We start from the raw sequence: 56,832 nt of genomic DNA on the forward strand, positions 1-56,832 counted from the left end.
TCGGGCACGACCATCGTGCCGATGCCCTCGTCGGTGAAGATCTCCAGCAGGATCGAGTGCTGGACCCGGCCGTCGATGACGCGGGCGGTGTTCACGCCGCCCCGTACGGCGTGCAGACAGCCCTCCATCTTCGGCACCATGCCGGAGGACAACTCCGGCAGCAGCTTCTCCAGTTGGGAAGCGGTGAGGCGGCTGATCACCTCGTCGCTGTTGGGCCAGTCCTCGTAGAGGCCCTCGACGTCGGTGAGGACCATGAGGGTCTCGGCGCCCAGCGCAGCAGCGAGTGCCGCAGCCGCCGTATCAGCATTGACGTTGTAGACATGTCCGTCGTCCTGGGAGCGGGCGATCGAGGAGACGACCGGGATGCGGCCGTCGGCGAGCAGTGCCTCGATCGCGCCCGTGTCGATCTCGGTGATCTCGCCGACCCGCCCGATGTCGACCAACTCGCCGTCGATCTCGGGCTGGTGCTTGGTGGCGGTGATGGTGTGCGCATCCTCGCCGGTGAGGCCGACGGCGAGCGGGCCGTGCTGGTTGAGCAGCCCGACCAGCTCCCGCTGCACCTGTCCGGCCAGCACCATGCGTACGACGTCCATGGCGTCCTCGGTGGTGACGCGCAGGCCCGCCTTGAACTCGCTGACGATGCCGTGCTTGTCGAGGGCGGCGCTGATCTGCGGGCCGCCGCCGTGCACGACGACCGGCTTGAGGCCGGCGTGGTGGAGGAACACCACGTCCTGCGCGAACGCGGCCTTCAGGTCCTCGTCGATCATGGCGTTGCCGCCGAACTTGATGACGACGATCTTGCCGTTGTGCCGGACCAGCCAGGGCAGCGCCTCGATGAGGATCTGGGCCTTGGGCAGTGCGGTGTGCTTACGCGTAGTGCTCATGACGAGTAGGCGCTGTTCTCGTGGACGTAGTCGGCGGTCAGGTCGTTGGTCCAGATGGTGGCGGTCTCGGCGCCCGCCGCGAGGTCGGCGACGATGTGCACCTCGCGGTAGCGCATGTCGACCTTCTCGCGGTCCTCGCCGACGCCACCGTTCTTGCAGACCCAGACGCCGTTGATGGCGACGTTGAGCTGGTCGGGCTCGAAGGCGGCCTGCGTGGTGCCGATCGCCGAGAGCACCCGGCCCCAGTTGGGGTCCTCACCGTGGATGGCGCACTTCAGGAGGTTGTTGCGGGCGATGGAACGCCCCACCTCGACGGCGTCGTCCTCGGTCGCCGCGCCCACGACCTCGATCTTGATGTCCTTGCTGGCGCCCTCGGCATCCCGGATGAGCTGTTGCCCGAGGTCGTCGCAGACGGCCCGTACGGCCTCGGCGAACTCCTCGTAGGCCGGGGTGACCTCGGCCGCGCCGGAGGCGAGCAGCAGCACGGTGTCGTTGGTGGACATGCAGCCGTCGGAGTCGACGCGGTCGAAGGTGGTCCGGGTGGCTGCCCTGAGCGCCTTGTCCAGTACGTCGTTGTCCACCACGGCGTCCGTGGTGAGGACGACCAGCATGGTCGCCAGGCCCGGCGCGAGCATGCCGGCACCCTTCGCCATCCCGCCGACGGTCCAGCCGTCCTTGGTCACGACGGCCGTCTTGTGCACGGTGTCGGTGGTCTTGATGGCGATGGCGGCCTTCTCGCCGCCGTGCTCGGAGAGCTGCGCCGCGGCGGTCTCGACGCCCGGGAGCAGCTTGTCCATGGGCAGCAGCACACCGATGAGGCCGGTGGAGCAGACGGCGACCTCGATCGCGCCGCGGCCGAGCACCTCGGCGACCTTCTCGGCGGTGGCGTGCGTGTCCTGGAAGCCCTTCGGCCCCGTACAGGCATTGGCGCCACCGGAGTTGAGGACGACCGCGGAGACCTCGCCGCTCTTGAGGACCTGCTCGGACCAGAGGACCGGCGCTGCCTTCACACGGTTGGAGGTGAAGACGCCCGCGGCGGCGCGGCGCGGGCCGTTGTTGACCACGAGGGCCAGGTCAGGGTTGCCGTTCTCCTTGATCCCGGCGGCGATGCCCGCCGCGGTGAATCCCTTGGCTGCCGTCACGCTCACGGCGCAACTCCGATCGTGGTCAGCCCGGTGGTCTCGTCGAGCCCCAGGGCGATGTTCATGCTCTGTACGGCACCGCCGGCGGTGCCCTTGGTCAGGTTGTCGATGGCGCTGATCGCGATGATCCGTCCGGCGGCCTCGTCGTACGCGACCTGCACCTGAACGGCGTTGGAACCGTAGACGGACGCCGTGGCGGGCCACTGGCCCTCGGGGAGCAGATGGACGAACGGCTCGTCGGCGAAGGCCTTCTCGTAGGCGGCGCGCACGGATTCGGCGGTGACCCCGGGCTTCGCCTTCGCGGTGCAGGTGGCGAGGATGCCGCGGGGCATCGGCGCGAGGGTGGGGGTGAAGGAGACGGAGACCTGCTCCCCCGCGGCCGCGGAGAGGTTCTGGCTCATCTCGGGCGTGTGCCGGTGGCCGCCGCCGACGCCGTACGGCGTCATGGAGCCCATGACCTCGCTGCCCAGCAGATGGGGCTTGGGTGCCTTGCCCGCGCCGGAGGTGCCGGAGGCGGCGACGATCACGGCTTCGGGCTCGGCGAGGGAGGCGGCGTAGGCCGGGAAGAGGGCGAGGGAGACGGCGGTGGGGTAGCAACCGGGCACCGCGACACGCTTGGACCCCTCCAGCGCGGCGCGGGCACCCGGCAGTTCGGGCAGGCCGTACGGCCAGGTGCCGGCGTGCGGGGAGCCGTAGAACTTCTCCCAGTCGGCCGGATCCTTGAGCCGGAAGTCGGCTCCCATGTCGACGACGAGCGTGTCCGGGCCGAGCTGCTCGGCGACGGCGGCGGACTGGCCGTGCGGCAGGGCGAGGAAGACGACGTGGTGCCCGGCGAGCGCCTCGGCGGTGGTCGGCTCCAGGACGCGGTCGGCCAGCGGCAGTAGGTGCGGCTGGAGCGCGCCGAGCCGCTGACCCGCGTTGGAGTTGCCGGTCAGGGCGCCGATCTCGACCTGCGGATGTGCCAGGAGCAGACGCAGGAGCTCTCCGCCCGCGTATCCGCTCGCTCCGGCCACCGCCGCACGTACCGCCATGTCATCCTCCTCCTTGATGGCATGACTATACGTATCGCTGCACGTTTATGCAATCCACATCGGCGCTTGCCCCTGAGGGGGTCAGCGCTTCGGCGCCGCGATGAAGTAGGGGGCGGCTCCGGCCGGGCCGCCCGAGGTGCCGGGGAGTACGCAGTACCCGCGGATCCGGTTGCCGAAGATCCAGCTGGTGAGGAGCTCCGCCCGGCCGTCGCCGTTCAGATCGGCGAGCCGGGCGCCCGAAGCGAAGCGGTGGACGTCCGAGCCCTCGGCCGGCAGATCGCAGGCCGCGCGGTCGAACGCCTGGGCGTCCTTCCCGGTCAGCCCGCCGGACCGGTCCTGCTTGAGCACGACCACCCGGCCCTGGAGCGTCCGCTTGTCCATCTGGGCCCGGGGAGATCCGATCGCCGCGTCGAGGTCACCGTCACCGTCGGCGTCCCCGAGGGCGAGGGCGAAGCCGAAGTCCATGTCCTCGCCCCCTCTCGGCGCCCTGGGACGGATGACTGTCGCGTCGCCGCCGTCGGGGCCGGACGCGCTGCCGGGCACCACGCCCACATGGCCGCCGTCCACGTCGTACACGTCCCCGAACAGGACGTCGTCGATCCCGTCCCCGTCCAGGTCTCCGGTGGCGAGTTCCTGACCGGCCCGCAGGTCCTTGCCCGCGGTCTTCTTCACGGTCTTCGGCTCGGCAAGGCCGTCGGGCGTACCCCTGAGATACAGGAGGAACGGCGTGCCCACCATTTCGCCGTCGTAGTCGACCCAGGCTGTGGCCAGGAGATCGTCGATGCCGTCGCCGTTCACGTCACCGGCCGCGAGGTCGAACGTCTCCCACACCTCGAGTTCGTCCTCGTCCACAGGGTGCTCGCGGGTCTTCAGGGTGATCTCGGTCGTGCGCGCCGCCCCGCCCCGCCGGGTGATCGGTCCGTGGGCGACCGTCTCCTGGGACGCGAGATCCAGGTGGCCGTCCCCGTCGAAGTCGCCCGTGACCATGCGTCCGCCGCCCACGTCGATCGCGGTACCGCCGGACAGGCCGCGCGGTCCGCCCCACAGCACCGTCGGGCCGGGGCCCCCGCTCACGACGAGGTCGGTGTAACCGTCGCGGTCCAGGTCGCCCGGGGTCGTGTCCCAACCGAAGCTGCCGTCCGGCTCCGCCCGGCCCGGCACTCCGGGTGAGTTCCGCGAGATCACCTGGGTGCGCGGCTTCCGGGCGGTCGCCGAGCCGTACACCACGCCGACGTATCCGGCGGACCGCTCGCCGTCCACGGTGCCGAACTCCTGGGGGATCACGACGTCCTCGTAGCCGTCCGCGTCGAAGTCCACTGCGTGCACCCGGGGGGCGGTGGACGAGCCCGCGGGTGCGGAGGGCCCGATCAACGCCGCCGCGACCACCGTCACCGTGCCCACCACCGCTGTCCGCCGCGCACGCTTCACTCGCCGACCTCCGCTCACCGTTCCGGAGACGGCGGACGTCCATGCGAACGCCCGCCGTCTCCGGTACGACCCGCAGGTGAACCACGAGGTTGTACGTGGGCGAGAACTACCTCTGCTTGATCCGCAGGAAGGTGACCGAGTTCGCCGGGAAGGTGTACTCGAACTTCGAGGCGACCCCCGACACGGTCGACGTCACCGGCGTGACAGGGGTGTTCGTCTCGGTGTTCACTGCGTCCGGCTCGCCCGCCAGAGTGGTCACCCGGGCCCGGGACGCGACCTTCGCGCCGCCGAGGTCGATGGCCGTACGGGCATCCGCGGACTGGGCGTTGACGACCTTGACGATCAGGTCACCGGTCGCCGCGTCCTTGGTGACGACCTGGCGGAACGGCTCGGCCGGCTTGTCGTCGGTGAAGCTGCCCCACTTCTGGCCGTCGAGGTAGAGGGTGACCTGGCGGCCCCGCACCTTGACGTCGATGTCGTAGGCGCGGCCCGTCTCGATCGACCCGGCCTTGGAGATCAGCGTCGACTTGCCGCCGTCCGAGGCCTGTTCGACGGCGGACTGGGTGTTGTTCCAGCCGCCCAGGTTCCACCAGTAGTAGTTGCCGGTGTCCTTGACCCCGAAGGCGACCAGGAAGCCCTCCTTGCCGGACTTCTTGGTGGCCTTCACATGCAGGTCGTAGTCGTGCCAGCTCGGGTCGCCCGCCGTGACCATGGTGTTCTCGGCGGCCTCGTCGCTCTGGACGTAGGTGCCGTCCTGGATGGTCCAGCTGCCCGTGCCGTTGTGCGTCCACTTCGAGGCGTCGCCGGAGAAGTCGTCGCTCAGCAACGAGGTTCCGTCCGCCGCCGTCACCTTCACATCGTCGTACGCCGCACTGGTCGCCCAGGTCGACAGGCCGACGGCGCCGGTGATCGGGCCGCTGACGGTGGGGGTGCCGGTCGCGGTGGACGGGACGACGCGGTCACCGACGTTGTTCATGAACAGCTTCTGGACCTCGTAGTTGGCCGAGTTCCAGGAGGCGTGGTTGTTGAACCAGATCATGTCGGGGCGCCACTGCACGTAGTCCTCGTTGGCGAGCAGCGGGGCGTACGAGGCGAGCTTGACGATGTCGGCGTTGCGCTCCAGGCCGGTCATGTAGGCGGCCTCCGCGAGGGCGTTCTCCCAGGCGTTGCCCTGGGAGGCGTACTCGCCGAGGAAGACCTTGGGGCCGTTCCTGTCGTAGCTGTCGTAGCGGTCGTTGTTCTGCAGGAACCACTGCGGGCTGTTGTAGTAGTGCTCGTCGACCATGTCGACGTTCGCCTCGCGGTTGAGCTTCCAGGCGGTGTCGAAGGTCGCCCCCGTGTCGTCCGGGCCCGAGTTGGAGATGACGGTGATGTCCGGGTACTTCGCCTCGATCGCCGCGCGGAACTTCTGGAAGCGGGCGAAGAACTCGTTCGGCAGGTTCTCCTCGTTGCCGACCGCGAGATGGGTGAGGCGGAAGGGCCTGGGGTGGCCCATCTCGGCGCGCTTCTTGCCCCAGGTGCTGGTCACGGGACCGTTGGCGAACTCGATGAGGTCGAGAGTGTCCTGGATGTGCCGCTGGAGCAGCGCCTCGTCGTCGGTGGCGCGGTTCTGGCCGCATCCGGTGACCAGGGCCGGGACGACGGGCAGCGGCATGGCGCCGATGTCCTCGGAGAAGCGGAAGTACTCGTAGTAACCGAGGCCGTAACTCTGGTTGTAGCCCCAGAAGTTGGCGTTGGTGGCACGCTCCTCGACCGGGCCGATGGTGTCCTTCCACTGGTAGGACCGCTTGCGCTGCCAGCCGGAGGCCTCGCTGTAGTCCTGCATGGAGCCGGTGTTGACCAGACAGCCGCCCGGGAAGCGGACGAAGGCGGGGTCGAGGGCCTCGATCTTCTCGGCGAGGTCCTTGCGCAGGCCGTTCGGCTGGTTCTTGTAGGTGTCGCGTGGGAACAGCGACACCATGTCGAGGGCTGCGGCGTCGGTGGCGGCGACGGTGAGGCGGCCGCGGCTGCTGGTGCGGGTCGCGGTGAAGGCGGCGGTGTACTTCTTCCAGCCACCCTTGGCGGCCACCTGGCGGGCGCTCGCCAGTTCGCCGGCGGCGTCCTTCAGGGACACGGTGAGGGTGGTGCCGGCCGCAGCGCGCGCCCAGACGGAGAAGTCGTACCTCTTGCCCTTCTCCAGCCGGATCCCGGTGTTGTAGCCGGCGTTCGTCACGGACGAACCGGCCTCCAGGGAGAGGTAGTTGCGGTTGCGCTCGTTGAGCCGGCCGTCGTCGCTGCGGACCTGCGCCGTGCCGCCGACCGTCCAGGAGGTCAGGGGGGTGTAGGAGGAGTGGTCGGCGGTGGAGTACTCGAAGGACCGGTTCTGCACGAGTTCGGCGTACAGGCCGCCGTCCGCGGCCCGGTTGATGTCCTCGAAGAAGACGCCGTACATCGTGTCGTCGATCTCGGCGCCGGTCCCGGCCGGGTCGACGGTGATCTCGTAGTCGGTGACGGCCTCGGCGTGCGCGGGGGCGGGCACGAGGGCGAAGGCCGTCAGGAGGGCGGTCGCGGTGAGACCGAGTCTCCAGCGGGTGCACGTGGTGCGTGACATGGATACTCCGCGGCTCGACGATGGGAGCTGTTCGATATATCGGACATTGGTCAGCACTTCGAACGGCAAGATAGGGAGGGGGCGCAGTGGCGTCAATGGATCGCGCAGCGACGGGCGGGACGGAGAGCGGGACGGGATGGGCGAGTTCTGGCCAGTACCGGATGTGCTGGCGTATCTGGCCGGGCACTGGCGGGTGGAGCGCTCGGTGCGGGATCTCGCGAGCGGTGAGCGGGGCGAGTTCACCGGGACGACTCTTTTCAGCCCGCTGGAGAGCGGCGGGCTGCTGCACGAGGAGTCCGGCACTTTCGTCTGGCAGGGAGCGGCCCGGCCCGCCGAGCGGACACTGCGCTTCCTGCCCGGGAGTTCGCCCGGCACGGCGGACGTCCGCTTCGCCGACGGCCGGCCCTTCCACGACCTGGACCTGACCGCGGGCCGTCACCTCGCCGACCACCCGTGTGCGGCCGACCTGTACCGGGGCGAGTTCACCGTCCTCGACGAGAACCGCTGGCGGTCGGTGTGGCGGGTGCGCGGGCCCGCGAAGGACCTCGTGCTCACCACCGACTACGCGCGTGAACCCACTGTCAGTGCCCGCCTCTAAGGTGCTCGGCATGACCCAATGGACCCAGGACTCCTACGGCCACCACGAGGTGAACGTCGTCTTCGCACGGGGCACTTCACTCGACGCCCTCACCGGCGGCCTGCGCGAACTGGCGCGCGATCCCCTCGACCACGGTGAGGGGAACGGCTGGATATGGGCGGTGCACGACATGCTCAACGCGGACATCGAGGACTACGACCCCATCGACTACCGACGCGTGTGCCCGGACGGCGCCGAGCTGGTCGTGATCGTGACAGAGCCGTGCAGCCCCAAGGGCTTCCCGCCCGACTTCGACTATTACCGCGACGGCCGGCTGATCCTCCACTTCAGCTTCGAGGACCTGGGCCAGCGCGTGGGCGACGACCCGGACCACCTCTCCCCCGAGCTCCTGGCCGCGAACCTCATCGGCCCCGACGCGTACTGCCCGCACGCGGACGACGACGACCACGCCGGCTGGGAGCACGCCGGCGACGACCGGGAGCGGCTCATGAAGGTGATCGCCGACTTCTACAACCTGCCGTCGCCGCCGCTGGCCGCGGAGGTGACGGCGCGTTGACATGGCTCGCCCCGAACACGTTCGCCACCTTCTGCAAGGGCATGGACCTGCCCACCCTGACCGGCGTCTTCGGCGAGGCCGGGCTGCCCGCCTCCGCCACCGGCGAGTCGTCGGGCTGGGCCTGGGCCTCCCATGACACCCCCGCCGTGCCGCACGGCGGGAGCGTATGGACGCTGGCGCGCGACATCACCGGCTTCCGCTACGAGGGCAGCGCGGAGACCGTGTTCCTGGCCTCCACGCCCGCGTGCGCCTGCCCGCACGGGCAGAGCTGTCTGGTCCCGCACTGCCCCGAGCACCCGTTCCAGTTCACGTACAACCGGGGTGGGTTCGAGCAGCTGTATCTCAATGTCGGAGGGCGTCGCGAGTCGCGGCGCGGCGGCGGCATGGCCGATCTGCTGGTGCGCGAGCTGCTGGACGCGGGGATCGTCGGCCGGGACACCTCGCGCTACGACGCCGACCCCGAGTTCAACGCGGACGGCGCTCACACGATGCGGATCCTCGTCAAGCACTTCGGGCTCCCGTCACCTCTACGTCCGTGAGGGCTGGGTCGGCACCCCGTCGAACCGCAGGTTCCAGCGGCCCGCCCGGCCGGTGACGGTCGTGGTCGACAGCGGGCGGACGTCGAGGTTCCAGTACGTCGCGGGCGGCGCCTTCAGGGCGTACACCAGGGCGGCGCGGATCACCGAGGGCTCGGCCACGGCTACGACCCGGCCGCCGTCCTCCACGGGCCGGGTGTCGAGCCAGCCGCCGACCCGGGTGATGAACGCCAGCAGCGACTCGCCGCCGTGCGGTGTGCCGCGCGGATCCGCGAGCCAGGCGTCCACCGCCTCCGGCTCGCGGGCCATCGCCTCGCCGAGCGTCAGCCCGCGCCAGCGGCCCATGTCGCAGTCGCGCAGGGCGAGTTGCACCAGCGGCGCGTACCCGAGGGCGTCGCCGGTGGCACGGCTGCGCGGGGTGGGCGAGCAGTAGCGCAGCTCGGCCGCCGACAGCGGCACCAGACCGTGGGCGACGCGCTGCACCTCGTCCCAGCCGGCCTGGTCCAGCGGACGGTCGTCCTCGAAGCGCTCCGCGAGCAGCGGGGAACTGCGCGCCGCGGCGACGAACGTGACCCGAAGTGGCATGCCGCGATCGTGATTCGCGAAAGTGCGCAGGTCAAGAGCTGTCACCTTCGAGTTACCCAGGGTATGCGAAACCTTGCTTCCAGGTCAGGATCAGCCGGGCAACCCGCTACAAACAGAGCGCCATCCATTGATCCGGTCAGCCGACTTCGGCGCAGGCCGCCCGCAGCCGCCGTACCCCTTCGGCGATCTCCCCCGTCCCGGCCACCGCCGCGAAGCTCAGGCGCAGGTGTGCGGCCGGGGGTTCGGCGCTGAAGTACGGGCGGCCGGGGGTGATCGCGACGCCCGCGCGGAGGGCGGCGGCGGTGAACGCCGATTCGTCGGTGCCCTCGGGCAGGCGGAGCCAGAGGTGGTAGCCGCCCGACGGGATGTGCGGCAGGGCGAGTTCGGGCAGGTGCAGCCGCAGCGCGGACGTCATCGCGTCGCGCCGGCCCTTCAGCTCCATCGAGACCGTCCTCAGGTGGCGCGGCCAGGCGGGCGAGCCGACGAGTTCCAGCGCGGCCTCCTGCAGGGGCCGGGGCACGAAGAAGGTGTCGACGACCTGGATGGCACGCAGCCGCTCCAGCACCGGGCCGCGCGCGGCCAGGGCGCTCACCCGGAAGCTGGGTGAGGTCGCCTTGGTCAGCGAGCTGACGTGCACGACGACTCCGTCGGGATCGTCGGCGGCGAGCGGACGCGGCAGCGGCGGCGCGTCGGCGTGCACGAGCCGTCGTACGAAGTCGTCCTCGACGACGAAGGCCCCGGCCTCGCGGGCGATGCGCAGCACCTCGGCGCGGCGGTCGGGGGCGAGTACGGCGCCGGTCGGGTTCTGGAAGAGCGGCTGGCAGACGAACACCCGGGCGCCGGTGGCCCGGAACGCGTCGGCGAGAAGGGCGGGACGCACCCCGTCCGGGTCCACCGGGACCGGTACGGGACGCAGGCCCGCCGCCCGCGCGATGGCCAGCATGCCGGGGTAGGTGGGCGACTCCACGAGCACCGGCGCGCCGGGCGGCGCCAGTGCGCGCAGGGCGATGGTCAGCGCCGACTGTCCGCCGGAGGTGACCAGAACCTCGGCCGCCGTGACCGCGCCGCCGATGCTGCGCGCGAACCACTCGCGCAGCTCCGGCAGCCCCTCCATGGGCGGCCTGCCCCAGGCACCGGGCCGACGCCCGGCCCGGGACAGGGCCGCCGCCATCGCCCGCTCCGGCTGGAGGGAGGGATGCAGGTAGCCGCCGTTGAACTCGATCACGCCGGGCGGCGGGGCGGCGAGTGAGACCAGGACGCCGGAGGCGTCCACCGAGCGCGGTACGAGCTCGGCGGCGCCGTCCGCGCTGAGGGAGACCTCCTGCCAGGAAGTGTCGCCGGCGGGTGCGGCCTCGGCACGCGGCCGGGCGCGGAACGCTCCGGCGCCGGGCCGGGTCACGACCAGACCTTCGGCCGCCAGTTGCGCGAGGGCACGCGAGACGGTCACCGGGCTCACCCGGAACCGCTCGACCAGGGCCCGGCTGGACGGGAGCTTTCCACCGTACGAGTAGCGCTCGAGCTCCCGCCGCAGCTGATCCGCCAGTTCACCGACACTGCTACGCTCTTGCATGAGAACACAGAGTAGCGCTACTGCTCCGACCAGGATAGCGGTCAGCGGCCCCACCAAGGCCTCCGCGGGTACCCTCCAGGCCGCTCTCGGCGTCATCGCCTTCTCGCTCACCTTCCCCGCCACCGCCTGGGGCCTGGAAGGCTTCGGGCCCTGGTCGCTGGTCGCCGTGCGCAGTGTGCTCGCAGCGCTCATCGCGGGCGGCTGTCTGCTGGCACTGCGCGTGCCGTTGCCCGCCCGGTCGCACTGGCCGGGTCTCGCGGTCGTCGCCGCCGGGGTCGTCGTCGGCTTCCCGCTGCTCACCACGCTCGCCCTGCAGACCTCCACCACCGCGCACGCCGCGGTCGTGGTCGGCCTGCTGCCGCTGACGACCGCGCTGCTGTCCGCCCTGCGCGTCGGCACCCGTCCCTCGCGCACCTTCTGGACGGCGGCGCTGGCCGGCGCGACGGCGGTGGTCGCCTTCACCGTGCAGCAGAGCGGCGGCGCCCTCACCTCCGCCGACCTGTATCTGTTCGCGGCGCTGCTGGTGTGTGCGGCCGGTTACACCGAGGGCGGGCGGCTGGCCCGGGTCATGCCGGGCTGGCAGGTGGTCGGCTGGGCGCTGGTGCTGTGTCTGCCGCTCACCGTGCCCGCCACGGCGCTCGCCCTCGCCTACGAGCCCGTCCAGCTCACCGCGCACAGCGTGACCGGGGTGCTCTGGGTCGCGGCCGGCTCGCAGTTCCTCGGCCTGGTCGTCTGGTACCGGGGCATGGCCGCCATCGGCATCCCCAAGGCCAGCCAGTTGCAGTTGGCCCAGCCGCTGCTCACACTGGTGTGGTCGGTGCTGCTGCTGGGCGAGCACCTGCCCGTGGCCGCGCCGCTGACGGCTGCGGCCGTGCTCGTCTGCATCGCCGTCACGCAACGGGCGCGAGGCTGAGCGGCGCGCACGCACCGGTACGGACCGGCGTCGCCCGCCCTAGACTCGAAAGTACGGACCGCTGCTCCGCACATGGTGAGGAGGCCCCAGATGCGCGCAAGCGTGGGCGACCAGCTTGTCCAGCACGGCAGGGTGGTCGGCCAACACGACAAGGTCGGCGAGATCGTCGAAGTGATGGGTCAGGAGGGCAACCCCCCGTACCGCGTCAAGTTCCAGGACGGGCACGAAGGCGTGTGCTCACCGGGCCCCGACACCGAGATCCGGCACAAGGAAACCACCGGGCAGTGATTCAGCGCGGGGAAATCGCCGGCTGCTGATAGTGGTCGGCGACCACCCGCGTCATCGCTCCGAGGGCGTCGGCCGCCGCGTCACGGGCGGAGAAGAAGACATGCCCGCGCACCTCGGGGTGTTCGCGGGCGAAGGTCAGGTGCCGGGACAGCTCGGCCGGGTCCTGCCAGGCTTCGTGCTGCACCGGATCACCGGCCTTGTACAGCGCCTCCCCCACGTACAGCTGTGTGCCGGTACCCCGTGCCGTCTCCGCCCACCACGGCACGAGAGTGGCGTAGTCGGCGGCGGCGTTGCCGATGTGCCAGTACAGCTGGGGACAGATGTAGTCGATCCAGTTCTCACGCACCCACTTGCGGGTGTCCGCGTACAGGTCGTCGTACGTCTGCACGGCCCGGGTGTCCGAGCCGAGCGGGTCGGTGTCGGCGTTGCGCCACACTCCGAACGGGCTGATCCCGAACCGCGTGCCGGGGCGGACCTCCCTGATGCCGGCCGCGGTGTCGCGCACCAGCCGGTCGATGTTGTCCCGCCTCCAGTCGGCCCGGTTCGTGAAGGCCGCGCCGTGGGTGTCGTAGGCCTCGTCGTCGTCGAAGCTCTGGCCGGCGACCGGGTAGGGGTAGAAGTAGTCGTCGAAGTGGACGGCGTCGACCGGGTATCCGGCCACGGCGTCGAGCATCGCCTCCTGCACGAAGGCACGTACGTCGGGAATCCCGGGGTTGTAGTAGAGCCTGCCGCCGTAGGCCACCACCCAGTCCGGGTTCTTGCGGGCCGGGTGCGAGGCGACGAGCCTGGTCGGGTCGGTGTGGATCGCCACTCGCAGCGGGTTGAACCAGGCGTGCAGCTCAAGGCCCCGGGCGTGCGCCTCGTCGACCGCCGTGCCGAGCGGATCCCACCCGGGGTGCTGTCCCTGGGTGCCGGTGAGGTACTCCGACCAGGGCTCGTACGGCGAGGGCCACAGCGCGTCGGCCGTCGGCCGCACCTGGAAGATCACCGTGTTCAGCCCGCACCGGACCGCCCGGTCCAGGTGGGCGGTCAACTCGGCGCGCTGCTCCTTCACGGTCAGGCCCATGGCGGAGGGCCAGTCACGGTTGTTCACGGTCGCCAGCCACATGCCGCGCATCTCGGTGGTGGTGCGCGGCCGACGAGGGGCCGCACCCGCCTCTCGCGCCATCACGAGGGTCGACAGTGCGGCCAGTGCAAACGCCCGACGAGACAGCTGCCCCACGACACGCACCCCACATACGCTGCGGATCCGCGCCGTCACGGATCGTCTCCGAAGCCTCAGGATGCCCCCACCCCGGCGATCGATCATCGATACTTACGGGTAACGTGCACGGATGGAGCAGGCACCGGAACCCGGCGACCTGCCTCGGGACTGGATCAGCGAAGGGGACGATGTGACCGACATCGAGCGCGTCGGAGTGGTGGGCTGCGGCCAGATGGGGGCCGGCATCGCCGAGGTGTGCGCCCGCGCCGGCCTGGACGTGAAGGTCGCCGAGACCACCGGCGAGGCCCTGGAGATCGGCCGCACCCGGCTGTTCAACTCCCTGGCCAAGGCGGCCGAACGCGGCAAGATCACCGAGGAGGAGCGGGACGCCACGCAGGCACAGCTGAGCTTCACCACCGACCTCGGTGAATTCGCCGACCGGGATCTGGTCATCGAGGCCGTCGTCGAGAACGAGCAGGTCAAGACCGAGATCTTCCAGGTGCTCGACCAGGTCGTGACCCGCCCGGACGCGATCCTGGCCTCCAACACCTCCTCGATCCCGCTGGTGAGGCTGGCCGTCGCCACCTCGCGCCCCGACCAGGTCATCGGCATCCACTTCTTCAACCCGGCCCCGGTGCAGCAGCTCGTCGAGCTGATCCCCGCGCTGACCACCTCCGAGGGCACGCTCGGCCGGGCGCAGCTGTTCACCGAGAAGGTGCTCGGCAAGCACGCCATCCGCGCCCAGGACCGCTCCGGCTTCGTCGTCAACGCGCTGCTGATCCCCTACCTGCTCTCCGCGATCCGGATGTTCGAGTCCGGTATCGCCAGCCGCGAGGACATCGACAACGGCATGGAGATGGGCTGCGCCCACCCGATGGGCCCGCTGAAGCTGTCCGACCTGATCGGCCTGGACACGGTGGCGTCGGTGGCGCATTCGATGTACGAGGAGTACAAGGAGCCGCTCTACGCCGCTCCCCCGCTGCTGCAGCGTATGGTCGACGCGGGCCGGCTGGGCCGCAAGAGCGGCTCGGGCTTCTACACCTACGGCTGATTACCGAGCGCGACGCTCCGCTGGGCCCGGCACCTGGGAGGTGCCGGGCCCGCGTCATTCACACACCGTGTGCGCGTCGGGCCCGCATATGCCGTTCGCACACTCTCCCCAGGTGCCCACCAGGCGAGTTGACTCACCATGCGCATGCAAGGGACGTAAGACGACTACGGAAAGGAGCGGTTCGTGACCGCCGATCCCGAGCATTCCGTCGCCCAGGAGGAACTCGCAGAGTTACGTCGCCGTCTCGACGTGGCATACGCCCGCGTCGAGGGCGGGCTGGCGCTGCTCTCCCATCGCACCGAGGAAACCGCCAAGGAACTGGACGAGTTGAGCACGCGGCTCATCACCCTGGAACACGCCCGATGGCCGCTGCCGTCGGTCACCGCTGTCACGGCCGTGGCCGCCCTCGTCGTGGCCGTCTGGCAGGTACTCGCACGCTAGTGCCACGGCACTAGACGACGGCGTCCTGGCCGAGCCTGAGGTAGTGCAGTAAAAGCAGCGCGGCCGCCATGTTGGCGGCCGGGACCTCGCCGCGGGCGACCAGATCGGGGACGAGTTTGAGGGGGACCCATTCCCGCCGGTCCGACTCGAAGTCGTCCACCGGGTGCCCGATGTATTCGCCCTCGTCGGCCCAGTAGATGTGGTGCCGGGCGTCGGTGAGCCCGTTGGACGGCTCCACGCTCATCAGGTGGCGCAGGGGTCCCGGCCGCCAGCCCGTCTCCTCCTCGAGCTCCCGGGCAGCCGCGACCGCGATGTCCTCGCCGTCCTCGACCACGCCCGCCGCGAGTTCCCACCCCCAGCTGTCGGTGATGAAGCGGTGGCGCCACAGGAGGAGGACCTCGTTGGCCTCGTTCACCACCGTGGCCACGGCCACCGGCCGCAGCCGTATCAGGAAGTGGTCGAGGTGCCGGCCGTCCGGCAGCTCGACATCTGCGAGATTGACGCTGAACCAGCGGTTTTCATACACAGTTTGTTCGTTCTGTTTCGTCCACTGCACGGTTCTGCCACCTTCCGCCGAGTAAGTGGCAATATCGCAGCAGGAGCGTGCCCACAGCAGAGGAAAAGCGTGGCGTTGCCGTTCAGGCGGTGTCGCTACAGCGGTACGCGCAGTGCCCCGTCGATGAGTTCGGCGGCCTCGGCCGTGCCCGCGCCGCCGCTGCGCACCAGGTGCTCGCGCACCGCCCGGAGTCTGTCACGCAGCCGCTGGGACTCCATGCCGCGGGCCTGCTCGGCCATCTGTACCGCGGTCGCCACCGCCTTCTCGGCGTTGCCCTGGCGCAGTTCGATGGTGCTGAGCATGGCGAGCCGGTGCACCCGGCCCCGGTCGTGCGCGGGGTTGTCCACGGCGGCCGCGGCATGCTCACCGGCGGCGGCCAGTTCGCCGAGGCTGAGCAGTGCCTCCGCCACCTGGACGTTGACCAGGCCCGGCTGGACATAGCCGGTCTCGTCGGGTTCGTGTCCGCGCCGGATGCGTTCGGCGGCCTGCTCGGCCCGCCGTATGCAGGACAGGGCGCTCGTGCCGTCGCCGAGGTGGGCGTACGCCTTCGCCTGCATCGCGTACAGATCGGAGGCGAGGGCCGGGGTGATGTGCTTGCCTGCGGCCCGCAGCGCGGCCTCCGCGAAGGCGACGGCCTGACGGTACTCCCGCATGAACAGCGACTGGTTGACGAGCAACGCGATCACATACGCACCGAGTCCCCGGTCGCCGCTGGCCTTGGCGAGCCGCAGCGCCTGGTGGAAGTAGCGCTGGGCGAGGCCGTGTGCGTCGGAGTCGTAGGCGCAGATGCCGGCGATCGCGACCAACCCACCGGTGGCGCGGTGGAGTTGGCGGCCGGTGGCGTCGGTGTAGCTGCCGCGCAGCAGGGGCGCCGCCTCGGAGTTGAGGAACCCGACGATCCGGGTGCGGGTCGCGACACCGCCGGCCTTGCGGTACATCTGCTCGTAGTGGGTGCGGGCGGCGCGCAGCATCTCGATGTCGGCCGGGGTGACCCGGTGCCGGCCGCCACGGGAGACGTCCACGTCCTCGGGCGGATTCTCCCACTCCCACACGGGCATGACGGCCGGCGTGCCGGTGACGGCGGGGGCGCCGAGGACGTGCGGGCGCTGCTGTTCGTCGGAGCGCCACAGGGCGGTGGCGCGTTCGACGAAGCCGGACAGCGAGGTGCCGTGCGCGCCGGCCGGCTCCCCCGGTACGCCGAGTCCGATGTCGTCGAGTGTGACCGGCCGGTGCAGCCGGGCGGCGAGCACCTCGCAGATCAGGTCGGGCACCTGGCCACGCGGCCGCTGGCCCTTCAACCAGCGGGCCACGGCGGTGTGTTCGTAGCGGAGCGCGAGTCCGCGCGCCCGCCCGGCCTGGTTCACATGTGCCGCGAGACCGGCGTGCGAGATCCCCGCCTCGTCCAGGATCGCGTCGAGCAGAGTGTTGGGCTGCATCGGAAAGGCCCCCCAGATGGCTCGGTGTCGACAGCGTAGTGAATTCGCCTTCACACGGGGTGTGAACGGAGTGCGCGAATCCGGGCTGTACGCGCACTGTTGCGGAGAGTTTCCGGCCGGTTGACTGGAATGCCTCGCAAGAGGCCGGCCGGGCCGTCGGCTCCCCCTCGTACAGCGGCGGCCCGGCGGCGGCGCTGCGCTCGCTGTGCCGGGGACCGTGGGACTAGCGGTGGGTTGTCGGGTGCGGGTGCGTGGTGGTTGCTCGCGCCCGCGCGGCGGAGCCGCATGTGTCACTGTCCCGTGCCCCTGAAGGGCGTCTGGGTTGGCGCTCGTTGCGTAGTGCCAGTAGGGCTATGTCGTCGGTGGGGCTGCCGCTGGTGTGGCAGAGGAGGCTGGTGAAGACCGCGCCCAGGATGGACTGTGGGGTCAGCGAGTTGTCCCGTAGGGCCTCGGCCAGGGCGGCCTCCAGCGGAAAGAACCGGCCACGCGCGTCTCGGGCGTCCTCGGCGCCGTCCGTGAAGAGGAACAGTGCCTCGCCGGGCCGGAGTTGGCCGAAGGGTGCGGCGGGCAGGTCGGGCGGTAGCGGGAACGAGCCCATGGGCGGGAGGGGATCGGCTCGGGCGAGTGGTTCGACGTGGGTACCCAGGAGCCGGTACGGCCAGGGGTGGCCGCAGTTGAGGGCCCGCAGCTCGCCGTCCCGCCCGATCTCCAGCAGCAGGACGGTCACGAACTCCTCGGCCACGAGGCCGTCGGCCCGCCCCCTCAGGTACCGGGCCAGGGCGCGGTCCAGCCGGCGCAGAACACCGGCGAGTTCCGGCTCGTCGTGCACGGCCTCCCGGAAGCTGCCGAGGACGGCGGCGACGGTCCCTATCGCGGCCAGCCCGTGCCCGCGTACGTCCCCCATCACGACGCGGACACCGTGGTCGGTGGCGACGACCTCGTACAGATCGCCGCCGACGGAGGAGCCGCGGTCGGCGGAGAGCTGGGCGGCGGCGACGTTCAGCCCGTCGATGCGCGGGGGCATGGGCCGCAGCAGCGCGTCCTGCGCGGCGGCCGCGACCTTGCGGGCCTGCCGCAACTCGCGCAACAGCGTGCGCCGGACATGGAGTACGAGCCCGGTGCCGACGGCGAAGAAGACGACCGCCAGCACGCCCCACATGGTGGGAAGCCCCAGCGCAACCACCCTGCCGGACACCCGTAGGTTACGGATCATACGGAGGCCCCCATTGCAGGCCGTAACAGCGCAGACCGGCCTCGAAAGACCGGTCCGATTCTGTCGCCGTGTGCCCCGCAAGAGCCAGATCACCCGAACTTGCCACCCAAAAGAGTGAGGTGACCGATGGGGGGTGTGGGGGGGCACGCCCCCCCACCAGGGGCGCGGGGAACTGCGCGACCAGCCACAATCAACCCGCGGCCAAAAACCCGCAGTCCCCGGCACCCAGCGAAGCTAACTCCGCAGCACTGCGCCCGTACGCTCAGCAGCCAGCGCCACCGCCGCGTCCCGAGCCGCCGACGCCTCGTCGACGGTCAGCGTCCGGTCAGCCGCACGGAACCGCAGCGCGTACGCCAGCGACTTCCGCCCGTCGCCGAGCTGCTCCGCGTTCTCGTACACGTCGAACAGCCGGATGGACTCCAGCAGTTCACCGGCGCCCTCGCGCAGCGCGGCCTCGACCTCGGCGTGTGGGACCGGCTGGTCGACGACGAGCGCAACGTCCTGCGTGGCGACCGGGAACGTGGAGATGCGCGGCGCCTGCGGGGTGCCGTCGCCCGCCTGCTCCAGGGCGTCCAGGTCGAGCTCCGTCGCACAGGTGCGGGCGGGCAGGCCCAGCGCCTTCAGGACGCGCGGGTGCAGCTCACCGGCGTGCCCCACGACCCGCTCGGTGCCGTCGGCGACGACCACGAGCTCGGCGCAGCGACCCGGGTGCCACGGCCCGTACCGGCCCTTGCGCACGACGAGTTCGGCGCCCGCCTCACGGGCCACCGCGCGTGCCGCCTCGATCGCGTCGGCCCAGTCGGCCGGGCGGTCCTTGCCCCACCAGCCGGCCTGTTCACGCGCGCCCGCGAGGACGACGGCCACGTGCCGCGGCTGCTCGGGCAGCGCGGCGTTCAGCGTGGCGATCTCCTCGTCGGTGGGGCGACGGTCGACCGGCAGATGGGTGGCGACGCCCTGGCCCTCACGCGGGTGGAACACCAGCCCCGTCTCGAACAGCGCCAGGTCGTGCGAGCCCCGGCCGTCATTGCGCCGCAGGGCACCGAGCAGGCCCGGCAGCAGCGACGTACGGAGCACGGGCTCCTCGTCGTTGAGCGGGTTGGCCAGCCGGACGACGCGGCGGGCCGGGTCGTCGGCGTCGAGGCCGAGCTGGTCGAAGACCTGCTCGCTGACGAAGGGGTAGTTCGGCGCCTCGACGTAGCCCGCACCGGCCAGGGCTCGGCCGACCCGGCGGTGCAGCCGCTGCCGGTGGGTCAGGCCGCGGCCCGACGGGGGCTTGGGCAGCGTGGAAGGCAGGTTCTCGTAGCCCTCGAGCCGGATGACCTCTTCGGCGAGGTCGTTCTGCTCCAGCAGGTCGGGCCGCCAGGACGGCACGGTGACGATCAGCTCGTCCTGCCCGTACACGTCGCAGCCGATCTGCTGGAGCCGGCGTACGACGGTCTCGCGGCCGTACTCGACGCCCGCGACCTTGTCCGGGTGGTCGGCCGGGACGGTGATGGTGTGCGGCGCGGACGGCGTGATGACCTCGGTGACACCGGCCTCGGCGGTGCCGCCCGCCAGCAGCACCAGCAGGTCCACCGTGCGCTGGGCGGCGGCGGACGCGGCCTCGGGGTCGACGCCCCGCTCGAAGCGCCGGGACGCCTCGGAGGACAGCTTGTGCCGTCGGGCCGTCCGCGCGATCGACACCGCGTCGAAGTGCGCGGCCTCGATCACGATGTCGGTCGTGGCGCCCTCGGTGTTCTCGTGGTCGGCGATCTCGGTGTTGGCGCCGCCCATGACGCCCGCGAGCCCGATGGGGCCGCGCTCGTCGGTGATCACCAGGTCCTCGGCGTGCAGCTTGCGCTCGACGCCGTCGAGGGTGACGATCTTCTCGCCCTCCTCGGCCCGGCGCACACCGATCGTGCCCCGGACCAGGGAGCGGTCGTAGGCGTGCAGCGGCTGGCCGAGCTCCATCATCACGTAGTTGGTGACGTCGACGGCGAGCGAGATCGGGCGCATGCCGACCTTCTGGAGCCGGCGCTGGAGCCAGATCGGGGAGCGGGCCTCGGGCCGCAGACCGCTGATCGTGCGGGCGGTGAAGCGGTCGCAGCCGAGCGGCTCGGAGACCTTCACCGGGTAGCCGTAGGCGTTCGGCGCCGGTACGTCGAGCAGGGCCGGGTCGCGCAGCGGCAGGCCGTAGGCGATGGCGGCCTCGCGGGCGACGCCGCGGATGGACAGACAGTCACCGCGGTTGGCGGTGACGGCGATGTCCAGCACCTCGTCGACCAGCTCGAGCAGTTCGATGGCGTCCTTGCCGACCTCGGTCTCGGGCGGCAGCACGATGATGCCGTGCGTGCCGTCGTCGCCCATGCCCAGCTCGCTGCTGGAGCAGATCATGCCGTGCGAGTTCCTGCCGTACGTCTTGCGCGCGGAGATCGCGAAGCCGCCGGGCAGCACGGCGCCCGGGAGGACCACGACGACCTTGTCGCCCTCGGCGAAGTTGCGGGCGCCGCAGACGATCTCCTGGGGCTCACCGGTGCCGTTGGCGGTGCCGACGTCGACGGTGCAGAAGCGGATCGGCTTCTTGAACTCCGTCAGCTCCTCGATGGTCAGCACCTGGCCGACGACCAGGGGGCCCTTGAGGTCGGCGCCGAGCTGCTCGACGGTCTCGACCTCAAGACCGGCCGAAATGAGCTTGGCCTGCACGTCACGACCCGTCTCCGTCTCCGGTAGGTCGACGTACTCCCGCAGCCAAGAAAGCGGGACCCGCATCAGATCTCCATCCCGAACGGCCGGGTGAACCGGACGTCACCCTCGACCATGTCTCGCATGTCCTCGACGTTGTGGCGGAACATCAGCATCCGCTCGATGCCGAACCCGAAGGCGAAGCCGCTGTACTTCTCCGGGTCGACGCCGCAGGCGGTGAGCACCCGCGGGTTGACCATGCCGCAGCCGCCGAGCTCGATCCAGCCCTCGCTGGAGCAGGTGCGGCAGGGCCGGTCGGGGTTGCCGACGGACTCGCCGCGGCAGACGTAGCACACCATGTCCATCTCGGCGGACGGCTCGGTGAACGGGAAGAAGTTCGGCCTGAGCCGGGTCTTCATGCCCTCGCCGAACAGCGACTGGACCATGTGGTCCAGGGTGCCCTTGAGGTCCGCCATGGTCAGGCCCTCGTCGACGGCGAGCAGCTCGACTTGGTGGAACACGGGCGTGTGCGTGGCGTCCAGCTCGTCGGTGCGGTACACGCGGCCGGGGCAGATCACGTAGACCGGCAGCTCGCGGTCGAGCAGGGAGCGGATCTGCACGGGCGAGGTGTGGGTGCGCAGTACAACGCCCGACTCGGAGCCGCCGTCCGGGCCCTGTACGAAGAACGTGTCCGCCTCACCACGGGCCGGGTGGTCCGGGCCGATGTTCAGGGCGTCGAAGTTGAACCACTCGGCCTCGACCTGCGGCCCCTCGGCGACCTCGTAGCCCATGGCCACGAAGACGTCCTCGATGCGCTCCGAGAGCGTGGTCAGCGGGTGGCGGGCGCCGGCCGGTACGCGGTCGTACGGCAGCGTGACGTCCACGTCCTCCTCGACCAGCACGCGCGCGTCGCGCTCGGCCTCCAGCTCGGCCTGGCGGGCGGCGAGGGCCCTGTTCACGGCGCCGCGGGCCTGGCCGACGCGCTTGCCGGCCTCGGCCTTCGCGTGCGGGGGCAGGGCGCCGATCTCGCGGTTGGCGAGGGCCAGCGGGGAGGTGGCGCCGGTGTGGGCGACCTTGGCCTCCTGGAGCGCGTCGAGGGAGTCCGCGGCGGCGAAGGCGGCGAGCGCCTCGTCCCGCATGCGCTCGATCTCTTCCGGTTTCAACGTCTCGACCTCGACAGGGTCGTACGACTTATTCGGTGCCGACATCTCTTCCCGTGCTTCCGATTGGCTGGCTGAAGGTCCCCGTCACCGACTCACAAGGCCGTCTCCGGGACACAAAGGTGCCAAAGGCCGAGTCTAACGGGGTGGAGGTGGGCGAATGCGCCCGTGGGCCGCTCAGGTCAGATAAGCCGGAGCGCTCACGGGCAACGTAAATCGAAACTCGGCGCCGCCACCGGGGGCGCGGCCGACCGTGATGATGCCGCCGTGAGCTTCGACGATGCCCTTGACGATGTACAGCCCGAGGCCCGTGCCGCCGCGCTTGCTGCCCCGCCAGAAGCGGGTGAAGACGCGGTTCATGGACTCCTCCGGAATGCCGGTGCCCTCGTCGCTCACGGTGACCGACGTGCCGGCGTCCTCTCCTTCGCGGGGAGACGTGGCGGGCGTTACGTCGATCGTGACAGTTCCCTCGCCGTGGCGCACGGCATTTTCGATGAGATTGCTGAGCACCTGGTCGATCTTGTCGGGGTCGGCCCACAGGGCGGGCAGCGGCTGCTCGATGCGCAGCAGGAACCGGTCGGCGGGCAGTCCGGCCGCGACGTACGCCTGGATGTGCCGACCGACGGCGGCACCGATGTCGACGGGCTGGCGGCGCACCTCCAGCCGACCGGAGTCGATCCGGGAGATGTCCAGCAGCTCCGCGATGAGCCGGGTGACGCGGTCGGCGTCGGCGTCGACCGTCTCGAGCATCAGCCGCTTCTGGTCGTCGGTGAACCTCTCCCACTTGGCGAGGAGGGTGGCGGTGAAGCCCTTGACGGAGGTGAGCGGCGAACGCAGTTCGTGGGCGACGGTGGCGATCAGTTCCGCGTGGCTGCGCTCGGTGCGGCGGCGGGCCTCGGTGTCGCGCAGGGAGACGACGACGCGGCGGACGGGGCCGGTGGGTTCCGTACGGACGTACCGCACCGAGACGAGCACCTCCCGCCCACCCGGCAGCAGCAGGTTCCGCTCGGGCTGCCGGACCCGGATGGCGAGCCCGCCGTAGGGATCGGTCAGCTGCCACCACCGCCTGCCCTCCAGGTCCTCCAAGGGCAGGGCCTTGTCGAGGCGCTGTCCGAGAACGTCCTGCGCGGCAACCGCGGTGATGCGTTCGGCGGCGGAGTTGAAGCAGATCACCCGCCCGTGCTCGTCCGCGACGACGAGCCCGTCGGGCAGTTCGTCGGGGTCGATGCCGAGCTCGGCAGGATCGCCGTACCGGGGCTCGGGCGGACGTCGTACGTCCTGTCCCCCCGGTGCGCTGCTCGTGCCGACACTCATCCCCGTACTCCACCTCTCAGACGGCGCAGGTGGCCCCCGAATTGGTCACCCTACTAGCTCTCGGTGACGGAGCGGCAGCCTCCGGGAGCGCGCTGTGCACGGGCCGACGCGTAGAGACATACGGCCGCGGCGGTGGCGAGGTTCAGGCTCTCGGCCTTCCCGTGGATCGGGACGCGGACAACGGCGTCCGCGAGCGCGCGGGTCTCCTCCGGGAGCCCCCACGCCTCGTTGCCGAAGACCCATGCGGCCGGCCCGCCCATGGTGCCCTTGTCGAGCTCCTCGTCGAGGTCGTGCTCCCCGGCCCCGTCGGCGGCCAGGATCCGCACGCCGGCTTCCTTCAACCCCGCCACGGCCCGCTCGACGGGCACACCCACGGCGACCGGCAGATGGAACAGCGAGCCCACGGAGGCGCGGACGGCCTTGGGGTTGTACAGGTCGACGGAGGCGTCGGTCAGCACGACGGCCTCGGCCCCGGCGGCGTCCGCGCACCGCAGCACGGTGCCGGCGTTACCGGGGTCGCGTACATGCGCGAGCACGGCCACGAGCTTGGGCCGCGCACGGAGGATGTCCTCGAAGGGCGTGTCGAGGAACCGGCAGATCCCGACGAGCCCCTGCGGGGTCACGGTCGTGGAGATGTCCGCGACGACCTGCTCGGAGGCGAGGTGGACACGGGCGCCGGTGTCACGGGCCAGGCCGATGATGTCCGCGTACCGCTCGGCGGCCTCCACGGTGGCGAACAGCTCGACCAGGGTGTCCGGCTGCGCACCCGCCTCCCGCACGGCCTGCGGCCCCTCCGCCAGAAACAGCCGCTCCTTCCCCCGGAAGTTCCGCTTGGCCAGCCGCCGCGCGGCGGAGACACGGGGAGAACGGGGGGAGATCAGCTCGGGGGTGGGGGCGTTGTTCACTTCAGTAACTCTCCGCTACGACGGCGATCGGTCGCTTCTTCTCCGCCGCAACGGCGCTCAGCCACGACGGCGGATTCTGGGGGTCCCCCCACGCCCTTAAGGCAGTGGGGAGGTGCCGAACCAACCGGTGCTCATAACAACGGACCCGCAGGCATCGCCCACGGGTCCGTTCAGTCACGTCGGACGTCGGCCTGAGCCAGCGCAGCGATCACGCAGCCTTCGGCGCGTTGACGTCGGCCGGCAGCGCCTTCTGCGCGACCTCGACGAGCGCGGCGAACGCGGTGGCGTCGTTCACGGCCAGCTCGGCCAGGATCTTGCGGTCGACCTCGACGTTCGCGGCCTTCAGACCCTGGATGAAGCGGTTGTACGTGATGCCGTTGGCGCGGGCAGCGGCGTTGATGCGCTGGATCCACAGCTGACGGAAGTCACCCTTGCGCTTCTTGCGGTCGTTGTAGTTGTAGACCAGCGAATGGGTGACCTGCTCCTTGGCCTTGCGGTACAGGCGCGAGCGCTGACCGCGGTAGCCGGAGGCCTGCTCGAGGATCGCCCGGCGCTTCTTGTGGGCGTTGACTGCCCGCTTGACGCGTGCCACTTGTTAACTCCTTGTAGCGGGGCCGTGGTTGGACTCACACGGCCCGGAAACGATTGGGTCCCGGTCCAGACGTACGGCGCGCGGGGCGCCGCTGTGTCACTTGCCGAGAAGCTTCTTGATCTTCTTGGCGTCGCCCGGGGCCATCTCGGCGTTGCCGGTGAGGCGACGCGTCAGACGGGACGACTTGTGCTCGAGCAGGTGGCGCTTGCCGGCGCGCTCACGGAGCACCTTGCCGGAGCCGGTGACCTTGAAGCGCTTGCTGGCACCGCTGTGCGACTTGTTCTTCGGCATAGCGCCGTTCTCTCCTCGTCGGTGGCGCTCCGGTGCCCGGTCGCGAAACCGGGCACGGTGGAGCGTCGCTCTCTTATCGGTTATGTCCTGGGGACCTGGGTCCCCCGGGATCACGCCTCGGCGGAAGCCTCAGCAGGGGCCTCGGCGATCTCGGCGTCCGCGGCGTTCTGCGACTTGCCGGGGTTGGCCTTCGCTTCGGCCTTGCGGGCCTCCTGCGCCTGGCGGGCCTCGGCCATCGCCTCGGTCTTCTTCTTGTGCGGACCGAGAACCATGATCATGTTGCGGCCGTCCTGCTTCGGGTTCGACTCGACGAACCCGAGGTCCTGGACGTCCTCCGCGAGACGCTGCAGCAGTCGGTAGCCCAGTTCGGGACGGGACTGCTCGCGACCACGGAACATGATCGTGATCTTGACCTTGTCGCCCTGCTTGAGGAACCGGACGACGTGACCCTTCTTGGTGTCATAGTCGTGCGGGTCGATCTTCGGCCGGAGCTTCATCTCCTTGATGACCGTGTGCGCCTGGTTCTTGCGCGCCTCACGGGCCTTCATGGCCGACTCGTACTTGAACTTCCCGTAGTCCATGAGCTTGCACACGGGCGGACGGGCGTTCGCCGCGACCTCGACCAGGTCCAGGTCGTACTCCTGCGCAAGCTCCAGTGCCTTGGCCAGCGGGACAATGCCCACCTGCTCGCCACTGGGACCGACAAGTCGCACCTCGGGAACGCGAATCCGGTCGTTGATGCGGGGCTCGGCGCTGATGGATCCTCCTCGGTAGCACCACGCGACGGTCTGGCGGACAGCCGCGTAACGTCTCTGTTCGTTAGACCTAACCGCGCCGAAGCACAAAAAATGCCCCGGACGATCACAGGCGGGGCTCCTCGAACTACCGGAGCGACCGCCGCGGTGACCGCGGGGCGCACTTTCGGGCGGTGGCCGCCGCTGGGGACGGGACCGCCTGACCGGTGACCCGCCGCCCTGAGGGCGGCCAGGTGGGAGTTCGGAAGCCTCCACTTGTAGGTCGGCCACACTTGCACACATGCGTGTCCGACCGGTCGTTACACAAGGTTAGCAGCCTCGGCCGGAAAGGGCTAACTGAGGCCGACTGGGGCTGGTTGTCCCTCTGCCCCTATGGTGAACGGCATGAGTGAAGAGACGCCCGACTTCAACGCCATGACCCGCGACATCGCCGAGGTCCCCGCGGTCGAGGTGATCGTGACGGTCGCCGTCAACCTGATGAGCGCCGCCGCGGTGAAGCTCGGTCTGACCGAGGAGGGCGAGAAGCACAAGGACCTGGACGAGGCCCGCAAGCTGATCCACGCCCTGGCCGGTCTGCTGGACGGGAGCGCGACCGAGATCAGCTCGTTCCACGCGGCCCCGCTGCGCGACGGCCTGAAGTCGCTCCAGCTGGCGTTCCGCGAGGCGTCCCTGGTCCCGGACGAGCCGGGCCAGGGTCCGGGCGAGAAGTACACGGGCCCGGTCTACCGCTGACCTAACCTTTTACGTACAGGGGCTCGCCCGGTGGCGTCGTCCCGGCCGGCAGCAGTGCCAGGTCGAGGCCGCGTACCAGGCGGGCCCTCAGTGTTTCGTCGGCGGCCATGCGCCGGGCCACCGCGCGGGCGGCCTCGGCCGGGGCGGCGGCCGGATCGAGGACGAGGGCCAGGGTGCCGTCGGCCTGTCCCGGACCGAGGTGGGCACGCAGTACGGCCGGCTCGGCGGCGACCGCGGCCCGTACCGCCGCGACGACGGCGGGGTCGGCGAGGGGGTCGGTGGTCGTACGCCCCTCGGCCAGCGCCAGCAGTGCGGGACCGGTCAGCTCGAACGGCACCGGACCGGCCAGGTCCAGCACCACAGTGTCGGCCTTCTCGTGCGCGGCCGCCTGGAGGGCCTGGTGCAGGGGTACGGCCACCGGCCGGGCCTGCGGGTCCCAGCGGGCCAGCGAGTCGGTGGACGTGAAGGCGGGCAGGGCGGTGCGGTCACCGGCCTTCAGGGTCGGTACGGCCATGTCGCTGGTCTTCTCGCGGCGCAACCCGTTCTCGTCCTCCTCCACCTCGCCGAGCACGGCCACCACGGGGACGAGCAGCCGGGCGCCGCTGAGCGCCGCCAGCACCGGTCCCACGGCGGTACGGTCCTCGGCCCAGGCGGCGAGCGCCGCGCTCAGCCGGGGATCGGCCGAGCCGTCGTCGTCGGAGAAGCCGGGGTCGGGAATGTTCTTGTTCGCCACGGTCACCGACCCTATAGGGGGGCTGCTGCTGCGCTTGTGCGGGCCCGGTAACGCGGCCGTGACACCGCTCACGGGTTTCCCGGCATTTCTGACACACATCTAACGTGCGTCTAACGGCCCGCACAGCTGCCGCCGTCAGCATCGCGGCATGGAGTCCCGCAGAGCCCGCCGCACCCGTACCTTGATCTGCGCTGCCGCTGCCTCCGCTGTCGTGATGGGCGGTACGGCGTATGTGACGGCGCAGGCGCACTCCGGAGCGCCGGCCGTATCGTCGGCCGTGACGCCGTCGGCCTCGGCGTCGGACAACGGGGAGGCATCGGTGCAACCTGTGGCGCAGCCGACGGTGGATCGTGACGCGCTGCTGGCCGAGGCCGTGCGGGGCCTGCCGGTCGAGGACGGCGCGGACGTGTCGGTGGCGGTGCTGGACGTGGACTCCGGGGAGGGTGCCTCGTACGGGGAAGACACCTTCGACACCGCGAGCATCGTCAAGGTGGACATCCTGGCGACGCTGCTGTTGCAGGCGCAGGATGCGGGGCGGCAGCTGACGGCGGCGGAGCAGGCGTACGCCACGGCGATGATCGAGCACAGCGACAACGACTCCGCGTCGGCTCTGTGGCGGACGATCGGCGGGGCGAAGGGGCTGGACGCCGCGAACGAGCGGTTCGGGCTGACCGGCACCGAGGGCGGCGACGGCATGCTGTGGGGCCTGACCCAGACCACGGCCGTCGACCAACTCGCCCTGCTCCAGCAGGTGTTCGGGGAGGAATCGGAGCTGGACGCGGCCTCGCGGTCGTATCTCCGGGAGCTGATGGGGCGGATCGCCGCCGGTCAGCAGTGGGGGGTGTCGGCCGCCGGGGACGATGCGGCGTGGGCCCTGAAGAACGGCTGGCTGCCGCGGACCGCGACGGGTCTGTGGGACGTCAACAGCATCGGGCGGGTGACGGTCGGCGGCCGTGACTTCCTGGTGGCGGTGCTGTCGGACGGCAACTCGACCAAGGAGAAGGGGATCGCACTGGTCGAGGCGGCAGCGCGAGCGGCGGTGTCGGTGGTCGCCGAGTACGGGGCTGGGGCGAGGACTGGTGGCACAGCTTCGGTCACGGCGTCCTCGTCCGCGTCCGCATCCGGGTGGTAGCTCCGTACACTCCTCGGTGGCGGGAGACGCCCGCCGGTCACCGCACCAGCTGGAGAGGAGCCAGGTTCACACACCCGGTCGGTGTGCATGTCCGGTCAGGACGAGATCAGGACTTACTGCGGCTCTGGGCTTCGGCATTGGCGATGGCTTCGGCTTCGGTTTCGGCCAGTGCTATGGCGACGCCGAATGCCTCGGCGATGTGGCCCGCGGCCGACATGACGCGAGCTGTGCCCACGACGGGGGCGATCGCAACGAGCACGTCCTGCAGCTGTTCGACGGTCAAGTCGGCCTTGACCGCGGGATTGATGTGGGCCAGGTAGGAGATCGCCGGGGCGTCCATGGCCACGAGGGCGGCCATGCGAGTGAGGAGGAGTGTCCTGTCGTCCATGCCACAGCGCTCGATGGAGTCGATGGTCATGGCGGCGATCGTGTCGAGAACTGGGGCGTCAGGCGCGGTGGCCATATCGGGACCGCCTCTCGGTGCTGAACGGAGCTGGACGCGCCACCCGGTGACCGCGGGACATCTGTGTATCGGCGGGTTGCCGTATCAGCGTAGGCGCTCTTAGGGCCTTGCGCCCGTTGGGCCGTGCGGGCGAATCACAGATGTCGGGGCGCTTTGACGACAGATGCGCCTCGGGCTTCGTCCGGGAAGGCCGCGCCAACTCGATTGCCCACCCTTCCGTGATGACCAGCAGAGCCAACCCTGGTGGCTGCATCAGCTTGCGATGCTTCGCAGGCTTCGGCGACGGCTGAGAGCCTGCTGATGGGGCCAGGATGGCTTCGACCGGAACGGCACGGTGGCCGACCTCATCCTGGCTCGCACCCGATGACAATCAACCGGCGGCCCTGGTTTGTCCCGCACCACGGCTACCTCCCCTTGAAGGATCACCCGACGGCACCTCCAGCGCCGGATTCGCATGCCGATCACGAAGGGGCCTCGTCGTAACGCCCGGTCTCCGGAGGCGATCTTGACTGGTCGGCCGGAGAATGAGAGCGGTCGAGTCGCTCTCGGGCGATGGAGTGCTCCGAGGTTGTGGTTTCGAGGTCGTGGGCCATGCAGTCTGTGACGTTCCGCGCCGAGGCGCAGACCGAACGGATGGGCGGCGAGGGGCGCCGGGTGATGGCCGCGGCCACCCGCGATCTGGACCCGGCCGACTTCGATCCGGACCACGATCTGCTCGCTTACGTGACCGAGTTGCGGATGACCAGTCTCGTCGGGATGGCCGATCCGCCCCGTGAGAAGTCGAAGGCGGCCGTGGCACACGCCCGGGCCGCGCACATCCGGGTCCGTCTGGTGACCGGCGACGACGTCACCACCGGCGCGGCGATCGCCCGGCAGATCGGCATCCCCGGCGAGGCCGTCCTCGGCGCCGACTTCGCCGCCCTGAGCGAGGAGGAGCAACTCGCCCGTATCGACGACATCGGCGTGGTGGGGCGGGTCGCGCCGGAGCACAAGGTGCTGCTCGCGGACACGCTGCAGAAGAAGGGCGACGTCGTGGCGATGACCGGGGACGGCGTCAACGACGCGCCCGCCATCAAGGCCGCCGACATCGGCATCGCCATGGGCAGCGGCACCGACGTGGCGAAGAACGCCGGGCGCATGATCCTCTCCGACGACAACTTCGCCACCATCGTCTACGCCGTCGAGCAGGGCCGGACGATCTACGACAACCTCACCAAGTACATCCGGTTCGTCCTGCTCTTGCTGGTCACCTTCGTCCTGACGTTCCTCGAGGCCACCGTCCTCGACATCGCTGCGGGTGAACAGTTCACGCCGCCGCAGGTGCTGTGGATCCACTTTGTGGTCAACGCGTCCTTCGGCTTCGCACTCGGCTTCGACCGGGAGAGCCCGGGGCTCATGCGGCGCAGGCCGCGGCCACGCGGCGAGCCGGTGCTCACCCGGCCCGTGCTGATCACCGTCGGACTCGGCGGTCTGGCGATCACCGTCGTGCTGCTCGGGCTGATCAAGCTCGGCCAGACCCTGTTCGACAGTGTCGAGACAGGCCAGTCGATCGCGTTCACCGCGTTCGTGCTCTGCCTTGTCGTGGCCGCGTTCGAATGCCGCAGCGAGAAGGAATCCGTGCTGACGACGTCCCCCTTCGACAGCAAGCAGATGAACTGGGTGGCCTTGGCCCAGTTCCTGCTGGCGGTGGCGGTGACGCAGCTCGACGGCTTCCGCCGCATCCTCGGGACGACCGCGATCGACGCCAGGCAGTTCGGCTGGGCCCTCCTCGCCGCACTCGCGCTCCTGCTCGTGTGGGAGCTGGGGAAGCTCCTGGCCCGCCGCTCGAAGGGCGCGGACGGCCGACGGTGACCGGCCGACGCAGCCACAGGGTCCTGTCCCGGCTGCGTGCCGTTCCCGGGGTCCGTGCCGCGTCGTCCTACCGGCGCGAGTGGCTGGCCAAGGACCTGGTCGCGGGGGTCGTTCTCACCACGCTGTTGGTTCCGCAGGGCATGGCGTACGCCGAACTGGCGGGCCTGCCGGCCATCACCGGCCTCTACACGACAGTCCTCTGTCTGCTCGGCTACGCGGTGTGCGGGCCCTCCCGGATCCTGGTACTCGGCCCGGACTCCTCGCTGGGTCCGATGATCGCCGCCACCGTGCTGCCCCTGGTGGCGGCGGACGGGGATCCCGATCGCGCGATCGCGCTGGCCTCAATGCTCGCGATCATGGTTGCAGGGATCACGATCCTGGCCTCGGTGGCGAAGCTCGGCTTCATCGCCGACCTGATCTCCAAGCCGACGATGATCGGATACCTGAACGGCCTGGCCCTCACGATCCTGGTCGGCCAGCTGCCCAAGCTGCTCGGGTTCAAGGTCGACGCCGACAACCTGGTCGGCGAGTGCATCGGACTCGTGCAGCAGCTGGCCGACGGGGCGATGGTGTCGGCCGCCGCCGCAGTCGGCATCGGCGGGATCGTGCTGATCCTGGTGTTGCAGCGCCTGGTGCCGAAAGTCCCGGCGGTGCTCGTCATGGTGGTCCTGGCGATCACCGCGGCCGCGGTCTTCGACCTCGGCGAGCACGACGTCAGCCTGGTCGGCGTACTGCCCGAGGGCTTCCCGCCGTTCACGATCCCCGACGTCCGCGTCTCCGACCTCGCCCCGCTGTTCGGCGGTGCGCTGGGCATCGCCCTGGTTTCCCTGGCCGACACGATCTCCAATGCGTCCGCCTTCGCGGCCCGCACGGGGCAGGAGGTCCGCGGCAATCAGGAGATGGCGGGGGTGGGAGCCGCAAATCTGGCGGCCGGTCTCTTCCAGGGCTTCCCCGTCAGCACCAGCGGATCCCGTACGGCGGTGGCGGCTCGGGCCGGAGCCAGGAGCCAGCTCACCGGAGTCGTCGGAGCGGCGCTGATCGTCCTCATGCTCCTGCTGGCCCCAGGCATGTTCCGCAACCTTCCCCAGCCCGCCCTCGCCGCCGTCGTCATCACCGCCTCGCTGTCCCTGGCCGACGTTCCGGGAAGCGTACGGCTGTGGCAGCAACGCCGGACGGAGTTCCTGCTGTCGGTCACCGCCTTCCTCGGGGTGGCCCTGCTCGGTGTGCTGCCGGGGATCGCCATCGCGGTTGCCCTTTCCGTGATCAACGTCTTCCGACGCGCCTGGTGGCCGTACAGCGCCGTGCTGGGACGGGTGGACGGGCTGGAGGGATACCACGACGTGCGGTCCTACCCGCGGGCCGAGCGGCTGCCGGGTCTGGTGATCTACCGGTTCGACGCGCCGCTGTTCTTCGCCAACGCCAAGACGTTCCGCGACAAGGTGCGGCGGCTGGCCCGTGCGCGGCCTCGGCCCGAGTGGATCGTCGTCGCGGCGGAGCCGATGACCGACGTGGACACCACCGCCGCCGACGTGCTGGAGGAACTCGACGAGGCCCTCAACGCCGAACAGATCCACCTGGTGTTCGCCGAGCTCAAGGATCCCGTGCGGCGCAAGATCGAGCGGTACGAGCTGACCCGCACCATCGACCCACGCCATTTCTTCCCGACCGTGGAGGCCGCCGTCGCCGCGTTCCGTCTGCGCACCGGGGCCGAGTGGACGCCTCCCGGTCCGGAACAGACCGGCTCGCAGTCGCCTCCGGCCGACGGCAAGCAGTGATGGCCTCGGGTCAGGGGCGAGCGGTGGGCACGGCGGGTCCGGAAACGGGAACTGCCCGCGCCGGATCAGCTGGGCTCGTGTCCCGCCGCAACCCGGCGCATCGTCAGTGCCAGACGCCGCACCTTGCGCCAGTCCATCGGCGGCGCGCTGCGGGGCACGCCGGGCCGGTGCCGGGGCACGCGGACGCGAAGTGCGCCGGGCGGGAGACTACATCGCACCGGTGTGGGCAGGAGCAGGGCCTCGCCGTCGACACCGACCGGGATGACGGGAGCGTCGGCGTGGACGACGACCTCCCTGGCGGTGGCGACGGTCAGCCCGTGCCCCTGTCCGCCGCGCAGCAGCAGCTCCGTCGCCTCGGCCGCACTGGCGACCTCCACACCCAGCACACCCAGTTCGCCGGAATCCAGTCGCTCCCGGCGCCCCAGTCCCGCAGAGTCACCACGCTGGTAGGGGTTGTTGCTCACCAAGACGGCCTGGGGACCGTTCAGCGTCAGTGAACCGGCCCGGACCATCAGCCGGGCGCCGCTGTGGTGGGTCAGCAGGTCCGGCAGCATCTCCAGGATGGTCCGGGCCTTGTCGTCGCGGTAGGCGGGACTCTGCACCACCGCCGCGTAGACGCCGAACGAGGCGTTGTTGACGAAGACGCGCCTGGTGGTTCCGTCCTCCGGCGCCCCCGCCTCGATGTGTCCGAGGTCGACGCGCAGTTCGACTCCGTCGGTCAGGGCCTCCAGACATGTCGAGGGGTCCTGCCGGTCCAGGCCTAGATCCATGGCGAAGTGGTTGCGGGTGCCGGCGCTGATCACCATGAAGGGGACGTCATGCTCCGCGGCCACAGCGGCGACCAGAGCCTGCGTGCCGTCACCGCCCGCGACACCGAGCAGGTCGGCTCCGTCCCGCACGGCCCGCCGGGCCATTTCGGCCACGTCCTGGTGACGCTCGGGGTCCAGTACGACGACCTCGGCGCCCAACTCCCGGGCTTTTTCCGCCAGATGGAACTTCTCGACCTTGCCGCCGCCCGAGCGTGGATTCATGATCAGAAACGGGTGCTCGGGCCGGCCGACGGAACGCTCCGGCATACCGGATGCGGTGCCTTCGACCAGTGCGGCCCTGCCCGCGAAGAGGGCCAGTGCCCACAGACCGAGCGAGACCAGCACGACCCACAGCAGCCCGGCGGCCGCGTACAGCACCAGGGCGGTGACCGGCGCGGCGCCCACCAGCAGCGCGGCCAGCACCCGGACCCAGCCGGTGTGCGTGAGCATCCACCAGGCACCGGCAGCCGTGAGCGCGAGCCCGGCCAGTCCCACCCCCACGAGCACGACGCTGCCGATCCCGGCGAAGACCACCAGGACGAGAAACGCCGCCACGCCCGACGCCAGGGCCAGCCGCGCGGTCCAGCGCCTGTTCATGGACAACCTCCTGCCCGACTTCAGGTTACGAGCGGTCACTGCGGTCGGCATGTTCACGATGGAAGGCCGTCGGTCGCACAGTTCGTGCCGGAACGAGGGCTGGGTGAGGACAAGCTGGAGGTCCGGACGCGGAGGCAACGGCTCGCAGAACCAGACGCCGGTGGGGCGACTCCGGGCGACGGCTCATCGGGACAGTGGCCCGTCTCATCGGCTGGCAGGTCCTGCTCCACCCTGGGATCCTGACCTCGGAGGAAGTCATGCCGCCTGACCCGCCAGTGTCTCCGCCGGAGGGGCCGCCGTCGGGCAAGGACGGGGGCCGCAGCGAAGAGCCCGCCGGTCCCGACACCGCCCCCGCCGAGACACACGCCGACCCCACCGGGGCACAAGCCGGGCCCACCGAGCCGTCACCCGGCTCCAAGAAGCGCCGTCAGCTCTTCCACGTCACCCTGCCCGGCGGCTGGGGCGCGCTCATCTTCGCCTGCCTGTCCCTCACCCCGTCACTGCTCCCCCGCGGAGGCATACTCCAGGGACTGATCTGCGGCATCACCGCTGCCATCGGGTACGGCCTCGGCGTCGTCGCAGCCTACGTGTGGCGGGCGTTCGCCGACCGGGAGCCACGACGCCCCGCGCGCCGGTCCTGGTGGATCCTGCTCATCGCCGCGATCGTGCTGTTCGGCGTATCGTTCGGGCTCGGGCAGTACTGGCAGCACGAGATCCGTCGGCTCATGGGGGTCACGGAGTACAACATCGGCACGGCCGTCGCCTGCCCCTTCGTCGCCGCTCTCGTCTTCTGCCTCCTGCTGCTGACCGGCCGTGGCATCCGGGGCATGTATCGCTGGGCGGCCCGTCTGCTCGGGCGCTGGATCGGCCAACGGGCGGCTACCGCGGTCGGCTGGCTCCTGGTGGCGGCTCTGGTGTGGTCCGCATTCACCGGAATCCTGCTGAACGGCATCGTGAACGCGGCCAACGAGGCGTTCTCCCTGCGCGACACCCAGACACCGGCGGGCACGCACCAGCCCACCACGGCCCTGCGCTCGGGCGGCCCCGGTTCCCTCGTGCCGTGGGACTCACTGGGCAGGCAGGGCCGCGCCTTCATCGGCAGCGGACCGTCGGCCGAGGACATCGGCGGGTTCACGCACCGTACGGCGCAGGAGCCGATCCGGGCCTATGCCGGCCTCGCAACCTCGGACGACACGGAGACCCGGGCGACCCGGGCCGTCGCAGACCTCGAGCGGGCGGGCGGCTTCTCGCGCGCCAACCTGCTTGTGGTGACGACCACGGGCAGCGGCTGGGTCGACCCGGCCGCCGTGGACACGTTCGAGTACCTCGGCAACGGCGACTCCGCCACCGTCGCGATCCAGTACTCGTACCTGCCGTCCTGGCTGTCGTACCTCGTCGACCAGTCCAAGGCGCGCGAGGCCGGCCGCGAACTCTTCGACGCGGTCTACGACACCTGGTCCAAGATCCCCCACGACCAGCGCCCGCGGCTGTTCGTCGCGGGCGAGAGCCTGGGGTCGTTCGGAGGGGAGACGGCCTTCAGCGGGGAGTACGACCTGCGCAACCGCACCGCCGGCACTCTCTTCGCCGGGCCGCCCAACTTCAACACCCTTTTCCGTGAGTTCAGCGACGACCGCGACGCGGGAAGCCCCGAGATCGAGCCCGTCTACAAGGAAGGGCGGACCGTCCGGTTCGCCGCGGAACCGGCCGCGGGAATGCCTCCGGCGGACCGGCCGTGGGACGGCACCCGCGTGCTCTACCTCATGCACCCATCGGATCCGATCGTCTGGTGGAGTCCTCACCTGGCCCTCACCGAACCCGACTGGATCGGCGAGACGCCCGGCGGCGACGTACTGGAGGAGATGATGTGGGTGCCCTTCGTGACCTTCTGGCAGGTCACCGCGGACCTGCCCTTCTCCACGGACGTACCGGACGGCCACGGCCACACGTACAAGGCCGGATACGTCGACGGCTGGAACGCCGTCATGCGGCCCAGCGGGTTCACGGCGGAGGACCTGAACCGGCTGAAGGACATCGTGTGGCCGCAGCGCTGAGCCCCCTGGTCGGCGTCTACTGGCCGTTCGTTTCGTACGCGTCGTACTCGCGGCGGCCGCGCCACAGGACGACCGCCGTGATCAGCAGCACGCCGCCGGCGCCGCCGGCGAGCGGGGCGGCCCAGCTCGTGGCGTCGTCGTCGGAATCCGCCGTGTCCGGGCCGGAGCCGAAGTACTTGTCGCCGTACGCCGCGGACTGCAGTCCCTCCGGCTTCAGCCGGCCGGCCTCCTCGATCGCGGCGGCCGGGTCGACGAAGCCGAAGCCGCGGGAGTCGTCGCGGCCGTCGGCCGGGGCGTTGCGGGCCGTGTCCTGAAGGAGCCGCTTGATCTGGGCCGGGGTCAGGCCCGGGTGGGCCGACTTGACGAGGGCGACCGCGCCGGAGACGAAGGCGGCGGCCGCGCTGGTGCCCCAGCCCTCGTAGTACTTGCGGTCGGGGGCGGCGATGACGACGTCGACGCCGGGGGCGCTGACCGTGGCGTACCAGCGGCGGGTGGAGAAGGATGCGCGGGTGCCGAACTTGTCGACGGCGGTCGCGGCGATGACGCCCGGGTAGGCGGCCGGGTAGGAGATGTGGTCGCCCTTCTCGCCGCCGTTGCCGGCCGAGGCGACGACGACGGAGCCCTTCTTCAGGGCGTACTGGACGGCCTCGTCCTCGGCGGATTCGGGGTGGGCGGAGGCGGAGTCGTCGCCGAGGGAGAGGTTGATGACGTCGGCGCCGTGGTCGGCGGCCCAGCGGATGCCGTCGGCGAGGGCGTTGCCGCGGGTCTTCCGGGCCTTGGCGCGGGAGGGGTCGTCGTCCTCGAGGATCACCCGGACCGGGAGGATCTTCGCCTCGGGTGCGATGCCCAGGACGCCGTCGGTGTTGCCGGCGCCGTGGCCGTGACCGGCGATGATCCCGGCCATCGCGGTGCCGTGCAGGGCCCAGGCCGGGTCACCCTGCGTCGCCCCGAAGCCGACCATGTCCTTGGCGGGCAGCACGTTGCCGGCCAGGTCGGGGTGGTCGGCGTCGACGCCCGTGTCGAGGACGGCGACGGTGATGCCCTCGCCCTTGGTGGTCTGCCAGGCCTGAGCGGTGTGCATGGCGTCCAGCGCCCACTGCTCGGCGCGGATGCCGTCGGCGTGCGCGGCGGTGGGCGGGACGAGGGCGACCGAGGCGGCGACGAGGACGCTCACGAGGCCGGCTCTGCGGGCGGCTGCGACGGGCTTCATGAGGGCCGGCTTCATGAGGGCTGTTCCGTGGACGAGGTGACGGACTTGCGCAGGCTGCGCTCGACGCGGTCGGCGAGGCCCTTGGCCTCGTGGCCGAGGCCCGCCTGGGCGGGGGCGCTGGTGGCGCCGGAACGCATCGCCTCCGCGGCGGGCTGCGGTTCGTCGACCGTGCGGGCGTCGGCCCAGCCGGAGACGGCGTAGACGACGACGGGGGCGTCGGTGAGGACGGAGACGGTCCATGAGGCACGCTGCTCGGCGCCGAAGCCGACGGCGACCGTGCCCTTCGCGGCGTACGGGCGGGGCATCAGGTCGCTGCGGCGGTCCAGGCGCTCGTCCTCGAAGCGGCCGTCCAGGGAGCGCATGGCGGCGGCGTCGGCCTTGGCGAAGAGCAGGCCGACGGTGGTGACGTAGCTCTGGGTGGCGTCGGTGTAGGTGGCACGCAGCAGGCGCTGACAGCCGACCGGGGCGAGTGCCCTGCGCAGCAGGGGGTCGAAGGCGTCCGCGCAGCCGCTGTCCGGGGCGACGGCGATACGGGTCCAGATGCGGTCGGCGCCACCGGGGCCGGCGCCGCGCCCCTGCACGGTGGGCGGGAACAGCTGATCCACCGGCACGCTGTGCCACAGGGTCCCGGCCGCCGCGAAGGCCCCGCGTTCCCCGGCCTCCCCGAGCCCCGGTCAGCCAGCTCCCGTCACGGCGCCCCCGATGAGCCCCAGCCCGAGCACGACACAGGCGGCGACCGCCACGGTACGTCCCCGTACCCGCACGCCGAACGGCCGCGGCCGCGCCGACTCGTCGTACCCCTCGGGCTCCCCGAACGTGACGACCGGCTGCTGGGGCACCGACTGGGTACTCCAGGAGAACGCGGGGTTCGGGGAGACGGGGGTGGCGTTTTCCGGTGCGGACGACGTGGGCGAACCCTGCCGCCGCTCGCGTGCCGGGACCGGGGCCGGGTCCGCAGGGATCGGCGCAGACGCCGCGTCGTCTCCGAGGGCGCCTCGGCGGGCACACCGACCGGCCGCGCGGCACGGGCCGACGGGTCGGCCGGGCGGCACGCTGCTCGGGGCGGCCGGTCGGGGGCGGCTTGGGGGCGTGCGGGCACGGTGGGGCGGTTGCTCGGATCCGCCGGCCTCTCAGGACGCGCGGTGCACCCGGCCGACCACCTGGACGCGGCGGCACGGCTCCCCGCGTGGTCGTTCCGCCGCCCTCACCCCGGGTCGGCGGTGGGGTCCGGGAAGCGGGCGGATGCGGCAGGCGGGGGCGGAGTGAAAGGGCCGGCGTCTCCGGCACCGTGGCCCGGCGTCCGCCGTCCCGGTCGCCGGCGTCCGTCCGGGACGGAGCGCGCAGGCTCGGGAAGGTGGTGCGGCCGGTGTCACCGCCGTTGCGGGGTGGCGGGGGCCGCCGGCCGCTGTGGTGGGCGTCGGCGAATCCGTGCGGCCTTCGGAGGCCCGCAGGGTCGGGCTCGTCCCCGGGGATCGGCGGATGGGGCGGACGGGAGGTGCGGCCGGGCGGGGAGGTATGGGCGCGTGCCGCGCTTCCGTGCTCATGCACCCCCCGTTTCCTCGTGCCCGGTCCCGTGTCCTCGTACGCGGGCCGCCGTCGTCAATTCGCACGCATACCCGCACCGGGGGACCGGCATCCGGCGCGAGTGGCGCGCAGAGTCGTTCCTCCGTGCGTGCGCGTCACTCTACGGGTTGCCCCCGGTCGAACGGGAACCAGTCCACGAGCCCGGGGGATCTGCCCGGAACATCCCCCTACCCTGCGGTAATCCTGTCTGGCAGGCTTCGTTCATGACTGCGCGCGCCGCCGACCGGGCCCGTTACGACCGGGCCACCGCCCATCTCGACGCCCCTCTCGCGATCGTGGACCTCGACGCCTTCGACGCCAACGCGGACGACCTGGTCCGCCGGGCGGGCGGGAAGCCGATCCGTGTCGCCAGCAAGTCCGTCCGCTGCCGTGCCCTGCTCGAACGCGTCCTCGCGAAGGACGGTTTCGCGGGCATCATGTCGTTCACCCTGGCCGAGTCCCTGTGGCTGGCGCGGTCGGGGTTCGACGACATTCTGCTCGCCTACCCGTCGGCCGACCGCGCCGGATTCGCCGAACTGACCGCCGATCCCAAGCTGGCCGCCGCGGTCACGGTGATGATCGACGACCCCGCCCAGCTGACTCTGATCGACCAGGCGCGCGACGGCGGCCGTGAAGTGGTGCGCGTCTGCCTGGAGTTGGACACCTCGCTGAAGCTGCTCGGCGGGCGGGTGCGCGTCGGGGCCCGCCGCTCGCCGCTGCACTCCCCCGCCCAGGTCGCCGACATGGCACGCGCGGTGGCCCGGCGGCCGGGGTTCGAGGTCGTGGGGATCATGGCGTACGAGGGGCACATCGCCGGTGTCGGGGATGCGGTCGCCGGACGGCCGCTGCGCTCGCGTGCCGTGCGGTTGATGCAGGCCACCGCCCGCCGGGAGCTTGCCGAACGGCGCGCCGCGGTGGTGCGCGCGGTGCGGGCCGTGGTGCCGGGGCTGGAGTTCGTCAACGGCGGCGGCACGGGCAGTGTGCAGCACACGGCGGCGGAGGACGCGGTCACCGAGATCGGGGCGGGGTCGGGGCTGTACGTACCGCGGCTGTTCGACAACTACACGTCCTTCACCGGGTGTCCGGCGGCGCTGTTCGCGCAGCCGGTGGTGCGCCGGCCCGGCGTGGGGGTCGTGACCGTGCTCGGCGGCGGCTATCCGGCCTCTGGTGCGGCCGGGGCGGACCGGCTGCCGGTGCCGTATCTGCCTCAGGGGCTGCGGTACGACCCCCAGGAGGGTTCCGGCGAGGTGCAGACCCCGCTGCTCGGTTCCCCCGCCGACGATCTGCTGATCGGCGACAAGGTGTGGTTCCGGCATGCCAAGGCCGGTGAGCTGTGCGAGCGGTTCGACGCGCTGCATCTGGTCGAGGGCGACCGGGTGACGGCGACGGTTCCGACGTACCGGGGTGAGGGCCGCACGTTCCTGTAGCAGGTCAGCTCGACGGGCCGACGCTGCTGCCCACGCCGCCGCCGGCCTCGTCTCCGATCGCCCGGATGCCCTTGGTGATCCGGTCCATGTCGGCCGGCGGCGGCCCGTCCTCGCCCGCGTCGAAGACGTAGCGCACGATGACCGGCGACTCGGTGCCGACACTGGACTGGAAGGCGAGGGACTGGACGTAACCGCCGGGCCCCTCGGCCGTTGTGACGCGCCAGCGCACGAAGTACCCGGCGCGGCCCGCCACCGCGACCGGTCCCGACGCGACGAGTCGGTGGGACTCGATGCCGCCGTAGGGGCGGCGGCCGAGGGCGTCGCGGTCGTAGGCCTCGTCGGCGGCGTCCGGGATGTCCGCCTCGGCGAGGGCCTCGGGGGACTTCTCGTCGTTCTCGGTCACCGTGCGCGAGATGACCAGTCCGTGCCGGCAGAAGCCGCCGTCGCCGGGGCAGTCGTAGGTGCCGTCCGTCGTCATCATGACGTTGTCGATGGTGACGTTCTCCGGCCGGACCCAGCCGTCGAGCAACGGCAGGGTGATGCCGTTGAGTTCGTCGACGACTACGGCCGGGTCGTCGGCGGACGGTTCGGGGGTGGATGTTGATGGTGAGGGTGTCGCACGGGTCGTGGCTGTCGCGGATGCCGCGGTGTTCGCCTCCGTGCCGCCCCCGTTGCCGTCGTCGCCGAGGACGACCGCCCCGGTGACGATCGCGGCGACCAGAACCACGCCGGCGGCGGTGAGGGCGACGGCCTTGGCGCGCGGGGAGGCCTCGCCGACGGACTGCGGCGCCGGCCCGGGGATCCGGGGCGCGCGCCGGTGCTCGGTCCAGGCCGCTCCGTCCCACCAGCGTTCCAAGTGCGGGGCGGAGGGGTCCCGGTACCAGCCGGGTGGGGTGTCATACATCATGCTCATCCCGGCACTTTGAAGTTCTCTCCCGGATGCATCCGGGAGACTCTCCCCTGGATCGCTCCGGAGAGTTTGACAGGTCATGCCTGTCCAGCGACGACCCTTCCGGCCGCCGGAGCAAGTACAGGACTCGCTCTGGACGTTGGGGACCCAACAATGCGCTGAGCGTACCAGATGCGTTACGGAGTGAAGCGACGATGCTCCGCGCCTACAGCGGTGTGACGTACGCCCCCGAGATCCCGCCGTCCACCAGGAAGTCGGTGGCGTTGACGAAGGAGGAGTCGTCGCTGGCCAGGAAGGCGACCGCGGCGGCGATCTCCTCGGCTTCGGCGAACCGGCCGAGCGGGATGTGGACGAGCCGGCGTGCGGCGCGCTCGGGGTCCTTGGCGAACAGCTCCTGGAGGAGCGGGGTGTTGACCGGGCCCGGGCAGAGGGCGTTCACGCGGATGCCCTCGCGGGCGAACTGCACGCCGAGTTCGCGGGACATGGCGAGCACGCCGCCCTTGGAGGCGGTGTACGAGATCTGCGAGGTCGCGGCACCCATCCGCGCCACGAACGACGCCGTGTTGATGATGGAGCCCTTGCCCTGACGCCGCATGTAGGGGATGGCCGCCTTGCAGCACAGGTACACGGAGGTGAGGTTGACCTCCTGGACGCGCTTCCAGGCCTCCAGGCCGGTCTCCAGGATGGAGTCGTCGTCGGGCGGGGAGATGCCGGCGTTGTTGAAGGCGATGTCGACGCTGCCGTAGGTGTCGTACGCCGCCTTGAACAGGGCCTCGACCTGCTCGGGGTCGGTGACGTCGACCTTGGCGAAGAGGCCGCCGACCTCCTCGGCGGTCGCTTTGCCGCGCTGCTCGTCGACGTCGCCGCAGACGACGTGCGCGCCCTCGGCGGCGAGCCGGCGGGCGGTGGCGAGGCCGATGCCGCTGCCGGCTCCGGTGACGACGGCGGTGCGGCCGACGAGCCGGCGGCAGATGATGTCTTCGCTCACTGTGCGGGGCCCTCCGTGCTGATGAAGACGTTCTTGGTTTCGGTGAAGGCGGCCAGTGCGTCCGGGCCGAGTTCCCGGCCGATGCCGGACTGCTTGAAGCCGCCGAACGGGGTCCAGTAGCGGACGCTGGAGTGGGAGTTGACGGACAGGTTGCCGGCCCGGACCGCCTGTGAGACGCGCAGGGCGCGGCCGATGTCGCGGGTCCAGATGGAGCCGGAAAGGCCGTAGTCGGTGGCGTTGGCCAGGCGGACGGCGTCGGCCTCGTCGTCGAAGGGCAGGACGACGGCGACGGGGCCGAAGACCTCCTCGACGGCCACGCGCGCGTGCGGGTCGACTCCGGTCAGCACGGTCGGCGGGAACCAGAAGCCGGGGCCTTCGGGGGCCTTGCCACGGATGCCGTCGGCCTCGGTCGGGACGTAGGAACGCACGCGCTCCAGCTGGGCCCTGGAGATGAGGGGGCCCATGTCGGTCTTCTCGTCGGCGGGGTCGCCGACGGTGACGGCCTCGATCGCGGGGGCGAGCAGCTCCAGGAACCGGTCGTGGGCGGAGCGCTGGACGAGAATGCGGGTGCGGGCGCAGCAGTCCTGGCCGGAGTTGTCGAGGAAGGACATGGGCGCGGCGGCCGCTGCGGCTTCGAGGTCGGCGTCGGCGAAGACGATGTTGGGGCTCTTGCCGCCGAGTTCGAGGGTGACGCGCTTGAGGAGGGCCGACCCCTTTGCCAGCACCTGTTTGCCCACGGCCGTCGACCCGGTGAAGACGATCTTCGCCACGCCCGGATGCTCGACGAGTGCGTTACCCGTGACGGGGCCGTGTCCGGGCAACACCTGGAACAGGCCCTCGGGCAGGCCCGCCTCCAGGGCGAGTTCGGCCAGGCGGAGTGCGGTGAGCGGGGTTGTCTCGGCGGGCTTGAGGACGACCGCGTTGCCTGCGGCGAGCGCCGGTGCCGTGCCCCAGGCCGCGATCGGCAGGGGGAAGTTCCAGGGCGCGATCACGCCGACCACGCCGAGCGGTTCGAGGATCGTGACGTCGAGGCCGCCCGCAACCGGGATCTGGCGTCCGGTCAGCCGCTCCACTCCCCCGGCCGCGTAGTCGAGCAGATCACGGACGTTGCCGGCCTCCCAGCGGGCGTTGCCGAGGGCGTGTCCGGCCTCGCGGACCTCCAACCGGGCGAGTTCTTCGAGGTGTTCGTCGACCGTGACGGCGAACCGGCGCAGCAGGCGCGCGCGGTCGCCGGGCGCGCGGCCCGCCCAGTCCGCCTGCGTCCGGGCGGCGCGCACGACGGCCGCGTCGACATCGGCCGCGGTGGCGCCGGGGACGGTGGCGACGACCTCCTCGGTCGCCGGGTTCAGCACCTGGAGTTCGTACGACAAGAGGGGCCTCACATGCGTTCGAAGGAGCGGCGCAGCTCCCAGTCGGTGACCGCGGCGTCGAAGGCCTCGAGCTCGACCCGGGCCATGGTGCGGTAGTGCGCGACGACCTCGTCGCCGAAGGCGGCCTTGGCGATCGGACTGTTCTCCCAGAGTTCGGCGGCCTCGCGGAGCGTGCCGGGGACGTGCGCGAAGTCGGCGGTGTAGGCGTTGCCGGGGCAGGGCTCGGGCAGCTGAAGCTTCTGCTCGATCCCGTACAGGCCCGCGGCCACCATGCCCGCCACGGCGAGGTGCGGGTTGACGTCCCCGCCGGGCAGCCGGTTCTCGAACCGCAGGGAGCGGCCGTGGCCGACGACGCGCAGTGCGCAGGTGCGGTTGTCGTATCCCCAGGCGACGGCGGTCGGGGCGAAGGAGCCGGGCTGGAAGCGTTTGTACGAGTTGATGTGGGGCGCGTAGAGCAGGGAGAAGTCCCGCAGCGCGGCGAGCTGTCCGGCGAGGAAGTACCGCATGACGTCGGACATGCCGTCGGACGCGCTGCCCGGCATGACGTTCCTGCCGTGCTCGTCGGCCAATGACAGGTGGATGTGGCAGGAGTTGCCCTCGCGCTCGTTGTACTTCGCCATGAAGGTGATCGACATGCCCTCCTGGGCGGCGATCTCCTTGGTGCCGGTCTTGTAGACGGCGTGCTGGTCACAGGTGACCAGGGCCTCGGCGTAGCGGAAGGCGATCTCGTGCTGACCGGGGTTGCACTCGCCCTTGGCGGACTCGACGGTCATCCCGGCGCCGGCCATCTCGTTGCGGATCCGGCGCAGCAGGGGCTCGATGCGGCCGGTGCCGAGGACCGAGTAGTCGATGTTGTACTGGTTGGCCGGGGTGAGCCCGCGGTAGCCGGCGTCCCAGGCCTGCTCGTAGGTGTCCTTGAAGACGATGAACTCCAGCTCGGTGCCGACCTGGGCGGTGAGGCCGAGATCGGCGAGGCGCTCCAGCTGGCGGCGCAGGATCTGCCGGGGCGCGGCCACGACCGGGGAGCCGTCGCTCCAGGCGAGGTCGGCGATCACCATGGCGGTGCCCTCGTTCCACGGCACCCGGCGCAAGGTGCTCAGGTCGGGGTGCATGGCGAAGTCGCCGTAGCCCCGGTCCCAGGAGGACATCTCGTAGCCGTCGACGGTGTTCATCTCGGTGTCGACGGCGAGGAGGTAGTTGCAGCCCTCCGTGCCGTGTTCGAGCACCTCGTCGAGGAAGAAACGCGCGGCGAACCGCTTGCCCTGCAGCCGTCCCTGCATGTCGGGGAAGGCCAGGACGACGGTGTCGATCTCGCCGCCCGCCACGAGGGCGTGCAGTTCCTCGACACTGAGCGGAGGTGTGCGGTCTGCCACGGGAGGGCCTCCTTGGGGCATCTTCCGTCGGATTTCCGGCTTCTGCGCGCTTCTTGGGACGGCGCCGAGAGCCATAAGGTATTGCTGAGAACCATTGCTTGGGAAGGGGGCACGGCCATATGCCGGTGGATCCGGTCGGCGGCCCGGACGACCCGCTGACGCCGGTACTGCGGCCGGTGCGCGCCGGGAACGGCTTCGAGGAGGCACTGGAGCAGATCCTCCAGGTCGTACGGCTCGGCCTGGTGCCCGGCGGGGAGCGGCTGCCCGCGGAGCGGGAGCTGGCGGAGCGGCTCGGGATCAGCCGGGTGACGCTGCGCGAGGTGCTGAAGGTGCTCCAGGACCAGGGGCTGGTGGAGTCACGGCGCGGACGGTACGGCGGAACGTTCGTGCTGTCCCGCACGGACGCCGCCGGCGAGAGCGAGCTGCGGCGGCGGGTCGCCGCGGTCGACATCGAGGACGTGCTGCGGTTCCGGGAAGTGCTGGAGGTGGGCGCGGCGGGGCTGTGCGCGGCGCACGGGCTGGACGACGAGCAGGCGGACCGGCTGCGGGACGCGCTCGCCCGCACGCACGACGCCCCGCTCGCCGACTACCGGCGCCTGGACACACTGCTCCACCTCACCCTCGCCGAGCTGTCCGGATCGCCGACTCTGACCGCGCAGTACGCGGCGGTACGGGCGACGGTGAACGACCTGCTCGACTGCATCCCGCTGCTGGTCCGCAACCTGGAGCACTCGCAGCGCCAGCACACCGCGCTGGTGGAGGCGGTGTTCGACGGCGACGCGGACGGGGCGCGGGAGATCATGCGGGAGCACTGCGCGGGGACCGCGGCACTGCTGCGGGGGTTCCTGGCCTGAGGCCTTGCGCCGTACCACCGCCGACGGCAAAGGTATGAGGGCGATCCATTGAGGGCAGCGGGAGGACGTATGACCGGCAGGCCGCTGATCGGCGTCAGTACGTATCTGGAGGCGGGGGCGCGCTGGGGCGTGTGGGAACTGGACGCCGCACTGCTGCCGGCCGGGTACCCGCGGCTGGTGCAGCGCGCGGGCGGGCTGGCCGCGATGCTGCCGCCGGACGCGGCGCAGCACGCGGCGGCGACGGTGGCCCGCCTCGACGCTCTGGTGATCGCGGGCGGCCCGGACGTCGAACCGGGCCGCTACGGCGCGTCCCCCGACCCCCGCACCGGACCGCCCGCGCGGGAACGGGACGCCTGGGAACTGGCCCTGATCGAGGCGGCGTTGGCCGCGCACGTACCGCTGTTGGGGATCTGCCGGGGCATGCAGCTGCTGAACGTCGCCCTCGGCGGCACGCTCGTCCAGCACCTCGACGGGCACGCGGAGGTGATGGGGGTCTTCGGCCGCCATGCGGTCAAGCCGGTGCCGGGCACGCTGTACGCGGGTGTCGTACCGGAGGAGACGTCCGTACCGACGTACCACCACCAGTCCGTGGACCGGCTCGGCACCGGCCTCGTTCCCTCGGCGCACGCGGCGGACGGCACCGTGGAGGCGATCGAGCTGCCGTCCGCCGAGGGCTGGGTGCTGGGAGTGCAGTGGCATCCGGAGATGGGGGAGGATCTTCGGGTGATGCGGGCGTTGGTCGCTTCCGCGAGGGTTTGAACAGGGGGCGTTGCGGCGGGCGCCGGGTTCACGAAGCCCGCGTCAGCCCCAGCAGCTCCCGCGCCGGGCCCGTCGGTCGGTGGCCTGTGCGCCAGACCGCCCGTAGGTCGCGGCGGAGTCGTGCGCCGTCCACCGGGACGCTCACCAGGCGTCGGGTCGACAGCTCCTCGCCCACCGCCAGTTCGCTCAGCACCGCCGGTCCGGCGCCGCCGACGGCGGATGCCTTCACGGCCGTCGTGGAGGACAGCTCGATCAGCGGCCGGGCGAGGCCGCCCAGCGCGGCGTCCAGGACCTGGCGGGTGCCCGAGCCCTTCTCCCGGAGGACCAGCGGCGTGGCCGCCAGTTCCGCAGCCGGAAGGGGGCGGCGTCGGCGGGCCCAGGGGTGGCCGGGTGCTGTGACGACGATCAGGTGGTCGTGGGCGATGACGACCGAGTCCAGTCCGGTCGGCACCGTCAGTCCCTCCACGAAGCCCAGGTCGGCCTCGTCGGCCAGCAGCCGCTCCGTCACGGCCGCCGAGTTGCCCGCGAGCAGTGACACCGCCGTGTCCGGTCGCTGGGCGCGCAGCGCCAGCAGCCAGCCCGGCAGCAGGTACTCGGCGATCGTCATGCTGGCCGCGACCCGCAGCCGCGAGTCCCGCCGGTCCCGCAGCGCCTGTGCCCCCGCATCGAAGGCCTCCGCCGCCTCGACGACCCGGCGCGCCCAGTCCGTCACCAGCGCACCGGCGTCCGTGAGCTGCGATCCGCGCGGGGACCGATCCACCAGGGCCACGCCCAGCTGCCGCTCCATGGAGCGGATCCGGCTGCTGGCCGCCGGCTGGGTGATGCCGACCTCACGGGCCGCCGCGCCGAGGCTGCCCAGCCGGGCCACTGCCAGCAGCAGCTCCAGCGCGCCCAGATCCGGCACCCGGTGCGCCAGCGAGCCACCGCCCGTGGACGGCCGCCCGTTCTCCTGCTCCTCCGACCAGCTCATAACTCCACCTTATGTCTCGATGGAGACGTACCCCTTGGTGGCGGCCTGCTCAGCGGAGAGCTGCTCGCAGGGCCTCGCCCAGCACCCGTGGTGCCTCGACGAGCGACGGCCCGTACCACGTCAGGTGCCGGCCGCTGACGAGTGCGCACGGCAGCCCCGCGAAGGCCTCCGGTCCGTCGTCGGCGGTGAAGCGGTAGGGCTCGTCCGGCAGCACGACCACGTCGGGTGCCGCCGCGCGCAGATCCTCGAGGGGGATCCGTGGATAGCGGTCCGCGTGGCCCGCGTACAGGTGGTCGACGCCGAGCCGGGCCAGTACGTCGCCCGCGAAGGTGTCCCGGCCGAGCACCATCCACGGCCGCCGCCAGATCGGCACCACGGCGGTCGTACGAGGGTCCAGGACGGGTGGCCGCGACCAGGCCGCCTCAGCCTCGTCCAGCCACCGCGGCCGGGACCCGGCACCGCAGGCGTCCAGCACCCGGGCCAGCTCACGGAAGGCCTGCGGCACGTCCCGCACCTCGGTCACCAGTACCTCGACGCCGGCGGCGCGCAGGGCGTCGAGGTCGGGGGCGCGGTTCTCCTCCTCGTTGGCGATCACCAGGTCGGGGGCGAGGGCGAGGATACGCTCGGCCTTCGGGTTCTTGGTGCCGCCGACGCGGATGACGTCCAGATCCGCCGGACGGGTGCACCAGTCGGTGGCGCCGACCAGAGCGCCGGGCACGGACACCGCCACGGCCTCCGTCAGCGACGGCACCAGCGAGACGACCCGCACTACCGGGGCTTGTCGTGGACGGCCTCGATGTGCTCGGCCACGGCGACGACGAGGACCCGTGTGTCCGGCTCGGCGGCCCGCCAGCGGTGCCGGACGCCGCCCGTGAGGTACAGGGTGTCGCCGCGGCCCAGGCGATAGGCGCGGCCTTCCGCCTCTATCTCCACCGCGCCGTCCGCGACGTACAGCAACTGGTCGTTGCGGTACTGGAATTCACGGCCGGCGTCATGGTCGCCGGTGAACTCCGAGGCATGCATCTGATGGTGACCGCGCACCAGGGAGCGCACCTGCGGTTCGGGCGTCGGCTCGGTGCTCTCGCAGCGCACCACGTCGACGCTGCACGCCGGGTCGGCGGCCGCGAGGAGTTCGACGGCGGTGGTGCGCAGGGCGTCGGCGACCTTCTCCAGGGAGCTGCGGCTGGGTCGCGCCCGGTCGTTCTCCACCTGGCTCAGGAAGGGGACCGACAGGCCGCTGCGCTCGGCCACGACGGCGAGGGTGAGCTCCAGGGCGCGGCGCCGCCGCCGTACGGCCGCGCCTACTCGAAGGGACTGCTCTTTGTGGTCGCCCATCGCTCCGGCTCCCTCCTTCGCTCGTCGCTCGCTCCTCATGCGCCGCTGTCCGGGCGCACTCCGTTCTGATGAGTTCTCTGCACCCTACGCATGTTCGGCAAACCGTTTCATGCGCCTGTCACATCGCCGTCACACCAGGTGCCTCCCGACCTCACAGTTCGCGCCAGTGGATCGGCCCTCACAGTGGTCTTACGCGGGCGTCCTTCTCACTGCAACGCGTGAGGCTCGCCAGGTGTTCTCACCACAGCCGCGGCGGCCACGCCGTCGAGCGGACGAGGCTCGGGCAGGGCGTAGCTCTTCGTGGTTGGCCGGATCCTTTTCGTTCCTTCCATTGTCCGGGTACGGGGCAATGCCACGAGGGGTGGGCTTCGCCGCACGCGTCGGTCGTGCGGTGAAGCCCACCCCTCGGGCAGGGCGTGCCGGGCCGGTCGGGTCACCCGGGCACGCGTCGGGGGACGACGGTCACTGCGGTGTCATCCGGCTCACCATGTCGGGGTGCTCCTCGAGCCAGGCGGCGACGGCCTCCTCCTCGTGGCCCTGGCCGCGGTCCTTGATCTCCGCCTCCAGGGTGCCCAGCTCGTCCTCGCTCATCTTGAAGTTCTTGATCCACTTCGTGAGCTGCGGGTACTGCTCCGGGAACTTCTCGCTGGAGATCGTGCGGATCGTGTTGCCCTCGCCGAAGTACTTCTCGGGGTCCTTCAGCTTGGTCAGCTCGTACTCGCTGTACGCCCAGTGGGGTGACCACAGCACGACGGCGATCGGCTCCTGCTTGGCGTACGCCCGCTTGAGTTCGGCCAGCATCGCCGGGGTGGAGCCGTCGACGACCTCGTACTCCTTGTCCAGGCCGTAGCCGGGCAGGACCTTGGTCTTCAGCAGGTTCATCTCACCGGTGCCCGGCTCGATGCCGACGATCCGGCCGTCGAACAGGTCGGCCTTGCCCTTGAGGTCCTCCAGGGAGTCGACGCCCTTCACGTAGGAGGGGACGGCGAGCTCCAGTGAGGTCGGCTCGTACCAGGTGCCGAGGTCGTTGAGTTTGTCCTTGTGTTTGTCCCAGTAGTTCTTCTGGGCGTACGGCAGCCAGGCGTCGAAGTTGAGGTCCAGGTCGCCGGAGGCCAGGCCGGTGTAGACCGGGCCGACGTCCATCTGCTTGAGGTTCAGCTGGTAGCCGCGCCGTTCCAGGACGTTCTTCCACAGGTAGGTGACGGCGATGTCCTCGTCCCAGGGGAACCAGGCCACGTCCACGGGGCGCTTGGTCTCGGCCGGGGCCGCGGTGGCCGCGTTCGGGACCGGGGCCAGCTTGTCGACGACACCCTGGTTGTCCTTGAGCCAGGCCCGCACGGCGTCCTGCTGCTTGCCCTTGCCGGCCTTGTTGATCTCCGACTCCAGGCTGGTGAGCTGTTCCTCGCTCAGCTTGAAGTTCTTCAGCCACTCGCCGACGACCGGGTTCTCCTGGGCGAAGCCCTTGCGCGCCAGGGTGTGCACACCGTCGCCCGAGCCCCAGGCGCCCTTCGGGTCCTTGAGCTTCTTCAGCTTGTAGTCGCTGTACGCCCAGTGCGGCGACCAGAGCGTGACGACGATCGGCTCCTGCTTGGCGTACGCGCGCTTGAGCTCGGCCAGCATCGCGGGCGTGGAGCTGTCGACGACCTTGTACTCCTTCTCGAGGCCGTACTCCTTGAGGACCTTGCTCTTGAGCAGGCTCATCATGCCGGCGCTGGACTCGATACCGGTGATCTTGCCGCCGAACTTCGACGCCTGTCCCTTGAGGTCCTCCAGGGAGTCGACGCCCTTCATGTAGGCGGGCACGCTCAGCTCCAGGGAGGTGGGGCCGTACCAGGAGCCCAGGTCCTCGAGCTGTGCGCCGTACTTCTTCCAGTACTGCTCGTGGGTGACCGGCAGCCAGGCGTCGGTCTGGAAGTCGATGTCGCCCTGGGAGAGCGAGGTGTAGAGCGGCCCGGCCTCGAACTGCTTGGTCTCCACCTCGTAGCCGCGCTGCTCCAGGATCTCCTTCCAGAGATAGGTGGAGGCGACGCCCTCGTCCCAGGGGATGTAGCCGATGCTGATCTTCTTGCCCTGGCCGACGTTGGTGTCGGCGGCGACCGGGGCGGTCTTGTCGCTGCTGCCGAACATGCCCATGCCGCCCGCGACGAGGGCGAGGACGACGACGCCGACGACGGCGACGGCCGGGCGGGGCCGGTACGACCAGATCTTCAGGCCCTGGGCGGCGCGCAGCCGGGCGGCGGCCCGCCGGCCGAGCGGCGAGACCTCGGTGCCCAGCGCGCTGGTCATACGGTCGAGGTAGATCGCGAGGATCACGATGGCGATGCCCGCCTCGGCGCCCAGGCCGACGTTGAGCTGGCCGATCGCCTCGTTCACGTCGCCGCCCAGGCCGTCGGCGCCGACCATGCCGGCGATCGCGGCCATCGACAGGCCGAGCATGATGACCTGGTTCACGCCGGCCATGACCGTGGGCAGCGCCAGCGGGAGCTGAACGCGCAGGAGGGTGTCGCGCGGGGTGGTGCCGAACGCCTCGGCCGCCTCGACCAGTTCCTTGTCGACCTGGCGGATGCCCAGCTCGGTCATGCGCACGCCCGGGGCGAGCGCGAAGATCAGGGTGGCGACGATGCCCGCGGCGGCGCCGCTGCCGAAGAAGAGGATCGCCGGGATGAGGTAGACCATCGCCGGCAGCGTCTGCATCAGGTCCAGCGCGGGCCGTACGACCGAGCTGACGCGGTTCGAGCGCGCCGCCCAGATGCCCACCGGGACCGAGATGACGAGCGCGATGACGGTGGCGACGATGACGAGCGACAGCGTCATCATCGCGTTCTCCCACAGTTCCAGGGAGATGACGAAGGCGAATCCCACGAACGTGAGGACGCCGGCGAGCGCGCCGCGCAGCCAGAAGGCGATCACGGCGAAGATGCCCGCGAGGAGTAGCGGTTCGGGCGCCTGAAGCACGGAGTCGACGCCCTCGTAGGCGCCGCGGAAGACCTGCTCGAAGAAGTCGAAGAGCCATCCCATGTGGGTGGTGAGCCATTCGACCGTGTCGTTGACCCAAGAGCCGAACTCGATCCTAGGCACCGGCGGTCACCTTCTCTCCGCCCTTGTCGCGCGGGGAGTCGCACGGCTGCTGTGCGCCCGCCTCTTCTCCGAGGAAGCCGACGAGCCGCTGCCGCGGGACGACGCCGACCAGTTCGCGCCGCTTGTCGAGCACCGCGACCGGGTGCGCGACCCGGGCGCTGATCGCGCACAGCTCACCGAACGGGGTGTCGGGCGTCGCGGTCTCGCAGCCGCAGTCGGCCTCGTCGCCGCGCACCTCGCTGTCCATGACGGCGCCCGCGGTCAGCACGCGGGAGCGGTCGACGTCCTGGGTGAAGGAGGCGACGTAGTCGTTCGCGGGGCGCAGCAGGATGTCCTCGGCGCTGCCGGTCTGCACGATCTGTCCGTCGCGCATGACGGCGATGCGGTCACCCAGACGCATGGCCTCGTTGAGGTCGTGGGTGATGAAGACGATCGTCTTCTTCAGGCTCCGCTGGAGTTCGAGCAGCTGGTCCTGCATGTCGCGGCGGATCAGCGGGTCGAGGGCGCTGAAGGACTCGTCCATCAGCAGCAGGTCGGCGTCGGTGGCGAGGGCGCGGGCCAGGCCGACGCGCTGCTGCATGCCGCCGGACAGCTCGTCGGGCCAGGACTTCTCCCAGCCGGCCAGACCGCACAGGGCGAGCGCCTCGCCGGCGCGCCGCTCGCGCTCGGCGCGGGGCACGCCCTGCACGGCGAGGCCGTAGGCGGCGTTGTCCAGGACGCTGCGGTGCGGGAAGAGCGCGAAGTGCTGGAAGACCATGCTGATCTTCTTCGCCCGGACCTCGCGCAGGTCTCGGTCGCTGGCCGCGGTGAGGTCCTGGCCGTCGAAACGGACCGAGCCGGCGGTCGGCTCCAGCAGCCCGTTGAGCATGCGCAGCAGCGTGGACTTGCCGGACCCGGACAGGCCCATGACGACGAAGATCTGGCCTGGTTCCACGGTGAAAGAGGCGTCGATCACGGCGGCGGTGGTGCCGTCGGCGCGCAGCTCCTCCCGGTCTGCCCCTTTGCGGAGCTTGTTGACTGCCTCATCCGGTCGTCTGCCGAACACCTTGTACAGATGCTCGGCCTCTAGCCTGGCTGACACGCGTACCTCTTGTCTCGACGGCAGGGGAAAGGGGCGATGACAGGACAAACTGTTTGAAAGTGCAACCGACATCGCTCCGAGCCGGCGCCTGCCCCCGTTCCGCCTGCACAAACGCACTAGTGGTCCAGTTCACAGGGCGTTCGGCCGGTGGTTCACCCCCGGCTGTCTCCGGACGACTGTCGGAGCCGTACGGCATGATGCGAGGCGTGACCGGACGACTGATGCTCCTCGACACCGCCTCGCTCTACTTCCGCGCCTACTTCGGCGTCCCGGACTCGGTGAAGGCCCCGGACGGCACACCGGTGAACGCCGTGCGCGGACTGCTGGAGTTCATCGACCGCCTGGTCCGGGACCACCAGCCGGACCATCTGGTCGCCTGCATGGACGCCGACTGGCGGCCGAAGTGGCGGGTCGACCTGATCCCGTCGTACAAGGCGCACCGCGTCGCCGAGGAGCACGAGGTGGGGCCCGACGAGGAGGAGGTGCCGGACACGCTGTCGCCGCAGGTGCCGGTCATCGAGGCCGTCCTCGACGCGCTCGGCATCGCGCGTGTGGGCGTCGAGGGGTACGAGGCGGACGACGTCATCGGCACGTTCACCGCACGGGCGGCCGGCCCGGTGGACATCGTCACCGGCGACCGGGACCTGTACCAGCTGGTGGACGACGCACGCGGGGTGCGGGTGCTGTACCCGCTGAAGGGCGTGGGCACGCTGCAGCTCACGGACGAGGGGTGGCTGCGCGAGAAGTACGGCGTCGACGGCCGGGGGTACGCGGATCTGGCCCTGCTGCGCGGAGATCCGAGCGACGGCCTGCCGGGCGTACCGGGCATCGGTGAGAAGACGGCCGCGAAGCTGCTGGCCGAGTTCGGCGATCTGGCGGGGATCCTGGCCGCCGTCGACGACCGTACGGCCCGGCTCACACCGACGCAGCGCACGCGGCTGACCGAGGCGCGGCCGTATCTCGCGGTGGCACCGACGGTGGTCCGGGTCGCGACGGACGTGCCGCTGCCGGACGTCGACACGACACTGCCGCGCACTCCCCGCGATCCGGCGGCGCTGGACGGGCTGGCCGTGCGGTGGGGGCTGGGCGGGTCGTTGCAGCGGCTGCTGACGACCCTCGGATCGTGACGATTCCGGCAACCGCGGCAACTCGGACTCATAAACTCGTCACGAGAGAAGCGTTTACTTGAGGGAGATGGTAAGTTAGGCAAGCCTAAGTTTTTTGGGGAACAGGGAGACCGTCATGGCAGAACGCCCGGCCCGGCAGCCGCGGAGGGCCCATTCCGCGCAGGTCGTCCGCACCGAACGGCTCACTCCGCACATGCAGCGTGTGGTCCTGGGCGGCCCGGGTCTCGCCGAGTTCGCGGCGGGCACGTGCACCGACCACTATGTGAAGCTCCTGTTCCCCGCCGACGGCGTCACCTACCCCGAGCCCTTCGACATGCAGCGGATCCGCGAGGAGTTCCCGCGCGAGCAGTGGCCTGTCACGCGGACGTACACCGTGCGCGCCTGGGACCCCCAACTGCGCGAGCTGACACTGGACTTCGTGCTCCACGGCGACGAGGGACTGGCCGGCCCCTGGGCCATGCGCGTCCAGCCCGGCGAGACCATCCACTTCATGGGCCCCGGCGGCGCCTACGCCCCCGACGCGGGCGCCGACTGGCATCTGCTCGCCGGTGACGAGAGCGCGCTGCCCGCGATCGCGGCCGCCCTGGAATCGCTCCCCGACGGTGCCGAGGTCCGGGCCTTCGTGGAGGTCTCCGGGCCCGAAGAGCAGCAGAAGTTCGACTCCGACGTGGAGGTCGTCTGGCTGCACCGCGGTGACCGTCCCGTCGGCGAGGCCCTGGTCGAGGCCGTACGGGCGCTGGAGTTCCCGGCGGGCCGGGTGCACGCTTTCGTGCACGGCGAGGCGAGCTGCGTGAAGGATCTGCGCCGACTGCTGCGGGTCGAGCTCCAGATCCCGCGCGAGGCCCTGTCGATCTCCGGCTACTGGCGGCTCGGCCACAACGAGGACGGCTGGCAGGCCGCGAAGCGGGACTGGAACGCCCGCATCGAGGCGGAGCAGGAGAGCGGCGTGGCCGCCGCTTAGGCATACGTCGACCGAAGCGGCGGCACCGTGCGAGGTGCCGCCGCTTCGCTGTCTGCGGCCGGGTCACACCGACCGTTGGTACGACCTGAACGTCCGGATCGACAGCCACACCGCCGCCACCGCGAGCGCGAGCAGTCCTCCGCCCCGGCTGAGCACGTCCCCCCAGTCAGGGTCGGCGGACAGTGCCGAACGGCCCGCCACCATCGCCCAGTCGAGCGGGTTGAAGGCGGCGATGTGCCGCATCCACCCTGGCATCTGGGCCGGTGCCATGAAGGCGCTGGACAGGAACGTCAGCGGCAGCAGCAGGAAGGTGTTGATCCCGATGAGCGACTCCCGCTCCCGCACCAGCATGCCGAGCGCGTTGGACAGCGCCCCGAAGACGGTGCCGAGCAACACCGAGGCCGGCACCAGGACGGCCACTCCCCCGATGCCGCCCGGGTAGTCGGCGCCGCCGAGCAGGCCCAGCAGCACGATGATCAGCGACTGCAGGGCGGTGACCAGGCCGTTGTACACGACATTGCCGTTCATCAGCGCGGCCCGGCTGACCGGCGTGGTCAGGAAGCGGTTGAGCGTGCCGCGCTGGATCTCCTCCAAGGTGCCCATGCCCGCCCACATGTTGGAGCTGAGCGCGCTCATCACCACCACGCCCGGTACCAGGTAGTCGAGATACGAGCCAGTGCCGAAGCCGCCCAGCTCGACGACCTTCTTGAAGAGGCTGCCGAACAGGAACAGCCACACCACCGGCTGGATGAGGGTGATGACCGCGTACGCGGGCTGCCGTGCGAACACCATGAGTTGACGTTGCGTCATGTACCAGGTCTGGGCGACCGCGGTGCTCATCGCGCACCTCCCGCGAGGACGAACTGATCGGCGGAGTCGGCCTCGGCATACCGGCGGCCGGTATAGCGGAGGTAGACGTCGTCGAGGGAGGGCCGGGCGACCGTCGCGGCGGCGACTCCGACTCCGGCGCGCTCCAGCGTGGCCAGCAACGCAGGCACCACGGCGGCGCCCTCGTCGGCCCGGACGCTGATGCGCAGACCGTCGATCAGCACCTCGTGCACGCCCGGCAGTCTGCCGAGGGTGCCACCGAGCACCGTACGGCCGGCTTCACCGAGCGCCTCGCGCAGTTCCACATGGACGGCGTCACCGCGCAGTTCGCCCTTGAGGGAATGGGGGCTGCCTTCGACGACGACGCGGCCTCGGTCGACGATGGCGATGCGTTCGGCGAGCCGGTCGGCCTCTTCGAGATAGTGCATGGTCAGCAGGATGGTCAGGCCCTCCTCACCGGCCAGCCGCCCGATCTCGTCCCACATCGCACTGCGGGCCTCCGGGTCGAGGCCGGTGGTGGGTTCGTCGAGGAAGAGCACCTCGGGCCGGTGCACCAGGCCGAGCGCCACGTCGAGCCGGCGGCGCATACCTCCGGAGTAGCCCTTCACCGGGCGCCGGGCGGCGTCCGAGAGCCTGAAACGCTCCAGCAGCTCGTCCACCCGCCGACCGAGCGCGGCGCCCTTCAAGCCGTGGAGTCGGCCCTGGAGTTGAAGGTTCTCACGGCCGGTGGCGACCGGATCGGCGCCGGAGTTCTGGGCGACCACCCCGATCGCGCGGCGCACCCGGTCGGGGTGGCGCAGCACGTCGTGGCCGGCGACGGTGGCCGCGCCCGAGTCGGGGCGGGCCAGGGTGGTGAGGATCTTGACGGTGGTGGACTTTCCGGCCCCGTTGGGGCCGAGGAGCCCGAAGACCGTGCCGGGCTCGACGGTGATGTCCAGGCCGCTCAGGGCCGTGATGTCACCGGGATAGGTCTTGACGAGTTGCCGCGCCTCGACGGCGGGCACACGGGAGTTCATGACGACAGCTCTCCTGGATGAGAGGGACGACTGATCCGCGTGAAGAGCGCCGGGCTATCCTGGGTGTGCCGCACCTCGATCGCCCGGTTCTGCCTCACGGCGGACTCGGTTCGGGGTTGGAGACCCTGGCGGGACTGCT

49 protein-coding genes and 2 pseudogenes (1 of these 51 running past the window's edge) are annotated in these 56,832 nt (G+C 71.0%); 17 read left to right on the forward strand and 34 right to left on the reverse strand.

Annotated features, from left to right (window positions below):
• The 5 genes from argB to StrepF001_RS04245 all read right to left on the reverse strand — a co-directional run.
• Positions 1-884, reverse strand: the 5' portion of a protein-coding gene (argB, locus tag StrepF001_RS04225; protein WP_129796902.1) for an acetylglutamate kinase. It extends 25 nt beyond the left edge of the window; the window shows 884 of its 909 coding nt (coding positions 1-884); it begins with the start codon at positions 882-884; its stop codon lies off the left edge, out of view.
• Positions 881-2,032 carry a bifunctional glutamate N-acetyltransferase/amino-acid acetyltransferase ArgJ gene (gene argJ / locus StrepF001_RS04230; protein WP_129796903.1) on the reverse strand — a complete coding sequence of 384 codons (1,152 nt, stop codon included), beginning with the start codon at positions 2,030-2,032 and terminating at the stop codon, positions 881-883. The genes argB and argJ overlap by 4 nt, the downstream gene beginning before the upstream one ends.
• Positions 2,029-3,057, reverse strand: a complete 1,029-nt coding sequence (argC, locus tag StrepF001_RS04235) for an N-acetyl-gamma-glutamyl-phosphate reductase (protein ID WP_129796904.1) — start codon at positions 3,055-3,057, stop codon at positions 2,029-2,031. Before argC ends, argJ begins: the two co-directional genes overlap by 4 nt.
• Positions 3,058-3,138: 81 nt before the next feature.
• Complete coding sequence (locus StrepF001_RS04240) at positions 3,139-4,485, reverse strand: VCBS repeat-containing protein (RefSeq protein ID WP_129796905.1); 1,347 nt, start codon at positions 4,483-4,485, stop codon at positions 3,139-3,141.
• A gap of 106 nt (positions 4,486-4,591) precedes the next feature.
• Positions 4,592-7,075, reverse strand: coding sequence for an alpha-L-arabinofuranosidase C-terminal domain-containing protein (locus StrepF001_RS04245; protein WP_129796906.1), 2,484 nt, complete (start codon positions 7,073-7,075; stop codon positions 4,592-4,594).
• A 136-nt stretch (positions 7,076-7,211) separates the two neighbouring features.
• On the opposite strand from StrepF001_RS04245, the gene StrepF001_RS04250 reads away from it, so the two are divergent.
• The 3 genes from StrepF001_RS04250 to StrepF001_RS47240 are packed head-to-tail and all read left to right on the forward strand — an operon-like array spanning position 7,212 to position 8,768.
• Positions 7,212-7,673 carry a DUF6314 family protein gene (locus tag StrepF001_RS04250; RefSeq protein WP_129796907.1) on the forward strand — a complete coding sequence of 154 codons (462 nt, stop codon included), beginning with the start codon at positions 7,212-7,214 and terminating at the stop codon, positions 7,671-7,673.
• A 10-nt stretch (positions 7,674-7,683) separates the two neighbouring features.
• Positions 7,684-8,229, forward strand: a complete 546-nt coding sequence (locus tag StrepF001_RS04255; protein ID WP_129796908.1) for a hypothetical protein — start codon at positions 7,684-7,686, stop codon at positions 8,227-8,229.
• A complete protein-coding gene (locus tag StrepF001_RS47240) occupies positions 8,226-8,768 on the forward strand; it encodes a hypothetical protein (protein WP_240797279.1) in 543 nt (180 codons plus the stop codon). The genes StrepF001_RS04255 and StrepF001_RS47240 overlap by 4 nt, the downstream gene beginning before the upstream one ends.
• Here the strand turns inward: StrepF001_RS47240 and StrepF001_RS04265 are convergent.
• Together StrepF001_RS04265 and StrepF001_RS04270 are read right to left on the reverse strand one after the other, a co-directional pair.
• Positions 8,757-9,350, reverse strand: a complete 594-nt coding sequence (locus StrepF001_RS04265; RefSeq protein ID WP_129796909.1) for a histidine phosphatase family protein — start codon at positions 9,348-9,350, stop codon at positions 8,757-8,759. The genes StrepF001_RS47240 and StrepF001_RS04265 overlap by 12 nt on opposite strands.
• Positions 9,351-9,486: 136 nt before the next feature.
• Positions 9,487-10,920, reverse strand: coding sequence for a PLP-dependent aminotransferase family protein (locus StrepF001_RS04270; protein ID WP_129796910.1), 1,434 nt, complete (start codon positions 10,918-10,920; stop codon positions 9,487-9,489).
• On the opposite strand from StrepF001_RS04270, the gene StrepF001_RS04275 reads away from it, so the two are divergent.
• Both StrepF001_RS04275 and StrepF001_RS04280 read left to right on the forward strand, forming a co-directional pair.
• Positions 10,919-11,833: a DMT family transporter gene (locus tag StrepF001_RS04275; protein WP_129796911.1), complete on the forward strand. Its 915-nt coding sequence runs from the start codon at positions 10,919-10,921 to the stop codon at positions 11,831-11,833. The two genes, StrepF001_RS04270 and StrepF001_RS04275, sit on opposite strands and share 2 nt — an antisense overlap.
• 90 nt (positions 11,834-11,923) lie before the next feature.
• The gene (locus tag StrepF001_RS04280) at positions 11,924-12,121 is read left to right on the forward strand and encodes a DUF1918 domain-containing protein (RefSeq protein WP_129796912.1); all 198 of its coding nucleotides are present in this window, start codon (positions 11,924-11,926) and stop codon (positions 12,119-12,121) included.
• A 1-nt stretch (position 12,122) separates the two neighbouring features.
• Here the strand turns inward: StrepF001_RS04280 and StrepF001_RS04285 are convergent, their stop codons facing one another.
• Positions 12,123-13,289, reverse strand: coding sequence for a family 10 glycosylhydrolase (locus StrepF001_RS04285; protein ID WP_240797308.1), 1,167 nt, complete (start codon positions 13,287-13,289; stop codon positions 12,123-12,125).
• A gap of 226 nt (positions 13,290-13,515) precedes the next feature.
• Here StrepF001_RS04285 and StrepF001_RS04290 point away from each other — a divergent pair, with 226 nt between their 5' ends.
• Both StrepF001_RS04290 and StrepF001_RS04295 read left to right on the forward strand, forming a co-directional pair.
• Complete coding sequence (locus StrepF001_RS04290; RefSeq protein WP_165396177.1) at positions 13,516-14,376, forward strand: 3-hydroxybutyryl-CoA dehydrogenase; 861 nt, start codon at positions 13,516-13,518, stop codon at positions 14,374-14,376.
• Between the two features lie 183 nt (positions 14,377-14,559).
• The gene (locus tag StrepF001_RS04295; RefSeq protein ID WP_129796915.1) at positions 14,560-14,817 is read left to right on the forward strand and encodes a hypothetical protein; all 258 of its coding nucleotides are present in this window, start codon (positions 14,560-14,562) and stop codon (positions 14,815-14,817) included.
• Between the two features lie 10 nt (positions 14,818-14,827).
• Here StrepF001_RS04295 and StrepF001_RS04300 read toward each other — a convergent pair whose 3' ends face one another.
• The 10 genes from StrepF001_RS04300 to infC all read right to left on the reverse strand — a co-directional run bounded on the left by StrepF001_RS04300 (position 14,828) and on the right by infC (position 25,703).
• Entirely contained in the window at positions 14,828-15,373 is a 546-nt protein-coding gene (locus tag StrepF001_RS04300) for an NUDIX hydrolase (RefSeq protein WP_129796916.1), read from the reverse strand.
• Positions 15,374-15,468: 95 nt separating this feature from the next.
• Complete coding sequence (locus StrepF001_RS04305) at positions 15,469-16,809, reverse strand: transcriptional regulator (RefSeq protein WP_129796917.1); 1,341 nt, start codon at positions 16,807-16,809, stop codon at positions 15,469-15,471.
• Between the two features lie 223 nt (positions 16,810-17,032).
• Positions 17,033-18,022 carry a PP2C family protein-serine/threonine phosphatase gene (locus StrepF001_RS04310; RefSeq protein WP_129796918.1) on the reverse strand — a complete coding sequence of 330 codons (990 nt, stop codon included), beginning with the start codon at positions 18,020-18,022 and terminating at the stop codon, positions 17,033-17,035.
• Between the two features lie 234 nt (positions 18,023-18,256).
• Positions 18,257-20,770, reverse strand: a complete 2,514-nt coding sequence (gene pheT / locus StrepF001_RS04315; RefSeq protein WP_129796919.1) for a phenylalanine--tRNA ligase subunit beta — start codon at positions 20,768-20,770, stop codon at positions 18,257-18,259.
• Positions 20,770-21,891, reverse strand: coding sequence for a phenylalanine--tRNA ligase subunit alpha (pheS, locus tag StrepF001_RS04320; protein ID WP_129796920.1), 1,122 nt, complete (start codon positions 21,889-21,891; stop codon positions 20,770-20,772). Before pheS ends, pheT begins: the two co-directional genes overlap by 1 nt.
• 129 nt (positions 21,892-22,020) lie before the next feature.
• Entirely contained in the window at positions 22,021-23,157 is a 1,137-nt protein-coding gene (locus StrepF001_RS04325; RefSeq protein ID WP_129796921.1) for an ATP-binding protein, read from the reverse strand.
• Positions 23,158-23,210: 53 nt separating this feature from the next.
• Complete coding sequence (locus StrepF001_RS04330; protein ID WP_129796922.1) at positions 23,211-24,062, reverse strand: RNA methyltransferase; 852 nt, start codon at positions 24,060-24,062, stop codon at positions 23,211-23,213.
• Positions 24,063-24,270: 208 nt separating this feature from the next.
• Positions 24,271-24,654 carry a 50S ribosomal protein L20 gene (rplT, locus tag StrepF001_RS04335; protein ID WP_004933571.1) on the reverse strand — a complete coding sequence of 128 codons (384 nt, stop codon included), beginning with the start codon at positions 24,652-24,654 and terminating at the stop codon, positions 24,271-24,273.
• 96 nt (positions 24,655-24,750) lie between these two features.
• Entirely contained in the window at positions 24,751-24,945 is a 195-nt protein-coding gene (gene rpmI, locus StrepF001_RS04340; protein WP_007829094.1) for a 50S ribosomal protein L35, read from the reverse strand.
• 110 nt (positions 24,946-25,055) lie between these two features.
• Positions 25,056-25,703 (reverse strand): translation initiation factor IF-3, encoded by a 648-nt coding sequence (gene infC / locus StrepF001_RS04345; RefSeq protein WP_240797309.1) that lies wholly within the window; start codon positions 25,701-25,703, stop codon positions 25,056-25,058.
• Between the two features lie 381 nt (positions 25,704-26,084).
• Here infC and StrepF001_RS04350 point away from each other — a divergent pair, with 381 nt between their 5' ends.
• The gene (locus tag StrepF001_RS04350) at positions 26,085-26,432 is read left to right on the forward strand and encodes a DUF1844 domain-containing protein (RefSeq protein WP_224738340.1); all 348 of its coding nucleotides are present in this window, start codon (positions 26,085-26,087) and stop codon (positions 26,430-26,432) included.
• A gap of 1 nt (position 26,433) precedes the next feature.
• Here StrepF001_RS04350 and StrepF001_RS04355 read toward each other — a convergent pair whose 3' ends face one another.
• The gene (locus tag StrepF001_RS04355) at positions 26,434-27,165 is read right to left on the reverse strand and encodes an SseB family protein (protein ID WP_129796924.1); all 732 of its coding nucleotides are present in this window, start codon (positions 27,163-27,165) and stop codon (positions 26,434-26,436) included.
• Positions 27,166-27,313: 148 nt separating this feature from the next.
• Here StrepF001_RS04355 and StrepF001_RS04360 point away from each other — a divergent pair, with 148 nt between their 5' ends.
• Complete coding sequence (locus StrepF001_RS04360; protein ID WP_129796925.1) at positions 27,314-28,297, forward strand: serine hydrolase; 984 nt, start codon at positions 27,314-27,316, stop codon at positions 28,295-28,297.
• Between the two features lie 106 nt (positions 28,298-28,403).
• Here the strand turns inward: StrepF001_RS04360 and StrepF001_RS04365 are convergent, their stop codons facing one another.
• Positions 28,404-28,760 (reverse strand): carboxymuconolactone decarboxylase family protein, encoded by a 357-nt coding sequence (locus StrepF001_RS04365; RefSeq protein WP_129796926.1) that lies wholly within the window; start codon positions 28,758-28,760, stop codon positions 28,404-28,406.
• Between the two features lie 609 nt (positions 28,761-29,369).
• On the opposite strand from StrepF001_RS04365, the pseudogene StrepF001_RS04370 reads away from it, so the two are divergent.
• Positions 29,370-30,611, forward strand: a pseudogene (locus tag StrepF001_RS04370) (HAD-IC family P-type ATPase); the annotation flags it as partial.
• Positions 30,608-32,386 (forward strand): sulfate permease, encoded by a 1,779-nt coding sequence (sulP, locus tag StrepF001_RS04375; RefSeq protein WP_129796927.1) that lies wholly within the window; start codon positions 30,608-30,610, stop codon positions 32,384-32,386. The pseudogene StrepF001_RS04370 and the gene sulP, both read left to right, overlap by 4 nt.
• Positions 32,387-32,451: 65 nt before the next feature.
• Here sulP and StrepF001_RS04380 read toward each other — a convergent pair whose 3' ends face one another.
• Entirely contained in the window at positions 32,452-33,792 is a 1,341-nt protein-coding gene (locus StrepF001_RS04380) for a diacylglycerol kinase family protein (RefSeq protein WP_129796928.1), read from the reverse strand.
• Between the two features lie 194 nt (positions 33,793-33,986).
• Here StrepF001_RS04380 and StrepF001_RS04385 point away from each other — a divergent pair, with 194 nt between their 5' ends.
• Entirely contained in the window at positions 33,987-35,843 is a 1,857-nt protein-coding gene (locus tag StrepF001_RS04385) for an alpha/beta-hydrolase family protein (RefSeq protein WP_240797280.1), read from the forward strand.
• Positions 35,844-35,859: 16 nt separating this feature from the next.
• Here the strand turns inward: StrepF001_RS04385 and mycP are convergent, their stop codons facing one another.
• Positions 35,860-37,053 (reverse strand): type VII secretion-associated serine protease mycosin, encoded by a 1,194-nt coding sequence (mycP, locus tag StrepF001_RS04390; RefSeq protein ID WP_129797508.1) that lies wholly within the window; start codon positions 37,051-37,053, stop codon positions 35,860-35,862.
• 11 nt (positions 37,054-37,064) lie between these two features.
• Positions 37,065-37,775, reverse strand: a pseudogene (locus tag StrepF001_RS04395) (hypothetical protein).
• 1,065 nt (positions 37,776-38,840) lie between these two features.
• Between StrepF001_RS04395 and StrepF001_RS04400 the strand changes: the two are divergent.
• Positions 38,841-40,043, forward strand: coding sequence for an amino acid deaminase/aldolase (locus StrepF001_RS04400; RefSeq protein ID WP_129796929.1), 1,203 nt, complete (start codon positions 38,841-38,843; stop codon positions 40,041-40,043).
• 4 nt (positions 40,044-40,047) lie between these two features.
• On the opposite strand, the gene StrepF001_RS04405 is transcribed toward StrepF001_RS04400, so the two are convergent.
• The 4 genes from StrepF001_RS04405 to StrepF001_RS04420 all read right to left on the reverse strand — a co-directional run bounded on the left by StrepF001_RS04405 (position 40,048) and on the right by StrepF001_RS04420 (position 44,684).
• Positions 40,048-40,956: a DUF2510 domain-containing protein gene (locus StrepF001_RS04405; RefSeq protein ID WP_240797281.1), complete on the reverse strand. Its 909-nt coding sequence runs from the start codon at positions 40,954-40,956 to the stop codon at positions 40,048-40,050.
• Positions 40,957-41,158: 202 nt separating this feature from the next.
• Complete coding sequence (locus StrepF001_RS04410; RefSeq protein WP_129796930.1) at positions 41,159-41,941, reverse strand: 3-oxoacyl-ACP reductase; 783 nt, start codon at positions 41,939-41,941, stop codon at positions 41,159-41,161.
• Complete coding sequence (locus tag StrepF001_RS04415) at positions 41,938-43,311, reverse strand: aldehyde dehydrogenase family protein (RefSeq protein ID WP_129796931.1); 1,374 nt, start codon at positions 43,309-43,311, stop codon at positions 41,938-41,940. Before StrepF001_RS04415 ends, StrepF001_RS04410 begins: the two co-directional genes overlap by 4 nt.
• Before the next feature lie 8 nt (positions 43,312-43,319).
• Entirely contained in the window at positions 43,320-44,684 is a 1,365-nt protein-coding gene (locus StrepF001_RS04420; RefSeq protein WP_129796932.1) for a glutamine synthetase family protein, read from the reverse strand.
• Between the two features lie 119 nt (positions 44,685-44,803).
• Here StrepF001_RS04420 and StrepF001_RS04425 point away from each other — a divergent pair, with 119 nt between their 5' ends.
• Positions 44,804-45,538: an FCD domain-containing protein gene (locus StrepF001_RS04425; RefSeq protein WP_129796933.1), complete on the forward strand. Its 735-nt coding sequence runs from the start codon at positions 44,804-44,806 to the stop codon at positions 45,536-45,538.
• A gap of 69 nt (positions 45,539-45,607) precedes the next feature.
• Positions 45,608-46,297, forward strand: a complete 690-nt coding sequence (locus StrepF001_RS04430; protein ID WP_129796934.1) for a gamma-glutamyl-gamma-aminobutyrate hydrolase family protein — start codon at positions 45,608-45,610, stop codon at positions 46,295-46,297.
• 28 nt (positions 46,298-46,325) lie between these two features.
• Here StrepF001_RS04430 and StrepF001_RS04435 read toward each other — a convergent pair whose 3' ends face one another.
• The 5 genes from StrepF001_RS04435 to StrepF001_RS04455 all read right to left on the reverse strand — a co-directional run bounded on the left by StrepF001_RS04435 (position 46,326) and on the right by StrepF001_RS04455 (position 52,761).
• A complete protein-coding gene (locus StrepF001_RS04435) occupies positions 46,326-47,267 on the reverse strand; it encodes a LysR family transcriptional regulator (RefSeq protein WP_129796935.1) in 942 nt (313 codons plus the stop codon).
• Between the two features lie 49 nt (positions 47,268-47,316).
• A complete protein-coding gene (locus tag StrepF001_RS04440) occupies positions 47,317-48,036 on the reverse strand; it encodes a helical backbone metal receptor (protein WP_129796936.1) in 720 nt (239 codons plus the stop codon).
• Positions 48,036-48,602, reverse strand: coding sequence for an XRE family transcriptional regulator (locus StrepF001_RS04445; protein WP_129796937.1), 567 nt, complete (start codon positions 48,600-48,602; stop codon positions 48,036-48,038). Before StrepF001_RS04445 ends, StrepF001_RS04440 begins: the two co-directional genes overlap by 1 nt.
• Positions 48,603-49,064: 462 nt before the next feature.
• Positions 49,065-51,680 (reverse strand): ABC transporter permease/substrate binding protein, encoded by a 2,616-nt coding sequence (locus StrepF001_RS04450; protein ID WP_129796938.1) that lies wholly within the window; start codon positions 51,678-51,680, stop codon positions 49,065-49,067.
• Positions 51,673-52,761: a glycine betaine/L-proline ABC transporter ATP-binding protein gene (locus tag StrepF001_RS04455; RefSeq protein WP_129796939.1), complete on the reverse strand. Its 1,089-nt coding sequence runs from the start codon at positions 52,759-52,761 to the stop codon at positions 51,673-51,675. The genes StrepF001_RS04450 and StrepF001_RS04455 overlap by 8 nt, the downstream gene beginning before the upstream one ends.
• Before the next feature lie 194 nt (positions 52,762-52,955).
• Between StrepF001_RS04455 and StrepF001_RS04460 the strand changes: the two genes are divergently transcribed.
• Together StrepF001_RS04460 and StrepF001_RS04465 are read left to right on the forward strand one after the other, a co-directional pair.
• Complete coding sequence (locus tag StrepF001_RS04460; protein WP_129796940.1) at positions 52,956-53,888, forward strand: 5'-3' exonuclease; 933 nt, start codon at positions 52,956-52,958, stop codon at positions 53,886-53,888.
• 115 nt (positions 53,889-54,003) lie between these two features.
• Positions 54,004-54,849: a siderophore-interacting protein gene (locus StrepF001_RS04465; protein WP_129796941.1), complete on the forward strand. Its 846-nt coding sequence runs from the start codon at positions 54,004-54,006 to the stop codon at positions 54,847-54,849.
• Positions 54,850-54,912: 63 nt separating this feature from the next.
• Here the strand turns inward: StrepF001_RS04465 and StrepF001_RS04470 are convergent, their stop codons facing one another.
• Both StrepF001_RS04470 and StrepF001_RS04475 read right to left on the reverse strand, forming a co-directional pair.
• Entirely contained in the window at positions 54,913-55,689 is a 777-nt protein-coding gene (locus tag StrepF001_RS04470; RefSeq protein ID WP_129796942.1) for an ABC transporter permease, read from the reverse strand.
• On the reverse strand, positions 55,686-56,693 hold the full coding sequence (locus StrepF001_RS04475; protein ID WP_129796943.1) for an ATP-binding cassette domain-containing protein: 1,008 nt from the start codon (positions 56,691-56,693) through the stop codon (positions 55,686-55,688). Before StrepF001_RS04475 ends, StrepF001_RS04470 begins: the two co-directional genes overlap by 4 nt.
• Positions 56,694-56,832 lie beyond the last annotated feature (139 nt).

The sequence above is a fragment of the Streptomyces sp. F001 genome, from assembly GCF_004187715.1.
Lineage (GTDB): Bacteria > Actinomycetota > Actinomycetes > Streptomycetales > Streptomycetaceae > Streptomyces > Streptomyces flavusporus.

What these genes read in the sequence shown, in the direction of transcription:
- argC (WP_129796904.1), bottom strand. Translation starts at nt 3,057, where the DNA reads ATGGCGGTACGTGCGGCGGTGGCCGGAGCGAGCGGATACGCGGGCGGA.
- StrepF001_RS04245 (WP_129796906.1), bottom strand. Translation starts at nt 7,075, where the DNA reads ATGTCACGCACCACGTGCACCCGCTGGAGACTCGGTCTCACCGCGACC.
- StrepF001_RS04250 (WP_129796907.1), top strand. Translation starts at nt 7,212, where the DNA reads ATGGGCGAGTTCTGGCCAGTACCGGATGTGCTGGCGTATCTGGCCGGG.
- StrepF001_RS04255 (WP_129796908.1), top strand. Translation starts at nt 7,684, where the DNA reads ATGACCCAATGGACCCAGGACTCCTACGGCCACCACGAGGTGAACGTC.
- StrepF001_RS04265 (WP_129796909.1), bottom strand. Translation starts at nt 9,350, where the DNA reads ATGCCACTTCGGGTCACGTTCGTCGCCGCGGCGCGCAGTTCCCCGCTG.
- StrepF001_RS04275 (WP_129796911.1), top strand. Translation starts at nt 10,919, where the DNA reads ATGAGAACACAGAGTAGCGCTACTGCTCCGACCAGGATAGCGGTCAGC.
- StrepF001_RS04270 (WP_129796910.1), bottom strand. Translation starts at nt 10,920, where the DNA reads ATGCAAGAGCGTAGCAGTGTCGGTGAACTGGCGGATCAGCTGCGGCGG.
- StrepF001_RS04280 (WP_129796912.1), top strand. Translation starts at nt 11,924, where the DNA reads ATGCGCGCAAGCGTGGGCGACCAGCTTGTCCAGCACGGCAGGGTGGTC.
- StrepF001_RS04285 (WP_240797308.1), bottom strand. Translation starts at nt 13,289, where the DNA reads ATGGCGCGAGAGGCGGGTGCGGCCCCTCGTCGGCCGCGCACCACCACC.
- StrepF001_RS04305 (WP_129796917.1), bottom strand. Translation starts at nt 16,809, where the DNA reads ATGCAGCCCAACACTCTGCTCGACGCGATCCTGGACGAGGCGGGGATC.
- StrepF001_RS04310 (WP_129796918.1), bottom strand. Translation starts at nt 18,022, where the DNA reads ATGATCCGTAACCTACGGGTGTCCGGCAGGGTGGTTGCGCTGGGGCTT.
- pheT (WP_129796919.1), bottom strand. Translation starts at nt 20,770, where the DNA reads ATGCGGGTCCCGCTTTCTTGGCTGCGGGAGTACGTCGACCTACCGGAG.
- pheS (WP_129796920.1), bottom strand. Translation starts at nt 21,891, where the DNA reads ATGTCGGCACCGAATAAGTCGTACGACCCTGTCGAGGTCGAGACGTTG.
- StrepF001_RS04325 (WP_129796921.1), bottom strand. Translation starts at nt 23,157, where the DNA reads ATGAGTGTCGGCACGAGCAGCGCACCGGGGGGACAGGACGTACGACGT.
- rpmI (WP_007829094.1), bottom strand. Translation starts at nt 24,945, where the DNA reads ATGCCGAAGAACAAGTCGCACAGCGGTGCCAGCAAGCGCTTCAAGGTC.
- StrepF001_RS04350 (WP_224738340.1), top strand. Translation starts at nt 26,085, where the DNA reads ATGAGTGAAGAGACGCCCGACTTCAACGCCATGACCCGCGACATCGCC.
- StrepF001_RS04360 (WP_129796925.1), top strand. Translation starts at nt 27,314, where the DNA reads ATGGAGTCCCGCAGAGCCCGCCGCACCCGTACCTTGATCTGCGCTGCC.
- StrepF001_RS04365 (WP_129796926.1), bottom strand. Translation starts at nt 28,760, where the DNA reads ATGGCCACCGCGCCTGACGCCCCAGTTCTCGACACGATCGCCGCCATG.
- StrepF001_RS04380 (WP_129796928.1), bottom strand. Translation starts at nt 33,792, where the DNA reads ATGAACAGGCGCTGGACCGCGCGGCTGGCCCTGGCGTCGGGCGTGGCG.
- mycP (WP_129797508.1), bottom strand. Translation starts at nt 37,053, where the DNA reads ATGAAGCCCGTCGCAGCCGCCCGCAGAGCCGGCCTCGTGAGCGTCCTC.
- StrepF001_RS04400 (WP_129796929.1), top strand. Translation starts at nt 38,841, where the DNA reads ATGACTGCGCGCGCCGCCGACCGGGCCCGTTACGACCGGGCCACCGCC.
- StrepF001_RS04405 (WP_240797281.1), bottom strand. Translation starts at nt 40,956, where the DNA reads ATGAGCATGATGTATGACACCCCACCCGGCTGGTACCGGGACCCCTCC.
- StrepF001_RS04425 (WP_129796933.1), top strand. Translation starts at nt 44,804, where the DNA reads ATGCCGGTGGATCCGGTCGGCGGCCCGGACGACCCGCTGACGCCGGTA.
- StrepF001_RS04430 (WP_129796934.1), top strand. Translation starts at nt 45,608, where the DNA reads ATGACCGGCAGGCCGCTGATCGGCGTCAGTACGTATCTGGAGGCGGGG.
- StrepF001_RS04435 (WP_129796935.1), bottom strand. Translation starts at nt 47,267, where the DNA reads ATGAGCTGGTCGGAGGAGCAGGAGAACGGGCGGCCGTCCACGGGCGGT.
- StrepF001_RS04445 (WP_129796937.1), bottom strand. Translation starts at nt 48,602, where the DNA reads ATGGGCGACCACAAAGAGCAGTCCCTTCGAGTAGGCGCGGCCGTACGG.
- StrepF001_RS04460 (WP_129796940.1), top strand. Translation starts at nt 52,956, where the DNA reads ATGATGCGAGGCGTGACCGGACGACTGATGCTCCTCGACACCGCCTCG.
- StrepF001_RS04465 (WP_129796941.1), top strand. Translation starts at nt 54,004, where the DNA reads ATGGCAGAACGCCCGGCCCGGCAGCCGCGGAGGGCCCATTCCGCGCAG.
- StrepF001_RS04470 (WP_129796942.1), bottom strand. Translation starts at nt 55,689, where the DNA reads ATGAGCACCGCGGTCGCCCAGACCTGGTACATGACGCAACGTCAACTC.
- StrepF001_RS04475 (WP_129796943.1), bottom strand. Translation starts at nt 56,693, where the DNA reads ATGAACTCCCGTGTGCCCGCCGTCGAGGCGCGGCAACTCGTCAAGACC.